Genomic DNA, 50,936 nt, shown 5'->3' on the forward strand with positions numbered 1-50,936 from the left:
ACTTAAATGGCTTAATTGGTAGACCTCGAAAAACTGCACAAGTATAAATACTTATCGCAAAAGTGACATGCTCCCAATTGGCTCTGACTTCGCCTCTTCTGGATCGTGAACCCACAACAACTCCAACATCGCGTTGTGGAAAAAGAAACAGCGATTGGCTGTACCTTGCCCGGGATGAGTTCTAGACGATCCCTCCACTAAACCGAGCGATACTAATCGATCGGCAAAGCCGGCACCAATATCAGTACAGATAAAGAGATGATCGAATTCAAATGCCATAATTTCAAAGAGGAAGCAAAACTGCTAATTTTCTTTCTTCTTTCTGCTTTCTTCCCCCCTTCTGGGTGAGGGGGGGTTGCCTTCTTCGTGGTTCCTTCCGTTCACGAGCGCGATCGAAATTCAATGACATCTTGCTTAATCGTTATGTCTTTATTACCAAAAAAGTCGTGACCCAAAAGTCCGATCTCTAGGGATGGCGAGATGGCAACAACTACATTTTGAACCGCCAGACCCCCAGCTTCAATAGAAGTCAAACGACCGAGGGGAAAAGTAGCCACTCCGTTCGGAGTTTGTGCTTGCACTGTTCCCTGGAGAACAACGCCCAAGGCTTTAGCCATTGCTGGTGTAATTACTGTGCCGCTGGCTCCAGAATCTACCATCATCTCGAACTTTTGTTTGCCGTTAAACGTGACTTCTATGACCGGGATATTAGCCTCTCTGCGTTTAATTTTTGCCTGAAATACTCCAGACTTGGCAGCCGCCGAAGTGGCGGGAGTCGATTCTTTGGGGAGAAAACCGCAGACTGATTGGCTGAGGTTGAGGGTTCGGCCTGACGAACTGCGCATGAAGCATCCCTCACTTTCTTGAGCTGCGGCTCGGGAGGAGTTGGCAACAGTCCCTAGTAAAATTGAACTGCTCAGAGAAATAACCGCTGTTAAAAACAGTAAAGGTTGGCGCAGGTTTTGAGCGTTCAGTAGATGCTTGTATAAGTTTGAGAGTAAAGGCTTTTGAGATTTGCTAGGCATAGTTTAGTAAAACGCTGTAGCTCGATCGTAACAGCGACAACTGCCGATCGGTAGAGATTTAGCTGTGGCGATCGCCCAGAGGCGTTACTTTAGTTTGACCGAGCGCCAGATAGAGGCGGGGGCTGGTTGTTGTCGATCGGCAGAAACTGGCATTGCACAAATTAAAATAATATCTGTACATTGCCGACTAGCATCAAATCCCAGGCAGTGATAAGAATTAAACCACACGACAGTAATTCAAGGATGCCATGTCACTTTCAACTGCACAACCCGCTCTCCTAGTCCTGGCTGACGGTACTGCTTACCGAGGCTGGTCGTTTGGCGCTAACGCTACCGTCGTCGGCGAGGTAGTATTCAATACGGGAATGACGGGGTACCAAGAAGTCTTGACCGATCCCAGCTATTGCGGCCAAATTGTAACTTTTACTTATCCAGAATTGGGCAATACCGGGGTAAATCTCGAAGACGAAGAATCCTCGCGCCCGCAAATTCGAGGTGCGATCGCCCGGAACGTATGCAGCCGACCCAGCAACTGGCGCTGTTCGCAATCTCTGCAAGACTACCTGAAACAGTACGATATCCCGGGAATTTACGGGATCGACACCCGCGCCCTCACTCGCAAAATCCGCACGGTGGGAGCGATCAACGGCGGCATTTCGACCACGATTCTCGACCAGGCGGAGCTTTTGGAGCAAGTGCAAGACGCCCCCAGCATGGCCGGGCTGAATCTTGTCCGGGAAGTGACGACCCGCGAGGTTTACGAGTGGTCTGAAGCCACAGATTCGGTTTGGGAGTTCAGTCCCACAGTCAAACCCCCTAGCGGCGAAATGTGGACGGTGGTAGCGATCGATTTTGGGATCAAGCGCAACATCCTGCGGCGTTTGGCGAGTTACGGGTGTCGGGTAATTGTTGTCCCCGCTGACACGTCGCCGGAAGAAATCCTCAAATACAACCCGGACGGCATTTTTCTGTCCAACGGCCCGGGAGATCCGTCGGCGGTAACGGAAGGGATCGCGACTGCGAAAGCTTTGTTAAAGTCGGACAAACCCGTATTCGGCATCTGCATGGGACACCAAATTCTGGGGATTTCCTTGGGTGCAGAAACTTTTAAACTCAAGTTCGGCCACCGGGGATTAAATCATCCAGCGGGTTTGACGCAGCAAATAGAAATTACTAGCCAAAATCACGGTTTTGCGATCGACCCGGATTCCCTACTCCCGGAAGTAGAAATTACTCATCTCAATTTGAACGATCGCACCGTAGCCGGATTGAAGCACAAAACCCTGCCGCTGTTTTCAGTCCAGTACCACCCGGAAGCCAGTCCGGGACCGCACGACGCCGACTATTTGTTCGATCGATTCGTGCAGTCAATGAGAGAAAATCAGAAAGCAGCAGCTTAGTCAGCAGTCATTAGTCATTGGTCAATAGTCAGCCGTCATTATCTAGGGTTTGCTGTTTGTGCAGATGACCGATCCCCAATGACCAATGACTAATGACCAATAACTAAAAAACAGTAGACAAAAGACCAAAAAACTCGTATAATGAATCCTCAACTTTAAGCAACATCTAGCTAGGAGGGTGTCATTCCTGAGTCATTGACCCTGACCGTTAGCCTCAGAGGCACTCGCGAAGTCAGGAATAACTATCAGTTATTTCGCCTGACGGGCCTGCTGGACGCTTTTTCTGAGGCAACTTTTCGGAAGGTACTGAGCAAATGTATTGACGAGGGCCCAAAACACGTAATTTTGGACTTGTCTCAGATAGACTTTGTGGACAGTTCAGGCTTGGGCGCACTTGTGCAACTTGTCAAGAAAGCCCAAACCATGGAGGGGACGTTGCAAATTGTCTCAAATCCCCGCGTAACTCAGACTGTTAAACTGGTTCGCTTAGAGAAATTTTTGTCTTTGCAGCCTTCGGTTGATGAGGCGGTAAAAAACGTCAAGGATGCTTGACGCCAAAGTGGATTTAATTAGCTATCCGGTTCTCAACGCTGGATAGCAAATTTTTATTGCGGTGCTGGTAAAACCATACCGATTTTCCCAGAAGCTGCAACACGCGCCAACCGCTATTTTCCCCGAGGCTTTGATCTCCGGTGGATGGGCAGTAAAATAGGTGCGGCAAACAGGCGGAAAAATGGTATAAGAAGTAGGGAACCAGCAGGTAGCGATCGCGTTAACAAAGCCGTGCACTCGCTATAATTGCTGAAGTGACGAAAGACGAAATAAGTAAGTGACTAGAAAAACCAAGCTGTGCGGAAGTTTTATTTAAAAAAGTATGTCGCCGATCGCAGATGACGGGCTCAAACTGAGTCTGACTGATATCAGTTTAAATCGAGTGCATCCTGCGAGGGCTACACCAGCAGAAATAGAAAGGATTTCGCCCGCAGCCTGGGCATATTTGGGAGATGCAGTGTACGAACTCTACGTTCGGAGTTCGTACTTAGTGCCGCCCAGAAGATTGCAAGCTTATCACGAATTGGTGGTGGGGCAAGTACGAGCCGAAACTCAAGCGCGTCACTTGCGATCGCTCTCTCCTTACTTGAACAGTACAGAATTAGCAATTGTCAAGCGCGGCCGCAATGCCGCAGCGGGCCGTTCCAAGCGAGCAGATCCAGAGATATACCAACAAGCCAGCAGCTTAGAAACTTTGGTCGGATATTTGTACCTCACCGATCCCAAAAGATTGACCGAACTTTTGGCACTTTTAGAACTTGAGACTTAAAAGATTTAGCAGTTAAGAGTTGCCAATCGCGAGGGACTAATTAACAACTCGGGCACGGTGGCAAAGCTAAAACAGCAAAAAGCTCGATCGAGCAAACAGGACTTATCAGTTATTAACTAGCAACTTTAACACAACAAAATCCTTGCTCCCTCCCTAGACTATCTAAAATCTCAAAGCCCAAAGATTGCTTCCTCAATCAAGAATCTCACATCTACAATCTACAATCGATTAGCCTTCAGCCAAAACTTTTTGACCACAAGAAACCAATGAGAAAATTTACCAGACCAAACTTCTCGCGCCCGAATTCCGACAGCAAACCATTCAAAAGCGAAGGCCGCCGTCAGGACTCACAACCATCCTCTCCCCGCTTTGAACGCAAGCCCCGTCCCGACACTCGCGGAGTAGACGCGCCTCAAAAACGATCGACTTTCTCCCCCCAACCCCGAGAAATGCCCGTCGTGCGATCGATTTTCAAACGGAGAGTCGATTCCGACAGCCAACCGTCCATTCTCCGTAATAATCCTTTCAAAGACAGAGACGGAGACGGAGACAGAGACGGATACAGCAGCCCGCAGCCGGCCCGCAACAACTTCCGAGACAGAGACAGCAGCCCGCAGCCAGCCCGCAACAATTTCCGAGACAGAGACAGCAGCCCGCAGGAATCCCGCAACAACTTCCGAGACAGAGACAGCAGCCCGCAGGAATCCCGGGGTAATTTTTACAAAGACAGAAACAGAGACAGCAGCCCACAGGAATCCCGGGGCAATTATTACAAAGACAGAGACAATGACAGAGACAGCAGCCCGCCGGAATTCCGGGGCAACCATTTCAGAGACAGAGACAAAGACAGAGACACTCGCCCTGTTGACAGTGCCTCAAACACCGTCGTGCAGCCAGACACAGACTCAGACATGATTTACGGCCGCCATGCGGTGCAAGCGGCTTTAGAAACAAACCAAGTGATCAACCGGATTTGGGTTGTCCCGCACCTGCGCTACGATCCCCGCTTCCACAGCTTGCTAACCGAAGCCAAAGCCAACGGCAGCATCATTGACGAAGTTGACGATTTGCGCCTCGACTACATCACGCGCAAGGCAAACCACCAAGGCGTAGCCGCTCAAGTATCGGCTTACGAATACCTGGATTTGAGCGAACTGATCGCGAAGGCTAAGTCTGCTTGCGCCGATCCCGTAATTGTGGTAGCAGAAGGACTCAACGACCCCCACAATCTAGGGGCGATTATTCGCACGGCTGAAGCATTGGGAACTCAGGGCATGGTGATTCCACAGCGGCGGGCCGTTGGGATTACCTCGGCAGTGAGAAAAGTGGCAGCAGGGGCATTGGAAAGCCTGCCAGTGGCGAGGGTTGTCAATCTTAACCGGGCGCTGGAAGAATTGAAAGAGGCTGGATTCTGGATTTACGGCACTGCAGCAGGCGTGGGTGACTCGGTAGAGACAATCAAGTTCTCTGGGCCCACTGTTTTAGTTGTGGGCGGTGAAGCTGACGGTTTGAGCCTTTTGATACAGCGCGGCTGTGACGGATTAGTTTCAATTCCTTTAAGGGGAAATACTCCTAGCTTGAATGTTTCGGTAGCAACAGGAATGGCTTTATACGAAATTTACCGCCAGCGCGGGCCCAAAAAGTTTCACGTACACGGATCGTAACGGTCATTAGCCCCACCTTCTAAAGCCGGGGGCTTCTCGCCCCCCCCCCAAGCTTCCCATCTTCGGTGATTGAAAAAAAAAATGCAACACAGTATAACAAAGTGTACATAACGAAGGTCTAGGCCTTGCCCGCAGCACTCTGGAAAAAACCGTAAAATACATTAGAAAATCACATGAAAGAACTCTTGATTAGCTTGCTCAATTTTTTCGGATTGGCTTGGTGGGTTGAAGTTAAAACTTCAGCGCCGCGGTGCATTTACTATTTTGGTCCGTTCTTGACTTCTCAAGAGGCCGAAGGTGCCAAAGCAGGATATGTAGAAGACATAGAAAATGAAGGTGCAGAAGGTATGAGTGTTTCGATTCACCGCTGCAAACCTATTAGTTTGACTGTTGCAGATGATTTGGGAAAGCTTGGTGAGGGAGGGCTGTGGCCTGTTTTGAGCAGTCAGTAAAAGTAGAGGTAATTTTGAATTTTGAGTGGTAAATTCAAAACTTTGGGAGCATCTTAATTTTGGTTTTTTAGGAGTGTTCGCTGTGAGAGTTCGTTATGGATATATAATATCATGTGCGAGCGATCGCTTATATTTATTGCGAGTGCGAGCGTCTCGCTCGATCGCGAGACGCTCGCAGTGAAATGATAACTGATTAACCGGACATGATATCACCAAGCGAGCGGGACGCTCGCACTCCTAAAAAACGCTGTTTACAAAATAGGGATTCCCCCCTCAAAACTCAACACTCGCAATTGCCAACTGCTTGGGGGAAACTCTCAATCCAGCGATCGATGTCTGCGATTACCCGATCGGGAATTTCCCAAGGGAACAAGTGGGCTGTATTTGGATAGCACTGCCACTGACACTCGTGGAGGTGGCGGGCTGTTTCTAAACTGGATGCCGAGGTGATGTGCCGATCGGCCTCTCCGGCCAATACCAAGCTCGGACATTGAATGTCGTCGAGGTGGATCAGTCGATCGTATCCGGCCCTGAGAGCGGTATTTAACGCCTTGGTGGCCGTGTTGGAAGTTTTGAGGTAGGCGGGGGTACCTGCCTGTGCTAAGTAGCGGTAAGGGGTGGCTGTATGCTGCTGTATCAAGTAGCGAAAGAGCGATCGCCTAGCAAAAGTATCAATATTCCACTGCCAACCGGGTATCGCCCAATTGATAATTCCGGCTAAACCGGTGTAAAGGTTATCTTGCCAAGAGATAGGAGGGTGACTTCCTCGCGGTTTGGCCGCGGATGCAAGTAGAATCAAACCGGTGACTCGCTGGGGATATTTCATTGCTAATTCCAGGGCTAAAATCCCTCCCAAAGACCATCCGATTACCAAACACCGATCGACTCCCAATCTGTCTAGAAGTGCTTCTAAATCGAGGAGGTGGTCGGTCATTTCAAAGAAAGTTGAGGTGCGGCTGTTGCCGTATCCGCGCAAGTCTGGGGCGATCGTCTGGAACCGCTTTGATAAGTGTTCTGTAAAGACGGACATACAATCGCCGGAACCTGGATGGCCGTGCAAGCAGAGGATGGGAAATCCTTCGCCTTTGACGGAAACGCTGAGTTTTTGATGCGCCATTTTTTAACTGTTTGGGGGGTGCGTTGTCCCCCGCTAGAAATTGTGTATTCCAACCGTTAAAAGCTGGGGTTCCGGCTAATGTAATCGGCAATTTTAGAAATAGACTGGCGAATTTGTCGATCGCCGCTGCTGCGGGAGTCAATCACAGTCATCACATAGGCTTCGCCGTCAATGCTCATCGCTAAAGTTGTGCCCAGAACTAGGGAATTTTCGCCGGTTTTTTCGCCCAACCATTGAGCTTGAGTTCCTTCCAAGGCGGCAAATCCCAGAGCGCGATCGTACTGGCGGTTGAGAGTTTCTATTAACAGTTTAGCACCCGGTGTTTCGCCATTGTAAATTTGCACCATCATTTCGGTGAGCTCGTTAGCAGTCAAGCGGTTGGGGCCGGAACCGGGGTTGGTTGGCATAATCTTTTCCCCCATTAATTTGAAGTTGACGCGGGTGACTTGGTAGCCGCGATTCTCTAAGAATTGATTGATGTAATCCGAACCCAAATAATCAATAAGTTGATTGGTGGCGGTATTGCTGCTGCGATCGATCATTTCTTCTAACAGTAGCTGTAGCGGGTAATTTTTAGGAGACAAAATCTGCGTCGATGAGTCTTCTGTAAAATTACCGCGATTGACAAAGACTTCCTTGTTCAGACTAATTTTCTCTTTTTCCACTTTTTGCATCAGCGCTACAGCAATCGGCAGTTTAATTAAGCTGGCAGGACTGACAGGAGGCACATCGCCCCGCAGGTTTACGCACTCTCTAGAAAGGTGGCAAATGCCGATCGAAGCTTGCCCAGACAAGCCACTTTCCCGAGCAACCACAGCCAAAAAATCGGATTTTGCTTGCTGCACTTGAGACGTTGCTGCCGTTAAATTTTCCCGGTATTCTTGAGTTTTTGAGGCAGTGAGGGAAGCTAAAAATGAATATTGAGGAACTTCCTGCAAGTTATTGAGTGCCTGGTTCCACAAAAATTGAGTTTGCTGCGAAAATTCGATCGACTGATTTGGCTGCCGTCCTCTTTCTACGGCTTGGTTGGCTAAACGGACTGCTTGCTGCAAGTTGTCGTTAGCTCTCTGTTCTACTAATATTTCTACCTCTACCGCTTGCAACTGAGAAAGCAGTTTTTCTTGAGGATTGGCGGCGAGGGGAACTAAGCCTGAGAGCAGGGTTGGTTCTGGGGAGGGAGAGGCGGGTTGTTCTAATTCGGTGACGAGTCGATCGCGAATTTTGTAGAGTTCGTCTAGGGAACGCGGGTTAGATGATTGAGAGAATGAACTTGCGATGGTTAACATCTGAACCAGTCCGATGCCGGCTACTACTGCCGCCATCTTGTTTGCGATCGACAAAAAACGCCTGATCCCTCGCATATTCAACATCCTCAACACAACCAAATTCTATATAAGCAGCTATTGTTACATCAGTCAAACGATTTTAGAATTTAGATTTTAGATTTTAGATTGGAGAACAAATCAACAATCGAAAATGTGAAAGTTCGATCGCGCCGAGAAAGGCAAAACAACTAAAATAAAGGGAGCGATCGCACTCCTAGCAATCAACCCCCTCTAAATATTGCGAACTATCTACTTTCTGCGCCGCCGCCGCCAGTCAGCACCCAACCGCTTGAGGTAATCCCAGCCGCGTTGAGGCCAGACATGAGCGCTACCAGTCTTTTCGGCAATCCAGCGAGCTACTTTGGGGCCTGTCCAGTCTCCGCCGTCGGGGGCTGGGTTTTGCAGCGCTTGTCGCAGTTCTTCTTGCTGTTCTGGATTCAGCAAGGATTTAGCTGGAGGGGGCTGGCGGTCTCCGCTGCGGTTTCTCACAGAGTCAGGCCCTTCTCGGTTGTAACGCTGGACAATTTCTTTGGCGTAGTCGTAGTTGAGACCTACAACTTGGGCTGCTTCTTTGATAGTCCAATTTCGGGAAACTAATAGCAGCAAGTGCCAGCGGCGGGACTCTGTGGTGTTTTGTGCCTGCCGGTAGCGAAGTTTGAGTTCCTCTGCCGTCAGGTGAGATTCTAGGTGAGCTTTAGGTGGCATTCCTCCAACGGGGCATCGGGAACTTCTTACCATATTTCTCGCGGTTTGGGGAGAATTCCGGATGAAATTTTGATGCTGGGATCGTTCGGGCAAATATGGAGGTTTTTTTTACGGCAGAGGTCGGCGGATTGACCCGGATGAAGCAAGTCTAAAATTTACAAATTTCAATCTAAAACTGGTTGACTTTGGCAGCACGGTGCGGCTATGCTCTGGAGTTAAGGTTGCTTTACTTGTAGAGGAAGCAGCCTGCGTCGCCCAAAAATCTAGTTGCACTGCCCAAAGCTGCTAGTAACAGCAATGGACAGCATAACCGCCAAACTGGGACAAGCAGTCTGGAGGCTCCGAGAATCTTAACATTCTCTGTAGCCGCCCTGCTATGTGTTGAAATGCGGGGCGGCTGGGTTTTTGGGTTTTCCTAGAAAACTCAAAAACAAGGAGACCATATTATGTCACAGGAATTTTTGCCTGATGAGATCGAATCTGAACTTCCAAATGACGGCTCAGCAGCAGTATCCGAACAAGAGGTGGTGCGCGTAACGGTGACAGGTTCGCGCGCGACAGTCTTAGAAACTATACACACTTTGTACCGCCTGGGATTTGCTGAAGTGGGGGATTGGAGTCGGCCGCAGCGAGGTGCAAAGTTAGGCGAGGTGGTGAGTGTTCTGATCCGCCGCCGTCAGTCCAAGGTGACGAAAGTGCCTGCTGTTAAAACGGGGGAATAGATTGAGGTAAGGAAAAATCGCTCTTTTGTTCGCAGGGATAGAAGGGCGATGGCGTCCCGCCCCGCAAGCTACGAGCTTTTTTAACCGCAGATGAACGCACATTAACGCGGATAAATCAGGGCGATCGCTTTTTTTGAAGCAAATATCAATCTGAACCCAGTACATAAGTGTGTGGCAAGTGAACTATTCGATCTTGATATTCATTTTCAAACGATGCGGCAGCAATAAATATCAATTCATCAATATTTTGACCGATGCTCAACTTGGGATTTAAAACAAAAATGCCTGGTACATGATGGTTTTGTGCAAAGTTATCTTTTAAATGAACTGGCATAGATTTGCGGTTGTTTGTCACTAGCACGAAGTCGTGTTCTTCACACCACAACAAGATTTCTGGGTCTAAAGTTCCTCTGCGAGGAGCGTTTGGTTCTCCAACTGCCCACACAACTAATTCTCGATCGCGCTGAATGAGTTGAGTTTTGTAGCTGGAATCTACATTTTCATCCAACAAATAGTTGAGCGTCATGAGTTTGATTTTTAGCTTTTTGGTCGGCTCTCAGCTTCCGCATCCGCAGAGCAGCAGGTGAAGGATTTAGTTGCTGTTCTTTAAGTTCTTGGTGACTCCACTCCAACCAGTCGGCTAAATACTTGCTGACAGTTTCTTTGTTGTGCAGGTAATAGAGAATGGTAGCATAAACTTGTTCGAGATTAACAGATGGGTAGGTTTGGGCTATTTCTTCAGGAGTGCGTTCGCGGTGGATGAAATCATAAAGGATTGTTTCAATTCCTACTCTCGTGCCTTTGAGGCGAATGTCGTCGCTCGCCAAAAAATTAAAATAGTCTTCTAGTTGCATAGGTGATTTGGGAGTAATAAAGAGGGGTTTTTAATCTCAGATTTTAGCATTTAATCAGTTCGATCGAAAAAGCCGCAGCGCAGGCTGCAAGCGAGCGGCGATCGCCCGGCGAGCGGAACTTGCAGAAGACGATCGAACTTTCGCCACAAAACTAGCGAACTTTGACTCCTAGGCTGTAAGCAGGTGCAATTGCCAGCTATATTGGCTAAGTGGCTAGTAGAAAAGATAAAGGTACGAGCATGGCATCCATCCGCGAGTTGCACCGACAACTGGTCAATAAAGAACGCTCTGCTGTGGAAATTACTCAAGAAGCATTAGACCGAATTACCCAGCTAGAGCCGAAATTGAAAAGCTTTCTGTGCGTGACGGCAGACAGCGCATTGGCGCAGGCCCACAAAGTGGATGCCCAAATCGCAGCAGGCGAGGAAATTGGCCTGTTGGCCGGCATTCCGATCGCCGTTAAAGACAATATGTGCACAAACGGCATTCCCACAACCTGCGCCTCTCGGATTTTGGAGAATTTTGTGCCTCCCTACGATGCAACCGTCGTCTCCAAACTCCACGCAGCCGGTGCGGTGATTGTCGGCAAAGCGAATATGGACGAGTTTGCAATGGGGAGCTCGACAGAAACTTCTGCCTATCAAGTTACCGCGAATCCTTGGGACTTGGAGCGCGTGCCCGGAGGGTCTTCTGGCGGTTCGGCCGCAGCGGTAGCCGCCGGAGAATGCGTCGTGAGCTTGGGTTCGGATACAGGGGGATCGATCCGCCAACCTGCTGCTTTTTGCGGCTTGGTGGGGCTGAAACCGACTTATGGGTTGGTTTCTCGCTACGGTTTGGTGGCCTATGCTTCTTCTCTCGATCAAATTGGACCCTTTGGCCGGACTGTTGAGGATGCGGCGATTTTGTTGGGGGCGATCGCCGGTTACGACAAGAGAGATTCCACGAGTCTGAATGTCCCAATTCCTGACTACGCCCAAGCTTTGAGACCTAGTTTGCGCCCGAAGGGTCAGATTAGAATTGGGGTAATTAAAGAAACTTTTGGTGTAGGGTTGGACTCGGGGGTTAAAGACGCTGTTACTAAGGCGATCGAGCAATTTCAACAATTGGGCGCAGAAATTCAAGTCATTTCTTGTCCCCGGTTCCGCTACGGTTTGCCCACTTACTACATTATTGCTCCCTCGGAAGCTTCGGCAAATTTGGCGCGATATGATGGAGTTAAGTTTGGTTTCCGGTCTCCAGACGCCGATAATCTTTTGGATATGTATGCCAAAACTCGCTCTCAAGGGTTCGGTGCGGAAGTTAAACGCCGGATTGCGATCGGCACTTACGTGTTGTCGGCTGGATATTACGACGCCTATTATCTAAAAGCTCAAAAAGTTCGGACTTTGATTAAAGAAGACTTTGAAAAAGCTTTTTCTCAAGTTGATGTTTTGGTCTGTCCCACTGCTCCTACTACGGCTTTTAAGGCAGGGGAAAAATTCAATGACCCCCTGAGTATGTATTTGTCAGATTTGATGACTATTCCGGTGAATCTTGCTGGTTTGCCAGCTTTGAGTTTGCCCTGCGGATTTGATGATAAAGGACTGCCGGTGGGCATACAACTGATTGCTAATGTTTTGCAAGAATCTCGGCTGTTTCAAGTGGCTCACGCTTACGAACAGTCTACGAATTGGCACTTTCACCGCCCAGAATTGGATTAATTTTTGAAATTCGGCGGAACGCTGCGGCGGAAGTTAGTAATCGATCTTGGCTAATTGTCTGAATTAATTCTGTGCCATTAGCTTTTGACCGATATCTAATTTCCAGCGTGCCTTATTTTTTATGAACAAGTTTCTGGTATTCCTCTTGTCTAAATCGCTAATAACTTTTGGGATAGTTTTGGCGATCGCTTATTCTGCTGCTTGTCTATTTCTATTTGCAGCGCAAGGTAAGTTTATTTTTTTTCCCGCGCGGGCGATCGAAACTACCCCAGACGATTTTCAGTTGGGATATCAAGATGTTTGGCTGCCAATTCCAACTAAAACAGGCGCGGTGGAAACCGTGCACGGCTGGTGGATTCCTGCCTCGGAAACCCCCCCCAGCCCCCCCTTGCTAAGGGGGGGAGCAAGAAAGGGAGAGTCGCTTCTGGCTGCGCCCCAAAGTGAGAGACGGGCCGCCGATCCGGTTCCCCCCCTTAACAAGGGGGGGTTAGGGGGGGTAGTTTTGTACCTGCACGGGAATGCTTCCAATGTGGGAGCAAATGTCGAACACGCTAATCGATTTCATCGCTTAGGTTTGTCGGTATTTACGATCGATTATCGCGGTTACGGAAAAAGCCAAGGCGATTTTCCGAGTGAATCTCAGGTTTATGAGGATGCTCAACTTGCTTGGGATTATTTGGTGAAACAGCGGGGAATTAACCCGAATCAAATTTATATCTACGGTCATTCTTTGGGAGGGGCGATCGGGATCGATTTAGCAGTGCGCCACCCGGAGGCGGCAGGGTTAATTGTGGAGGGTTCTTTTACTTCGGTGCGGGCGATGGTGGATTTCCAAAAACCGCTGTTTTGGATGTTTCCGATAGATTTTTTGCTGACACAGCGCTTTGATTCTCTTTCAAAAGTCGATCGCCTGCAAATGCCGGTGCTATTTATTCACGGGACTGCTGATAGTGTAGTTCCAGTGTCCATGAGCAAAAAACTGTTTGATGCAGCACCTGAGCCCAAACAGCTTTACATAGTTCCTGATGGAGGTCACAATAATGTGGCACAGGTCGGGGGTGCAGAATATCTGCTCGCAGTGAGCCAATTTTTAGGTTTTTGAAAGTAGATAAAAGCTATTGGCGGTAACAGCTTCAGTTTGATATCTGTACCGCCTGCTCGCACTTCTACTGGCAATTCTAACAGCACATATCTGAAGCGGAGCAGTTATCGCGATGATACCGCTTAGTTCAACCTTAATACATTCAGCCACCAGTCATTCAAGGCATAGCAGTAATTGCAGTAATTGTTCGTGCTTATCGCTTGTTCTTTCTTAACTTCGCAGCCGCGCCGAGATATTTTTCGGTTCGGCATCCGGGCGCCGCAGAGATTGGCATCTGTAAGATTAGTTTTGTTCAATCTCGCATCGCTCAAGTCGGCCGCTCTGAGGTCTGCACCGCTGAGATTTGCACCGCTTAAATCGGCTTCTTGGAGGTCTGCACTGCGGAGATTTGCACCACTTAAATCGGCAGTTCTCAGGTCGGTTCGACTTAGTTTGGCGCCGCTCAAATTACTGCATTTTAAGTTAGCCAACTGGAGGGATGCGTCTCTAAGAAAACTCTCGCTGAGGTTGGCATTTTCTAAGTTTGCTCCCCTGATGTCGGCCCTGCTCATGTCGGCTTTGCTGAGGTCGGCGTCGGCCAACAAGGCGTTTCTCATGTTGGCGTTGTTTAAATTAGCTTCCATTAAGTCAGCCGCAGTCAAGTCGGCCTCAACTAAGTCGGCCCTGCTGAGAGTGGCGCTGCTCAAGGATGCGCCAAACAAATCTGCACCGCTCAAGGAAGCGCCAAATAAGTCGCATCCGGGACATCCTCTTGTTTCTAGCAGCCGTTTGACTAAAGACAGATTTTGAGCTTGTAAGGGAATTGCTGCACAAAATGGGAGTAGCAGTATTGCAGCAGCGAGAATTTTCAGTTTGAATTTGGTCATAGTTTGGGTAAGCCCTGTAACTGCCGATAGCACCGAGTTGTCTGCTGGACTTACGCGCGTGCGGTTAAAAACCCGGTCTCCTCGTTAATTTCTCGCTGTCAAACCCAATATTTTTAGCAAAAACCGGGTTGTTGGCGCAAGTCCTAGTCTAGTGCATTGACGCGGCTCGACGGTGTAAGGTTCGATCGCGATCGCGATCGCGGATATTACTTACGCCTTTGGGATAAGAGCGCGCACCTCAAGGCTCCCTTGCAGCGAACGGCACTGAGCCGTTCGCTGCGCTGAATGTCAGGGATTCTGGAGCTTGCGACGGCTGCGGCAAGTGGCTGACTCCGACAGCGGATAAGTATTTGTATTTGATGTAGTTGGATTTTGCTGCGAAGGGCGATCGTTCTCCGTACAGGCGATCGGTAAATAAGCCAATTGGCCTAGACTTTTAAGACATATAGCTGATGCGCTGCCTTCTCTAAAAAAGATAGCATTATTGTGCGATCCCCGAAATAATACCGAGCAAGCAAGTATAAAAAAATACCGCCTGTCTCGGCGGGTGTGAAAACAGGGTACAGCTAATACTTTCAGACGAGGAAGATAAATGTCGAACAGCATAGATGAACTGGCAGAAGGCGGCAGAGGGATCAAACTCATGTGGCAGATTGCAGACGAGCTAAGTTACACCCGGACTCTCGACGGTCGAAATTGTTTATCGCTGAATAAAATTTACGAAGTAGAAAGTCGCAATCGATCGCAAAATATAAAAAATGCTAGCGTTTTAGATGGGTTAATGAATTTATTAAACACCTGGGATTGGCAGAATGAAACACAGCAGAAAGAAGAGCTGCATGAAAGTTCTGTTCAACACATTAGCCTGCAAGTCAACACAGACGTGAATGCTTTAACTCTAGTTTTGGAGTGGTTTGAGCAGTTGAAAGATTTATCGATCCCCAATGAGGTTTGGTGGAAGTGTCAGTTAGCTTTGGCTGAAGGTTTCACTAATGCAGTTCGCCACGCTCACAAAAACCTGCCAGTAGAAACTCCTGTTCAACTGGAAATTACGGTGTTTAACGGACGGTTGGAACTCAAAATTTGGGATTGCGGCCCGTGTTTTGATTTTGATGCTAAGCTCAAGGAAATTATCGCAGCACATATAAAAGGCTGCTTGGATTTAGAGGTTTTGAACAATGCTTGCTTGATGCCTAGCAGACCGAAAACTTTGGTTTTAATTGCTGGGTAGCTTTGGAGCGAGGGACAATTAACAGACTGGCACGGTTGAAAATGTGTTATCCTAAAAACGGTGTTAGGGGACGAGTTACGGGTTTTGTCTGCGCGGGCGTGAGGGGTTTTGAATACTGGCGACTTGCTGCGGCTTTCGTTAAAAGCTATGAGCTTGGGTGAGTCTCTAGCGGTTCGAGAGAAACGGGTTCATGTGTCGAATTCAACATTAAAAAGTCAAAATTAAAAGTTAAAAATTATTCACACTAATTTTTGATATTTTAATTTACAGCGTATTCCAGGTTTGTGAAGTGTAGGGACACGGCAGTGCCGTGTCCCTACGGGGAAGCTCACGATAGGCGGGTGTACTTCATAAATGTGGAATACGCTGTATCATAGTATCTGGTCGCTCTCCCATTACTAATGATTTCCAAAGAAACTTTATTTGTTCTGTCTTTATTTCCCTACTTGGGATTTCTCTGGTTTTTGACTCGATCGGGAAAAACACCCCGTTTAGCTCTGATGGGATTTTACGGCACTCTTGTTTTTGTGGCCGTGACTATTCCCGCCGCAATTTACGCAAAAGTTGCGTACAACGAGTCGCTAGCAAATGTCGATTGGCTGCACGGTTCTGCGGAGCTATTTTTAACAATTGCCAATATTTTAGTAGTTTTAGGCTTTAGGGAAGCGGTGATTAAAGCCAAAGCATCCTCACAAGAATAAAGTTGTGATGGTAGTCGGGATTAATGCGAAATTTTCATTTGGCTAGCGTCTGTTTAGTTGGGCGAGATAATTGAGATACCGAGAAATGCGATCGGTGTCAGTGTCAAGTAAACCACTCGCCCAAGAATGCAAATTAAGTTGCGATCGCATTTCTCGAAATACCGCAGCATCTGGGCGATTGTTGAGAGGAAAAACCCAAGCATCAAATCCAGCCGACTTGAGCCGGCTAACAGTTCCCTCGCCATCTTGCACCCACAATTGTGGGTTAATGCGAAGGGGTTGACAACAATATTCACCGACAACAATTCCCCCCACAGAAACGCTAGCACCTTCTCCCCGATTGGAAAGTTCTTGCAAAATAGCTTTCAGGGAATTGAGTTTTTCCGCATCTTGTACTTGCTGCGGTGTAAACTTGACAATCACCATTTCTAAAACTTCCACAGGTTTTGGTGTTCTTACAATATTGACCGGTTCTGGCAGCCAATGGGTTTTTATTTCCGGTGGCACCATCTCCACTTCCTCTGCAACCTGCACTGTTTCTACGGGCTTTGCATCGTCTACAATTATCTGAATTTCCTCTCCATCTTTCTCGATTTTCCCACTAATCTGTAAGATAGCATTCTCTGTAATACACGGTTTCACTTGTTCATAACTCTTGGGAAACACAACAGCTTTGATTTGATGTGTCAAATCTTCTAATTGCAAAATTGCCATCGCATCGCCTTTCTTTGTCACTACAAGTTTGATAGCGCTAACCATGACAATAACTGATACTTTCCCTTTTTTATCTGCTAACTGTCCGAGAGTCACCACATCTGGGTCTTGGTTCATTTGAAGCAGATTTTTTAGGGGATGTTCTGATACATAAAAGCCGAGTAACTCTTTTTCTAAACGCAACTTTTCCTGTTTATCAAAATCTTTGACAGTTTTAGATTTTGGTGCAGACTCATACTTATTTGCCGACTTCCCAAAGCTATTTTCACCTAACAAGTCAAACAGATTACCTTGACCGCTTTCTCGATCTTTCTTGCGGTCTTGCGCCCATTTAATCACTCCTTCTAGGTCGTTTACTAACTGTTGACGGTTCCGATCAATTTTATCAAAAGCTCCACATTGAATCAATGCTTCCAAAGCGCGGCGGTTGACAGCATGGAGATTTACACGATCGCACAAATCAGCAAGCGATTTAAACTTACCCCCTGACTGCCGCGCCTCCAAAATATTTTCAATTGCGCCCTCACCCACATTTTTTACCGCCGAAATTCCAAACAATATTTTATGTTTTTCGGCTTTTGTCATCTCCATCGGCAATGGCGTAAAAGTAAGTTCAGAGCCATTAATATCAGGTGGCTCAACGTCAATTTTAAGCTTGAGACAATTGGCAATATATCTCTGTACCTTCTCCTGGTCGCCTCTATTAGCAGTTAGCAGTGCAGCCATGTATTCTACAGGAAAATTTGCCTTTAAATAAGCAGTTTGATAAGTGATATAGGCATAGGCCATCGAATGGGATTTATTAAAGCAATATTCGGCGAATTGTAGCATCTGCCCGAACAACTCTTCGGCAATTCTTTGAGTGACACCATTCTTGGTTGCCCCATCAATAAATGTTTCCTTTTGCTTCTGCATTTCATCAGCTTTCTTCTTGCCCATTGCGCGCCGCAGCAAGTCAGCTTGACCCAAAGAATAGCCCGCCAAATCTTGAGCCATCCGCATAATTTGCTCTTGAAAACAAAGAGTTCCGTAAGTTTCTTTTAAAATCGGTTCTAACAGCGGATGGTCGTATTTAACCACCTCTCTACCATGTTTGCGATCGATAAATTGTGGAATCAAACCAGCATCCAGGGGGCCTGGCCGGTAAAGTGCCAGAATAGAAGAAATATCATCCAGACAGGAAGGTTTGATTTTTTTTACTACATCTAACATCCCAGAAGATTCTAGCTGAAAAATGCCTTCTAAATCTCCTTTTTCTAATAGTTGATAAGTTTTTGCTACATCACCGGGCAACTTGTTGTTCCTAGTAAATGTCTCTTGAGCTCTGCGTTCTATATCAGAAGGTAAGCCTTCGGCATCAATAGTTATGTCTTGGGTTTGTTTAACATAATCAACAGTTTTTTGGAGGGTTGTTAAATTTTTAAGCCCCAGAAAGTCCATTTTTAGTAGCCCCAAAAATTCCAAATCTTCCATGAAATATTGGGTAATTACAGCACCTTCATTATTCTTTTGCAATGGTACAATTTCATCAAGGGGCTGGGAAGAAATGACCACACCGGCGGCGTGAACGCCATAGGTTTTGTTAGTTCCTTCAATGCGAATTGCCATGTCAATCCACTGACGAACTGGGACTTCGGTGCCAGTCTCTGCATTTATGCAAATTGTTTTTTCGTAGTTTTCTTTAAATTCCTGTGAAGGTGTAGCATCGGAAATCATCACTTTCAATTTTTCCGGCTTTCCCCGCGATACGGGAATAAATTTTGCCATTTCGTCGGCTTTTTTGTAGGGAATACCTAAAACTCTGGCAACATCTTTCAAGACAGCTTTTGATGTCATTCTATTGAAAGTAATAATTTGTGCTACGCGGTCTGTACCATATTTTTCGGTGACATATTTGATCATATCGTCGCGTCTTTCTATGCAGAAATCGCTATCGATATCTGGCATAGATTTACGTTCGGGATTGAGAAATCTCTCGAATAGTAGTCCGTGGTGTACGGGGTCTATATTGGTAATTTTGAGGACGTAAGCAACTAAAGAACCTGCCGCAGAACCACGTCCGGGCCCTACGGGAATATTGTGATCTCTAGCATATTTCATGTAGTCCCAAACCACTAAAAAATATTCAGAAAAACCCATCTGCTGAATCATTTTTAGCTCGTATTCTAGCCTTTGTTTGTAGACTGGGGGGATTTCATTTTTAGTGCGGGCTTTGAGGCGTTCTAATAGTCCTATCCAAGATATTTCTTCTACATAGGTATCGGCGGTATGTTCTGGGGGAATTGGGATTGTGGGAATCCGAGCTTCTCCTGTCAGCTCGTATCTTGATACTTTATTGGCGACTTCTAGGGTATTTTCGATCGCCTCTTCGATCGTTTCAGCATCCAAGTGGTCTCGAAACAGTTGCGCCATCTCCATAGCAGACTTAAGATACTCAGTGCCGCTATAGCGCATCCGCTTGTCTTCTTCAATTAGTTTGTTGGTGTTAATGCACAGCAAAGCATCGTGTGCTTCTACGTCGTTGCAGGAAATATAGTGAGAATCATTGGTGGCAATTATTTTAATGTTTAGTTCGCGGGCAATTTTGACGATTTCAACATTAACAATCCGGTCTTCTTGGGAACCGTGGTCTTGAATTTCTATATAATAATCCTCTCCAAATACTTCTTTATACCATTTGGCAACTTCGCGGGCAGTGTCTAGCTTGTTTTGCAGAATCATTTGGGGAACTTCGCCACCCAAACAAGCGCTGGTAACAATTAAACCTTCGGAGTATTGTTTGAGCAGTTCTTTGTTGATGCAAGGTCTGGCAAAAATACCTCTTTCTGGCATTCCCTTTAAGTGGGAAATTGTGGTTAGTTTGACGAGGTTTTTATAACCTTGGGTATTTTTAGCTAAAACAACTTGATGGTATTTTCTTCTACCTCGAACTTTTACTTCAATGTCGCCGTTGACGACATACATTTCATTGCCAATAATCGGCTTGATATTTTTATTTCGGCAAACTTTGATTAGCTCGATCGCCCCGTACATCACCCCGTGGTCTGTAAGGGCGATCGCGGGCATCCCCAATTCCACCGCCCGTTCTGCGAGCTGCTGTAGCTGAGACGCCCCGTCTAGCAGGCTGTAATCGCTGTGAATGTGCAAACCAACGAAGGACATAGGGATTTAAAATATAAGATTTGAGAATTTAGATTTTACACCATTGGCGTGTCAAAGCGTAAAATAAAAAACAAAGCTTTATATCACTCTTGAGCTGGTTTGTGCTGGGGCTTCTAAAAGTGCAAAAGATGAGGTTGTCGCGGTATTGATGATTGAATGGGTAAATTATTCTCGATCGCGATCGAACTTTTACAAATTTGCTTGTTTCAAATAACCTTCCAAATCTTTAATCCGTTCTTGCGTCACTCTAGCCCTGCAATAACCGTAGGTAGAAGCAGCCAAAGTACCGCCTTCAAACTGCCCTTTTGCATAATCACAATTTTCATCTCGAAATTTGATCCAAGTACGCTGTGCCACAGTCAATCTCTGCTTTTGTCTGCTGCTAATTTTTGCTTGGAGTTGCTGATATACTTGATTGAGCTTACTGTCGGCGGCCTGAAACTCTTGACTGGAACAGACATTCATGTCTAGCGTGGTTTGAGGATTTTTGCAGTTAGGTTGTTGGGCGATTTGCACGGGAATGTTGCTGGCTTGGCCCGGAAGCAAAAATCCGGCTGCTAACAAAAGTGAACTAGCCGTAAATGTTGCCCAAATAGTGCTATTTTTCAATTAGTTTCTCCATTTTTAAATCTTTAATTTTCTCTGCTGGCTGAGCCGATCGCCAAATCCACCAAGCCGCCGCCCACAAAGTAAAATTGCCGAAGAGAGTCATCGCCGCTTGCAGGGTAACGATCCATTCTAGGGCGGGAGAGTTGTCAAAATAGTGCCACGTACAGGCACACATAGCACTGACAAGAGCGGGCAGCATTCCGGCGGAAAGGGCCCACCAAGCTCGATTTTGAGTGACTTCGCCGTAAGTCCAAATTAACCAGATGGCGGCAATCCACTCGACGACGCTAGAGACATGAATAATCCAGGTGGGAATTGACAAAGCGTGCATTTTTTGTATCGTGAACGAAGATGAAAGATTTATCGATCGGGACTTACGCAACTGTCATATAAAGTATGATGCGTCATACAATTTTAGATTAGCGATTCGAGATTTTCTTAGATTTGCGATTTGAGCTGATTGATGACGTAAAGCCTTGAAGCTTGCTGACCGTAGCATTTTTTTGGTAGTAGGATCAAATCTAAAATATCAAAAAAATCTAAAATCTAAAATCTAAAATCTAAAATCGTTAGATTCCCCATCACAAACAAATAAAAGAGTAGAAATGCGAGCAATTTTGTGCGGCTATTACGGTAAAGGCAACGGCGGCGACGAGGCGCTGTTGGCATCGCTACTGCAAATGTTACCAGATGGCGTGACGCCGATCGTCCTGTCTGGCAATCCTGCCGAGACAAATCAGCGTTACGGGGTAGCTGCGCGCGATGGCATGAATGCGTTTCAAGTTCTCGAAGCACTCCGCACCTCCGACGCCCTAATCTGGGGCGGCGGCAGTTTAATCCAAGACGCTACCAGCATTGCGAGCCCTTTCTATTATGGCGGTTTGATGGGATTAGCGCAACAGATGGGCTTAAAAACTGTTGCCTGGGCTCAGGGAATTGGCCCTTTGAAGCGCGAAATGACTCGCAAGTTATCTCAGCGCTGTTTTGCTGGGTGCACCGCCGTCAGCGTGCGGGATAAAGGCTCAGCTACCCTACTTGCAGATTGGCAAATTCCCTTTACTTTAGCGCCCGATCCCGTGTGGGCTTTGGAGAATTCGCCCGTGTCCGGTTTGTGGGATTTGCCGGCGCCCAGAGTTGCTGTTTGTTTGCGTTCTCATCCTACACTAACTCCCGCCCGTTTGTCAATCTTAACTCAAGCTTTAGTTGACTTTCAAAAAGCAACTCGCACCTTGATTTTGCTGCTGCCTTTTCAAGCGTCTCACGACTTAGAAATTGCCAAACATTTGCACGAAGCCCTGCCGAAAAGGAGCCGCATTCTGACTTTAGAAGACCCCAGAAAATTGAAAGGAGTATTCCGGGGAGTAGAAATGGCGATCGGGATGCGCTACCACAGTTTAATTATGGCAGCATCCGAAGAATGCCGCTGTTTTGCCCTCAGCTACGATCCCAAAGTCAGCCAGTTAATGGAAGAGCTAGAAATGCCGGGATACTTATTATCAGAATTGCCAGACGATCCTTATTTAATCAGCAAAACCTGGATCGAACACTACGCCAACGGCGACGCCTTATCGCCAGACAGGATAAAATTTATAGTAGAGCGATCGCTCTTTCACCGAGAAGTATTGCAAACCGCACTCCAGCAGTCTTAGTAATAGCACTCTCAATAAGAGGTAAAATACCGTGACAGTCAGTACAGCCGACTTAAAAATTACCTGGGAAAAATTGCCAGACGATTTCATTTTAGACGAGGAACCAGTGGAAAATATCGACCAGCCCTTGCTAGCTGCCGCCTTGCGGGAAATCTTAGAAATCGCGGGGCTAATAGTAGCAGGAATATTGATTGCCCCAAATATGGGCATTTGTGCAACAGTAGACAGCAAGCTAATTATCAAAGCTCCAGATTGGTTTTATGCTCGCAACGTACAGCCGCTTTCTAGTCAAGAAATTCGCCGCAGTTACACTCCGAACTTAGAAGGGGAAATTCCGGCGATCGTAATGGAATTTTTATCAGCTAGTCCCAACGATGAATATTCTAGTAAACAAACTTATCCGCCTGGAAAATGGTTTTTTTACGAACAAGTGTTGCGAGTTCCAATCTATGCACTTTTTGAGCCAGCCGCCGGAGTGTTAGAAGTCTACCAGTTGGATTCATCAGGAAAGTATGAAGTACAACCACCAGATTTAAACGGCCGTTATTGGATTGCAGGAGTTGGGTTATTTCTGGGGGTTTGGCAGGGAACAAAGGCCGAAAGAACTGGATATTGGTTGCGGTGGTGGGATGAGAGCGGACAGATGTTATTGTGGGGAGCAGAGATGGTGGAAAGAGAAAGGCAGGAAAGGGCGATCGCTCAACAGCAAGCCGAACAAGAACGGCAGCAAAAGACGATCGCTCAACAGCAAGCCGAACAAGAACGAGAACGTGCCGAACAAGAACGGGAACGATCGCAAACATTGGCCGCACAATTAAGAGCGTTAGGCATTGAACCAGAAGCTTAAAAAAAACTAAAGTCCTTACTACGAACCGGTTTGTAGTGAGGACTTCAGTTTTCTCTGTAAAGCAAACAAATTTTTTCAGGAGACAGCAAAATTGGCAAGAGTAAGAGTGCGGGAACACGTCAATCCCCTATCAATTAGATATCAAGTATCTGCAAGTCCCCCTGATTGGACAAAAATCTATGGTGACTTAAATTTGCCGCTGCATTTAGATATCGGCTGCGGCAGAGGACGGTTTTTGTGGCACATGGCGCAAGTACAAACAGACTGGAATTTTCTAGGATTAGAAATTCGGGAACCTCTGGTAGAGGAGGCGAATCTTTGGCGCGACGAAAAAGGCTTGACAAATTTGCACTATTTGTTTTGCAATGCTAATAGTTCTCTGAAGCCAATTTTAGAAACTTTACCCGCTGGCACTTTGCAGCGAGTTAGCATTCAATTTCCCGATCCGTGGTTCAAGAAAAAGCACCACAAACGGCGGGTGGTGCAGCAGGAATTAGTCAACGAATTGGCAACTTATCTGGCAATTGGCGGCGAAGTTTTTATCCAGTCAGATATTGAGGAAGTAGAAAGGGAAATGTGCGATCGCTTTTCATCTCACCCTAGTTTTAAACGTCAAAATGGGGGCGAATGGTTAGCAGAAAATCCCCTGCCTGTTGCTACTGAAAGAGAAATTGCTACTCTGAAACGGGGCGAACCTGTTTATCGAGCACTGTATCAAAAATAATGCTCGCTTTTGCAAACTCACCTTTGTCATAAATGTTATAACTTACATCTTGCACCTTGGTTAGGAACAGGCAAGATGCCTGTTCCACAAAACTTAATTTTCTTGGGTAACGGGCATCTTGCCCGTTAATAAAAGAATTATTTCTAACTTAAACCCAAGACGGCAGCCACATCCGAATTTTCCATTCCCACTGCGACAAAGGCAGTCCCAAATAGATAGGCATCCAGAAAATAAAAGCACCCAAAACCAGAAAAATAATTGTTACCCCCATCCCTCGGAGTCGAGTTTGAGGGCTGTGCAGCCACCTGTCAACCCACCAAGCAAGTGCTAAGGCTGCAAACACGGAACAGCCCATATAATGGTACAAAAATACGCAGCGAGTCACCTTCACCCAAGGCAGCAAATTAGCGGTCCAATTAACTATTAAATACAACGCCAGCCACATTTGGGCAGTCGGCGGAAACAAAATCGGCCGCTGCTGTTCTATCGTGTCAACTGAAGCTTCGCTGCGCGTTTGCAGCCACACCAAAATCCGGTGAACTAAAACTCCTATTACTAGCAATAAAGCTAAGGTTGACAACCACCAAAGGAAGGGATTTCCCATCGCGTGAACGTCAAAAATTGCCTGAGTTGCACCTTCAGGTAAAGGCGGCAAAACCGGATCTGGTTGGGCATTGCTGCTAGCAGTTTTGTAGAAGTAAACTATGGGGCGAAGCATCAAAGGCCAACTGTACCACGTGGAACAGTAAGGATGTACATCTGGGCCGCTTTTAATCCGCTGGTGATAAGTCAAAATTTCCGTTTGCATCTGCCAGAAATTGGGATTTGGATTAAAGTGCAGGTGAGGAATCCAAGAGATGCTGTAAACTAGAATAGGAATCACAGCTAGACTCAAGCATAGTTCTATAAAATTGAGTTGAATCAGTTTTTGTACGGGACTTTCGGGAGGAATTAGAGTTGAATCTACCTCGCGGCTCAGTTCTTCATTTCCTTTATTTCCCTGGATGAAACGCACCGCCCAAGCGCAGATTAAAATCAGATAAGTACCGAAAAGAAACCACAATCCGTTCCATTTGATAGCAGCCGAAGCGCCGAAACTGGTGCCGGCTAGTACCAGCAAAAGCCAGCGCTTTTTGCCTTCTGCTTCTACGGATTTTAAAATAAATAACTGACCTAAAATTCCCAACAAAACCAGATAAATGTTGTTCAACGCGTAGCGAGACTCAACTAAAAACAGACCGTCGCAGGCGATAAATAAAGCAGCAAGAAAAGCAAAGGTGCGGCGCCGAACTAGCTGATAAGCTAGCCCTCCCACAACTAGGGGAATAAAGGAACCCGTGAGAGCATTCAGCCAGCGGTAATCCCAAGGGGAAAGCAGGGAACCAGCCATACTGTTGACGGCTGTTTTGCCGAAGGGAAGGTGAGTGCCGATCCAAATGCCGATCGCAATTATGTACTGGCTCAGAGGCGGGTGAGCGTTGAAAAAGGGAGTTTTTGTGAGATAATCGTTGGCAAATTTAGCATAGTAAACCTCGTCAAATACTAAGGTGTTAAATCTCTCTAGTTCCCAAAATCGCAGAGTTAAAGACACGAGGAAAACGCCGAGCATTCCCAGGGAAAAAACCAAAGTTGATTTGTTGAATTGCTTTTTGTTGAGTTTCATAGGAACTGCACCGAAAAGATAGTAGATTTGAGAGCGATCGCTAATTTAAAAATACTGAGTTTAGAATAGCCTAAAAATTACAATTATGACTTTTAACCTTCGCTGCGGCAAACCCGATCGCCCTTCAAAACTAATCTAACATTATATCCAAAAAAAGCGGCTCTGCTTGCTGCAGAACCGCCGTCACAGAGGATGAAAAATCAAAAATTAACGGACTGCACCCTCAACTGAAGGTGATTCAATCGTCTTCATGAAGTACAGTTTCAACAACTGCCAGCCGTTCGACAAATACAGAGGCAATTTTTGGAAGAATTGCAAGAATTTTGGAGTATTAGAAGCAACAATTGCTGTCAACTGCTGATTGTTCTTGAGACAAATATCCAGCCGTTCGTAAAATTCTGGATTGTTCACGTCCAGCATCACGGGGAATACGCGGCCTGCTGTTTCGTTGGTCTTTTTAATCACTTCAATGTCGTATTCGCGAGCATCGAGTCCGAGCGATCGATAAAAACCGGCGCGCTGGATATCATTGAGATACATTGTGGCGAATACCGACAGCAGGAAGAAACGGCACCAAAGTTTGGCGCGCCAATCATTCAACATCTGGGGCTGAGCTCTCATCACCGCATCGAAGAAATCTCCGTGGCGGTTTTCATCCTGACACCAATTTTCAAAGAATCGGAAAATCGGATAAATCTGGTCTTCAGGATGCGCTTTCAAGTGCTGATAAATCGTGATGTAGCGCCAATAACCGATTTTTTCGGATAAGTAAGTGGCGTAGAAAATAAACTTCGGCTTAAAGAATGTGTAACTGCGGCTCTTTGTCAAGAAACCCAAATCTAGGGACAAACCAAAGTCCGACAGCGCTTTATTTAGGAATCCGGCGTGCCGCGCTTCGTCGCGGGACATCAGCAAGAAACCTTCGGCGAGTACCGGGTTTTTGTCTTTGAGCTTGCGTGCTAATTCTTTGTAGAGCAAGAAGCCAGAAAACTCAGCGGTGCAAGAGCGTTCGAGGAATTCAATGAATAACTTGCGCTTTTCGCCGTCGATGTGTTCCCAAGATTGATCGAACTCGGCATCCCGCACGAAGTGGGTTTTGTTGTAGTCAACGCGGAACTCTTTGATAATTGCTTCTAGTTCGGCTTCATTTACGGAGATGTCCATTTTGGCCATCTCGTCAAAGTCTGTTGTGTAAAATCTCGGCGTGAGAATAGTTTCTTTGGCTGGGGTTTTCGCTTCCTGCCGCTGTTCTTCAAAAGTTGGTTTTTTGAGGGAATCTACCATATGTTTATTGGATTTCTGCTTATAACTACTTGCTTGTTTCAGTTGTCGGTTACTGCGGGCGATCGCGCTCGTGTATGTCCGGCCAGCGCTGGCGGCGCGCTCCGTTTGGCGCTCCGTGTGGAATCTAGGTCAAAGCTGCTGTAATTTCCACGCCCTCCAGTTTACCAAGCTCTCGCCCGCCGAAATATGTTACTGGCGTTAAGAATTGCTACGCAAAATTACTCACTGGGCATGGGGCATGGGGCATGGGGCATGGGGCATGGGGAATTGGGGAATTGGTAGTAAATAACCAATAACTTTGGACAATGCACAAATATCTGCTGGTGTCAAGCTGTTTAAACACCAAAGAGAAAGTACAAAATATATATTGAGGGAGTCCAATAGTTAGAATAACCAGGCAGGACGGTCAGAAAATGAGCAATTTAGGTGTTAGTTACCTTTTATGGGCAGCTTGTTTTTTCGGCCCATTCGGACTCCACCGCCTCTACAACGGCAAGATTGGTACGGGTTTGCTGTGGCTGTTTACCTTTGGTTTGTTTGGGTTCGGGCAATTGTTTGACTTGCTGCTGCTGCCGAACATGGTGGACGAACACAATGCCAGTCTCAGGGGCAAACTCGGCGTATCTCGCGAAGGTATACCGCTATATCCCGTCAGCGGGGCGATCGCCGCGACATACCCCAAGCAAACTCCAGACCAGTTAGGGGTTAAACTCCTGAAGGCAGCTTATACCAAGAACGGAAGATTATCTGTCACCCAAGGGGTGATGGCAACCGGCGCTACTTTTGCCGAAGTGGAAGAGGCTTTCACGGCAATGCTCAAAACCGGTTATGTGAGTATCGAGAACGATGCCGTAACTGGGGTCGTGATCTACCACTTTCACGAACTTTAGCTGCTGCGGGTGCGTTACCTAGGGGATTTTGTCTATTTTTCCAGAAGCTAATCGCTGACGCACCCTACTACTTGATATTGCTGACCCAGCAGTTGTTGCGGTTTTTCTAGTAAGCATTGCCGGCAAGATCGGCTAGAATGTTTGTTTGTCTATATAAGCAAGCAGAAAGTATTTAGCGTCATGGCAGTCCCTAAGAAGAAAACCTCCAAATCCAAGAAGAATATGCGCAAGGCAACCTGGAAGCGCAAAGCTGTAGTGGCAGCTCAGAAAGCTCTGTCTCTGGGCAAATCTGTTCTGACTGGGCGTTCCAACAGTTTCGTGTATCCCGGCAATGAAGAAGAGGAGGAAGAATAGAAACGGAATACCGGGCATGGGGCGAACCCGATGCCCGATCGATCAATCAATTTTTGCTGTTGGTAAAATCAGCATGGCATCGCCAAAGGAATAAAAGCGGTACTGATGCTCGATCGCTTCTCGGTACAAATCCAACAGCCGAGGCCTTCCAATCATCGCACTTACCATCATCATCAAAGTAGAGCGGGGCAAGTGAAAATTGGTAATCATCCCCTCTACAACCCGCCACTTGTAACCCGGGTAGATAAACAAATTTGTCTGGCCGCAAAAAGGCTGCAAGGAAAAATCGCCGCTCGCCGCCGCTGCTCCCTCTAAAGCTCGCACTGCTGTTGTACCCACGGCAAAGATCCGCCCGCCTCTAGCTTGAGTTTCGCGGATTTTATCGACGGTGGCGGGGGGTACTTCCACCCATTCGCCGTGCATTTGGTGAGCCGTCACGTCTGCCACCTCCACCGGGCGAAACGTCCCTACTCCAACGTGCAGGGTGACAAAAGTTTTTTCTATTCCCCGCTGTTCCAAGCGGCTGAACAATTCTTCAGTGAAGTGCAGGCCTGCTGTGGGGGCAGCCACCGCCCCTGGCCGATCGGCATAAACAGTCTGGTACTGTTCCGGTGAAGCTTGGGAATTGTCGATGTAGGGCGGCAGGGGTACGTGGCCGTATTCGTCCAAAAACTTCGCCAGAGTCGCATCTGTGGGGATGTCAAACTCCAACAGCCGTCCCCCTGTTGCGTCATCGCGGGCTACAACTGTCGCAGTCAGGCGATCGGGTAGTGTGGCTACGGCCCCTTGTGGAATGCAACAACAAGGGCCTGCTGCTTCTTCGCGGCACTCTGGGGCGATCGGATCGAACTCAATTTTTGCTCCCAACTTTAAGCGTTTCCCCGGTTTAACCAAAGCCAGCCAACAGTTGTGCTCCCGTTCTTCCATCAACAATATCTCGACAGCCGGGCCGTTGGGTTTGTGCCCGTAGAGCCTCGCTGGCAGCACGCGGGTGTTGTTCAGTACCAGCAAGTCTCCCGGCTCCAGCAAATCGGGTAAATCCCGGAAAATCCGGTGTTGGTGGCTGCTGGGAGAATCTACAGCCAGCAAGCGAGAACTATCCCTCGGCACTGCGGGATTTTGGGCAATGCGCGAGGGCGAAAGTTCGTAGTCGTAGCCGTCCAAAGACCAGTCAATCTCTGTCATCGAGTGAATTCCTATCAAATCAATCTGTCAACTAGGTAACAAATTGGGTAAAAACCCCCATCCCAAGTCGGGTGCTTTTCCCCTTGTGGAGGCGGGTATAGCCCGCGATGATAGAGGTATAGCACCACCTTTGCTCGAAGGATAGTTATGGAATACCTCTACTACATCGCCAATACTAGCCTCACTCTGAGAGTCGTGGATTACCTGCGCGCCGCTAGTCATGTTCCCTTGCAATTTATCACTGTTATTCACCAAATTGACGGCTGGGTGGTAAAGGTGAAAATGAGCCAATATTTAACTCCAGAAATGCACGGCGATTTTCGGGCTTTTATGAACGAACTCGGGATTCCTTACGATCCTGAAATTCGCTTGCAAATGGCACTTTGGAGTTTGGAAACGGGACAGTCGCCGCTGAGCGTGATGCGCCGCTACCAGGTGGCCGTGGTTTGTCACGGCAGCCCGGACCGCAAGGAAATTGAAGCGTTTCGCCAGCAGTTTGTCAAGGGTCTGGGATATTGCCCGGAAACTCTCGCCTAGACTGCTAATCATATAAATTAACTGTTATGACAGATAGGGAGAGGGAGAGAAGGGGACAGGGGGAGAAGATTTAACTGTTTTTTCACCTCCGTTAAAAATGAAGAGAGAAATTCGCGACACCCTAGGGAAATTAACAATTAAAAATTACCTAGTGGCAGTGGTTTGAGATTTTACCCTCTAATTTTTAATTATATATTTTTAATTGCTAAAAGCCGATCGAATGTATTCTTGCAGGGTGAGCAGGTAGTTTCCGGCAACGGCGGATTGAGAGTTGGATGGTGTTAATGGTGGTAATATTCGCTTAGTGTTTTGTCGTGAAGGTTCGCACCTGACTAGGGCGACATCAAAGCGACAAGAATTATTTGCTAAATCTGGACGAGTGCTTAAAAATATTTCGGCTGTTTGCCAAAGTTTGGCTTGTTTTGTGGTACTAACAGCCAGCATTCCACCAGCATCCCAATTTCCCCGGCGGCGAGTTTTCACCTCGACAAATGCTAATGTTGGGAATTGGTGATTGGGAAGACCTCGGTTTTTTGCGCTTTCTTCATCTCTTCCGAGTGCGATGATGTCAATCTCTCCCCAGCGACAGTGCCACTGCTGGTGCAAGATTTCCCAACCTTGCTGCTGCAACCAGTCGGCGACTAAGTTTTCTCCCAATGTGCCCAAAGCCCGAGAGTTTGGGGATTGGGGGGAATTAAAGTCAGCGGTGGCTAACGGGCGATCGCGCTTTCTGGTAGAATTCAATTCTGAACTGTCACGGCTGCCCATTAGCTTTAACTTGTATGAATTCTGGAATTCGCCAACATATTTATAGTTTCTTGCTGAGCTTTGTTATTTTAGCAGTAATTACCGCTGGGGCGATCGGCATTAATCCCGCACCTGCTTTCGCTTTGGATCACGACAAAGAAATCCTAGTCGGCGCTGATTTTACTGGCAAAGTTCTGACTGACGACAGTTTTAATAAAGCTAATCTTCGCAACAGCAATTTTACTAATGCAGATTTGCGCGGCATCAGCTTTTTTGGTGCCAATCTGGAAGAGGCAAATTTAGAAGGGGCTAATTTAACGGGTGCTACTTTAGATTTGGCTCGCATGAGGAAAGTAAATTTAACTAATGCTATCCTTGAGGGTGCTTTCGCTTACAATACAAGACTCGAAGGAGCTGTCATTGACGGTGCTGATTTTACAGAAACACTGCTGAGAGATGATATGATAGAAAAACTTTGTAAAGTTGCAAAAGGTACTAATCCCGTGACGGGCAGAGACACTCGCGAAACTCTTTTTTGCGATTATTAAAAGGCTCGTTGAATAAAGGAATAAAGTCCTTAGTACAAACAGGCTTGTAGCATCGGAATGATATAGAGGACACGGCAGTGCCGTGTCCCTACACTTAATGGGAGTAGGGACACGGCACTGCCGTGTCCTGACTGTGAGTAATATTAATTCCGATGCTACCGGAGTTGATATCATCTCCAATCCCCAATCCCCAATCTAAAATCTAAAAGGGTATTAGCCCCAAGGCACGGATGTTAAATCGTAAAAATTAACTTGACGCAGCCGATCTAATTCCTTGAGCCATTCTTGTTCGGCACAAAATAGTTGGTGATATTCTAGAGCTTCTTCGGGAATGCTAGCTGCCTTGGCTTTTTCCCACATATTGAGTGCAATCCGGCGGCGCTTCATGCTGATAATTTGCTCGATACAGGCGAGGGCCGATCTAATTACTAAAGGTGCGCGATACACGTTTCTTTCTGAGAACTCATTTAAGTGAAATAAATGCGAGATTTGATTGAGTTGATTGGGATATTCAATGAAGCTATCTTGCAATTTCAATATTAACTCAGAAGGCGCTACTTGTAAAGACATTTTGTGCAATATTTCTGCATTCACAATCTGGTGCCACAAAAATCTGTGGTGAGAAAGGCTAAACTGTACGTCTCTAGCTTCTATGGCTTCTATGACATCTTTGCGGTATTCGGGACAGTGCAAGTAAATCTGCAATAGTTGCGCTTCTGCTTCTTCTAAAAGACTGCGGGCTGCGGCAGATAAGCCTTGTTTTGAGCTTTTATTTTCGCCGCTTGCACGCTGTTTTTTATATTGTTTGTTCGGCTTCAGCTTGTTTCTAATTAACAGGGGCATTGTCAAAGATTCGTCTTGACTCTGCCGCTTTGCCCAATCGCTGACTACTTGATTGAGCAAGTTTTCTGCTAGCATTTTTGTGAGTCTAAAATCTCCTTTGCTGAGGATTTCGGCGCACTTTTGCAGGTAATGAGCTAGCTGATTGTCGTCAGTGATATTGGTTAATAATTTAATAATTTTTTTGGTGACTTGCTGGGAAGTATCGGCTTGCTTCAAATCTTGATTCACGAGCATTTGTTGCAGTTGCCAGTCTATCCATAAAGGAGCATTTTCGAGCAATTCTCGATATTGTTCTGGCGAGTATGTTTTCAGGTATTCGTCGGCATCTTTGCCGTCGGGAATGTTGAGCACTCGCAGTTGCACTTCTCCTTGATAAGCAAGTTTTTCTATTTCTCCAATAGCGCGCTCTGCTGCTTGAGTTCCTGCTTTGTCCGCGTCGAAGTTGAGGATAATTTGTTTGGAGTCAGTGTAGCGCAATAACTGCCGCACTTGGTTTAAACTTAAGGCTGTGCCGAGGGAAGCGACGGCGTTGGAGATGCCGGCTGCCTGAAGTGCGATCGCGTCAAAGTACCCCTCTACAACCACCGCGCGATCGGCTTTACCAATCGCTGTTTTGGCTGTATCTAAGGCAAATAAAGTCTTGCCTTTATCGAACAGTTCTGTTTCGGGAGAATTGAGGTATTTCGGCTGTTCGTCGCCGAGAGCTCTGCCGCCGAAACCGATGACTCTGCCTTGGGTATCGCGAATGGGAATGATAATGCGGTTGCGGAAGCGATCGTAATAGCCGCTTCCTCCCGATTTGCGCGGTACAATTAATCCTGCTTGTTCTACTAACTGCGCCGGATAGTTTTTTTGTTCTACTAAATAACTGTAAAGTGTTTCCCAACCTTGGGGCGCATAACCTAATTGAAATTGTTGGATAGTTTCTTCGCTGAGTTTGCGTTCTGATTTGAGATATGCTAAGGGTTCTTCTCCTTGGGTTTGCCGCAAAGCGTGTTCGTAAAACTTGGCTGTTAGTGCTGAGATTTCATACAGTTGTTCCCGCAGAGAAATCTGCCGCTGCAATTCTTGTCGGTGTTCTGGTTCGACTGTTTTGACGGGGACTTGATAATTTTTAGCTAGTTCTAATACTACTTCGCTGAAAGGGCGTTTCTCTAATTCCATCAGGAACTTAAAAGCATTGCCGCCTGCACCGCAGCCGAAACAATAGTACATTTGTTTGGCTGGGCTGACTGTAAAGCTGGGAGATTTTTCGTCGTGAAAGGGACACAATCCGACGAATTCTTTGCCGCGTTTCCGCAAGACAACGCGACCGGAAATAACGTCTACTATGTCGGCTCTTTGTTTGACTTCTTCGATTGTTTCTGGATGCAGCCTGGGAACTTGCATAGGGCTATTTTAGGCAAATTGAAAGTATGTTTATTTTGAGCGATTCCCTGCGGGATAGCTTCGCTTCACGCACAATTCGATCGTCCGGTCGGCAGAAACCGGGTTTTTTACGAAAATACTGGATTTGAGTTTTTGATACTGGTGAAAAACCCGGTTTCTCTGGTATTTACGCGTAATTGCTATTTGAGTAAAGCTAGGGCATAACTTTATTGTAAGATATTTAGACTAACTGTAAGGAGCATCGAAATTAATGCGAATTTTAATGATGGGCGGTACTCGGTTTATCGGGGTTTATCTTACTAAGATTTTAGCAGCACAAGGGCATGAAGTGGTGTTGTTTAACCGGGGCAATAAGCCTGTACCGATTTCTGGCGTGAAACAGATTCTGGGCGATCGCACAAATGTCGATCGACTTAAAGACAAGTTATCGACGGAGGAGTTTGACGCCGTTTTTGACAACAACGGTCGCGAATTGGGCGATACAAAGCCTTTAGCTGAAATATTTAAAGGGCGGGTGCAGCACTTTGTTTACATGAGCTCTGCGGGGGTTTATTTGAAGTCGGATCAAATGCCTCATATTGAAGGGGATGCTACCGATCCGAAAAGCCGGCATTTGGGTAAATGCGAAACCGAAACTTACTTGGCTCAGTCCGGTTTGCCTTGGACTTCGATTCGCCCGACTTACATTTACGGGCCGCAAAATTATAACGATTTGGAGGCTTGGTTTTTCGATCGCATTGCGCGCGATCGACCGATTCCGATTCCCGGTAACGGATTGCACTTCACGCAGTTCGGGCACTGTCAGGATTTGGCGAATGCGATGGCGGCGGTTTTGGGGAATGAAAGGGCGATCGGGCAAATTTACAACGTTTCGGGCGATCGATTTGTCACCTTTGACGGTTTAGCCCGCGCCTGCATTCAGGCTGCTGGCAAATCACCCGATTCTATTAAGATTGTACACTACGATCCCAAACAATTTGACTTCGGCAAAAAGAAAGCTTTTCCGATGCGATTGCAGCACTTTTTTGCCTCAGTAAATAAAGCTGTTACCGAGCTTAACTGGAAGCCGGAATTTGACTTAGTTTCCGGTTTGAAAGATTCATTTCAGAATGATTATCTAATTTCGGGAAGGGACAAAGCCGAGATAGATTTTTCAGTCGATGACGAGATTTTGAAAGCAGTTTAAAGTAAAATTAAAGTAAGGTGCGCCGTGCGCACCCTACGCATCTGGAGGAAGAAAAATAACATGAAATTTATCAATCCCAAAATTGATTTTGCATTCAAAAAAATATTTGGCTCCAGCCAAAGTACAGAGATTTTGATTAGTTTCTTAAATGCCCTACTCTATGAAGGAGAATCCATAATTCAAAGCTTGGAAATCCTCGAGCCTTATCTTGGCCCTCAAATAGCTGGATTTAAAAATAGCTGCTTAGATGTCAAAGCCCTACTTAATGATGGAAAATTTGTAATTATTGAAATGCAAGTTTTGAAAGTGCAGGCATTTGGCAAGCGAGTTTTATACAATGCAGCCAAGACTTATGCAATTCAACTAACAAAAGGAGAATCATACAAGAATTTACGACCTGTGATTGCCTTGACTATCACAGATTATAAAATGTTTGATGGCAATGAAGACGTAATTTCTCATTTTGTTTTCAAAGAAAAAACTCGCTTTTCTGATTATATACAGAATGATATTGAGTTAGTATTTGTAGAGTTGCCAAAATTCAATAAACAACAGGATCAACTGGAAAGTCTTACCGATAAGTGGATTTACTTTATCAAAACTACTGACACTTTGGATGAAGTACCTCAAACAATGGCTACAGTCCCCGAAATACAGAAAGCTTTTGAAATTGCCAATGAAGTTAGCTTGACAGCAGAAGAATTGAACCAATTACAACAGGAAGAGTTGTTTGCTCAAGATCAGGAGAGTTCAGTGGCTTTAGGTAGGGAAGAAGGCAGACAAGAAGGCAGACAACAAGGACAAGTAAAGTTAATTATGCGCTTGCTGAGTCGCCGTTTAGGTCAAATAAACCCGGATATTGAAAGCCGCATTCGCCAATTGCCGATCGACAAATTAGAAAATCTTGCAGAAGCCCTGTTAGATTTTTCAAACGCCGAAGATTTGACAGCTTGGTTAGAAGCTAATTCTCCAAAAGACTAGGAAATATTAGGTAAATCTCATGCTTGGAATCACACTCAGCAGTCGCTACAGCATTATCCGTCACTTGGGAGGCGGCGGATTTGCTCAAACTTATTTAGCTGAAGATAGTCAGCTACCGGGAAATCACCTCTGCGTTGTCAAGCAGCTTAAGCCTCAAGCAACCGATCCAGAAACTCTACAGGTAGCAAGGCGTTTGTTCGATACGGAAGCCCAAGTTTTGTACAAGTTGGGAAATCACGATCGCATTCCCCGACTTTTTGCTTATTTTGAAGAAAATAAAGAGTTTTATCTCGTTCAAGAATTCATAGAAGGTCACGATTTAAGTCAAGAAATTACGCCCGCTTCTCCTGGAAATGCGGGAGGTATGAAGGAAGATGAAGTTATTTGTATATTGCAGGAACTTCTCGAAATTTTAGATTTCGTACACCAGCAAAATGTGATTCACCGCGATGTCAATCCCCGGAATATAATTAGGAGAGATAAAGATGGAAAATTAGTTTTAATTGACTTCGGTGCAGTCAAAGAAATCACCACTCAAATCACCAATCCTCAGCCCAAAAATAGCTTGAGTGTGAGCATCGGTACACCCGGTTATATGCCCAGCGAACAAGCTCACGGCAACCCGAAACTCAGCAGCGATATCTATGCCGCAGGTGCGATCGCAATTCAATGTCTCACTGGCATAACTCCCCACCAATTACCCAAAGATCCCGACACGGAAGAGATAATTTGGCAGGACAAAACATCTGTCAGCCCTGATTTTGCTAAGATTTTAGATAAAATGGTGAGGTACGATTTTCGGCAGCGTTATGCTAGTGCCGGCGAAACGCTGCAAGCTATTAAAGAATTGAAAAATTCTTTCAGCGGTACAGTTCCGGTATTACCTCCGGTTGCTGCTGCGCAGGGGCCGCTCAAATCCCGAAGAAAACTGTATTTGAAAATATTGTCGATCGCCAGTTTAATTGGCATCACTATTATAGCATCAACTTATGCTGTCAATAGTTTTAATTCTGCAAATGCAACTGACCTGTACAACCGAGGCAATACTCTTTACAATTTAAGCCGATTTGAAGAAGCTCTAGCAGCTTACGAGCGAGCAATTAATCTCAGGCCGGACTACGCGGAAGTTTGGCAGGAAAAAGCCAAAACTTTATATGAATTGAAAAAATACCGAGAATCGCAGGTGGCCTACGATCGGGCAATAGAATTAAAGCCCGAATACTTGGAAGCTTGGACGGGACGCGGTTATGCTTTGGATAAATTGCAACAGTCTCAAGAGGCGATCGCATCTTTTGATAACGCTTTGAAAATCCAGCCCGACTATGCCGCAGCGTGGGAAGGCAGAGGCGATACTCTGTTAGATTCGCAGCGGTACGAAGAGGCGATCGCCTCCTACGAAAAAGCCGTCGAATTTCAGCCTAATTTGTACCGTGCTTGGTACAATCGGGGACAAGCTAACCAAAAATTAAAACAGTACGATCGAGCCGTAGAATCCTATCAAAAAGCAGTTGAAATCAAATTCGATAATTCTGAAGCTTGGTACAATTTAGGCAATGTTTTACTAGAATTGAACAAAAACCAAGAAGCTTTTGAAGCCTACGAAAAAGCCGTGCGGTTCCAGCCAAAATTTTATCAAGCGTGGTACAGTAAAGGTATCGCTTTGCTGAAAATGCGGCGGCACGAAGAAGCGGTGGAAGCTTACGAAAAAGCGGTAAAATTAAAGCCTGATTATTATCAAGCATGGTACAATTTAGGTTGGTCGTACCACGAATTACGCAAGTACGAACAAGCAATTGAGTGTTACAGCAGAGCCTTAGATTTAAACCCGAAAGAATATCAAGGGTGGTACAATAGAGGCAATGCCCAGTACAATTTGAAGCGGTACGAAGATGCGATCGCCTCTTACAATGAAGCCGTCTATGTCAAGCCAGATTACTCGGAAGCCTGGTACAGTCGCGGCAATGCACTTGTGGCAGTGAAAAGATACGAAGATGCGAGATCCTCCTATGACAAAGCAATTCGCTACAAACCGGATTACGGAGCGGCAATGGAAGCAAAAAAGCGGGCAGAAAGTCAGCTAGGAAGCAGCCCGCTAGAATCCCAACAACAACAATAACAATAATTGTTATTAGTCCCCCTCTGCTAGGACTTTGGGTGTAGTAGTGATTTCACGCTCCCAATAATCGTGGGGGTAGATTATCTTTTAGCGAACAGCGGGAGCAATTACGGTAACTCGGCGGCTGTCTACTAACATCGGCCAAAAACCTCGATCGCTCAATGTTTTTACAGCAGCAGTAGCGGCGTTTTGATCCGTTGTATAAGCGACGAATAAAAAGGGACGCTGGCCGTAGGAAGCTAAGCCTACTTGCGTGCCTAATGCTTCCCTGACTTGGGCGGCTAATTCCGGTTGGTTGAAGTAATCTACTAACACTGCATAACCAGGGCCCAGGGGTCGGGGATTGAACGCAAGATTGCCCGTTGGAGGATTGGTGATTGGTTCAGAACCTGGTGCTGGCTGAGGGTTGTAGACTGGCAAATTTTGGGGTAGTGCCGCTGCGGGCGATCGTACTACGTAAGCTTGCAATCCGACAACATCTTGGATGTATTTAACCCAATCGCCGGCGATTTGCGAGTCGCGAAAGCCACCAACTCGCGTCACCGTGTCGTTGATGTACCGACAAACTGTGTTGTCAGTATTTCCGGGGAAAGAGCGTTTTGCTCTTTCTTGCTGTTCGGGTGTTCGGGTGACAATTAACAGTAAATATTCGTCGGACTGGGGCGGTTTGCAGCTAGACTCAGCTTTAACAGAACTCGATAAAATTGTCAAGGCAAAAAGGGCGATCGAGGTAGCAGAAAATAGGGGTAGAGACAAAATAAATTTGTACAATTTACTCCTACTTTCTGTTAGTTGTTTGGTCGAATTTTGGGCAAGTTTATTCATGCTGTCTGTAGGGATGCAAGGGCATCGGGAATAGTTGGTGATGGTGCTTGAAATTCACCTGTCAGTACATATTCTAATCGCAGTTTCAACCAAGTGATGAAGACAGGATCGGTAGAAATAATAGCGGCGGCTGGCTGAGGGCATTTTGCTTTAACTTCTGCCATTGTCGGTGCTTCTAGGAAAGCGGGCTGTTTGACCAACCAGAAGTCTATTTCTTTTTCTTGTTCTTTGTAGTTGCGAGTTCTTTCTTTAAACACTTCATCTAGGGCTTCTTCTTCTAGCAAAAAGCGTTGGCTGGCTAAAACGTAGTAGTAGGTTTGCATTTTTCTCGGTTGTTAGAGGTTGACAGTTAGCGGTTAATGCCGCCTGTATCGGCCAGTTTTGCTGGTCAGGGGCGGGTTTGCTCAGTTGCGGTCGTTGGAGAGTTCTAGACTCTTGTGCCGTTTACTTTACCTTATTTGCTGTCATCTTGGGTAGATGCAGGGCAAGTCGCCTCAGAAAAATCTTTGGTGGTGAGAGTTGGGGGAGTTATGAGAGTTGCGAGAGTGGCTGGTTGTTTGGGGATTTGGGCGATTATTTTTCGGGCTGGTGATTTTCGGGAAAATTTAGGTGACAATAGGAAATTAGATGGAATTGCAGGTTGAATAATTACCAATTATTGAGGCAATCTGGGGGCTGTTAAACCTGATTGGGAGTGGTTTGCATATGAAAAGTTGTTGGAGTTCGATCGCGACTGGTATTGCTTGGTGTCTGGCTTGGGGCGATAAACGCAAACCTCAATTTGAGATCGGCGTGTTGCAGGAAATGCGACGGGCTTTGAATTCTGGGGAGGAAGTGCCGGAAAATGTGAGAGAGATTGTCGATCGGGTTCGGGAACTTCTCGCTATTCCAGAAAAGATTTCCAGAGAAGAGTTTCCCGAAACAATTACTGATTTGCAAAATAAATACCCGAACTTGTGGAATCAGCCGGGAAAAATTGGCTTAGTTTACGGCGGTGCAACTAAGATTAAGCAGTATGTTTTTGACGAGGCGAAACTCCCAGATATTCGCGGTGCATCTGCACTTATAGATCGGATAAACTTAGTTGATTTGCCTGCTTTTTTTAACAAAACTCCTGAATCCAACCTTTACAAGTTTCACTTTCAAGAAGTAAGAGATTGGTTGGATGAAAACTTTCCGGGTGAACCCAAGCTTTCAGAAGCTTTGATTCCTGAAATGATTGTCTATTCTACGGGCGGAAATATCTTAGCTTTCTGCCCAGCAGCTTTTGTGAATGAGTTAACTGATGCTATTGAAAAACGCTATTCCTTTGAAACCATAACTGCTAATTCATGCGCGGTTGGAGATACGTTTAAGCTTTTAGAAATTCGATTTGGTTTGCTGCGAGACCCGATAGAACAAACCTTTTGGCTCGATCGATACCGCCAAGAATATAAAAATCCGCTGGTTGAGGCTTATTTTGGTAAGCTAGATAAACAGCCAAACGAACCCTGTATTGCTGACCCATCTTGTGTGGAAGAGGCGTTTGCAAATCGCAAGAGTTTTAATGAATTAACTACTAAATTGGCTGTGCTTTTTAATCAGCGGCGCAGTGGGAATGAATTTGAAAATCGCCTCAGCCGCCGCTACCCGCCGATGTTGGAAACGCACCCTTATTTACAAAGGGATGAGGCCGATCGCCGATCGGCTATTACCCGCGCTACAGACAATCCCGACAATCCCAATGAAAAAGGTCTTCCGAGCAATCCTTGGTTTTCGGAGGTTTCTGCGCGCAAACGCAAAGCGGGCGATCGGGCTAAGCATGGAAAACCCAAGGAAACTCATTGGTACACAAACAAAGAAGCTGCTGATGTCATTGAAGGTTGGGTTGACAAGTTTGAGGATTTCTTAGAAAACCATCGCGAAAAACTTCAGAAATACTGTGGCGACAACAAGCTTGAAGACGTTGAAATAGCTCAATCTTTAACTCAGCTTGGCAGTGTGAGTAATGGCTTTGTAGCCTACATCTATGCCGACGGTAATAACATGGGTGGCTACATTCAAAAAATTAGCACTCCCCAAAAATATCAAGAATTTAGCGAAGATGTTGACAATGCTACTAGATATGCTGTTTTTCAAGCCTTAGCTGAGCATCTTCAACCTCGCGAACTTAATGGAAATAACAAGTCAGAATCGACTCTTCAAGATGGCGCTTGGATTCATCCCTTTGAGATTATTACTATTGGTGGCGATGATATTATCTTGATTGTACCAGCAGATCGGGCATTGGCGATCGCCAAAACCATCGGAGAACAGTTTGAACAAATTTTGCTCAGACAAGTTCAGATACCCGGTGTGGAAATCAAAGGTGACTATCAAACTCAGCCATCAGAAAAACCTATCGATCTCAGTAAGTGTCACCGCTACTTAAGTCAAAATGCAGGTACTACTAATTGTCAATTAAGTACATCGATCGGCGTGTTGATTGCCGACTATAAAACTCCGATTTACTATGCAAAAAAACTTTACGAACAATTGCTAAAGTCAGCCAAAAAACGTGCTAAAGCTTTAAAAAAGCACGGATACTGTGGAGGCACAGTGGATTTTTTGGTGATGAAATCTGTAACTGCGATCGCCTCCAGCATCGAGGATTTCCGCAAAGAAGCATTAACCAAAGAAAGTCCTCAAAAACTTAAGCTATACGCCGCACCTTACACCTTGCACGAAATTGGCGGATTGATTGAGTCTGTCAAAGCGCTGAAAAAAGCTGAATTTCCCAAATCGCAACTCTACCAAATTCGCAGTTTCCTAGAACAAGGGAAACAAACAACAATCCTCAATTACCGCTATTTCCGAACCAGACTCAAGCAGGGAAATAAAGAATTAAGACAAGAATTTGAAGAAGCTTGGTGCAAAGCTAAAACTAATGAAGGCAATGTAGCACCTTGGATGTACGATTTAGAGGAAAGAGTTTATGAAACCATCTGGCGAGAGCTTCTGGATATTTACGATTTTATTGAATCAGAGGAAGATTCCGAATCAAGTTCAGAAGATTTAGCAAATATGGAGGTAGACTCATGATTGTTCTCAATGAACTGTCAAATTTAGTTGAAACCTACACACTTACAGCAGTAATCGATACGGCATTGTGTGTAGGCGCGGGCGGTTCCTCCGGTTCCCTTGCAGATAAGCCGATCGTCCGCAATGCAGAAGGCAACTTGTTAATTCCCGGTTCTCAAATCAAAGGCCGCCTCCGCCACGAATGCGAGAAAATTGCTAGAGGTTTGGATTGGGAGATTTGCGAGTCTCCTAGTCCGGGAAAAATGGTAATCCGCAGAGAAAACGCACCGGATAAATTTAAGCGCCGCGAATACGAAGTATCAGGATATGATGAGACTTATCACTGTTTAATAAGTCAAATTTTCGGCGATCCTGTTTTGCCATCCCGGGTAATTTTTGACGATTTGATTTGTACGGAAGACCCGGAAGTTTTGGCAAATTTTATACGTCCGGGGGTGACAGTGAATCGCCGTCGCCGCACCGCAGAAGAGAAAAAACTCTACTTTTTGGAGACTTCTCCACCTAATGTTTCACTGAGGTTTGAAGGTCAAATTCATCTGTTGCCAAATTGCCCCAGCTACGCGAAACCTTTGATGTTGGCTGGTTTCAAACACATTCACGCACTGGGTGGAAGTAAATCTGCCGGTTTGGGATGGCTGAGTTGGGAAAATTTACCGGAATTTGAAGGGACTGAAGCGGATTGGGATTTTCTAGCGAGGGGAAGGAAAAATGCAGCGAATTGAACTGGAAATTAAGGCTTTGTCTGCTTTGGCGATCGCCCGTCAGAAAGCGGGAGGTTCGATTAGCGAAGCTGTAGACTATATTCCCGGTACGGTGATTCGGGGTGCTGTGGCTGCTAAAATCTTAAACGAATCCGGTCATCAATTCAGCGATTTGACCGAAAATGGTGGCGATTTTCAAGCTTTATTCTTGAGTGAAAATCCAGCAATTTTTCAAAATGCTTACCCAGCATTAGTAATTAATGGCAAGCTCATCGATAGAACGAGACTTGAAGACAATGGAGTTTTACCCACTACCGCACTAAGTTCTAAAAATAAATCTGGTTTTACACCCAAAAATTATGGTGTTTTCGATACTTTAATCGATCGCTTTTGTGCCGAAGGTTACGGATATCCCTACGATCCGAATTGCCCGAAAGACGGAGGGAGAGTCGATTCGACAGACATTAGTTTTTACTGTAAATTCAAGAATAAGTATCACAGCCTAAAAACTAAAAAACGCCTGTTAACGCGAGTCGGCATCAATCGCCGCAGGGCTGCATCTGAAGAAGAAATACTTTACAGCGTTCAAGTTTTGAACGAATCTCAGGAGAAAAAACAGCAGCCTGTTTGCTATCGGTGTGCAATTTTATTGGAGGACGATTTAGCAGAATCTTTGCGTAACTTCATTCAACTGCGAAATCAGAACTTCCGCTTGGGCGGTTCGACTTCCAGAGGATTAGGAAAAGTTGAAATTACCGCAAAAGAGCCTGTTAGTGCTACAATAGATGTACAGCAAAGAATCACTAAATTTACTAATTCCCTACAAGACCGTTGGCAGAAATGGGGAGTTTTTGGCGTTCCGTTGAAGGAGTTACCGGGCGATCGCACATATTTCACCCTCGACTTGCAATCTGACGCCATCCTCACCGAAAACTGGCGGCGCACCACTGTAATATCCGAAAAGATGTTGCAGCAATTTGCCAAAGTTGAAGATTCATCATTGAAACTGGAAGCAGCGTACAGCAGTTACGATTATCTATCTGGCTGGAATGCGGCTTGGGGATTGATGAAAGATGTAGAGTTAATAACCAACAAAGGCTCGGTTTATTTGTTCAGTACAAATCAACGGGAGATATGGGATAACGTGTTGGGAGATTTGGAAGTAAGAGGAGTGGGCGATCGAACTTGCGAAGGTTTTGGACAAATTCAAATTTGCAATCAGTTTCACCTTGTATTTCGGGAGAATGCCGTATGAGCGAATCACTAGATCCACAAAAACAACTCAAAATTCAAAAAGGAATTCGCCAAGCTGAAGATAAGTTAGTCACGGACATTCAAACTGCCTTAGAAGATACAAGTTCTTACAATGACTTAGAAGAATCACAATTTCGGAATTTAGTAAGAGTTGCTGACACAACTGAAAGCACGCAAGTGATCAAAAACTTTTTACTTTATCAAGTAGGTCGCGATAAAAAGTGGGGGAGAGGACCAAACTCTTTAGCTCAAAAAATTATTCATGACATTGACAGAAATATCAAAACTACTGCTCAGGATATTGCCCGAAATGCCAAAGCCGAAGATTTTTTTAATCAGATTTGGATAGAGCTTACCCGTCGCTATTTAGGCTATGGCGCTCGCTATCTAGTGTACAAAAATAAAGGTCAATTTTAGTCATCCACTTGCAATTATTTAGGAGAAACAAATTATGGCTAGACTTGTAATTTCCACTGTTGGTACTAGCGTGTTAACTAACCAGATATATCGAGATATAGATGAGAATGGCTGCTATGAAAGACTACAGCAAACGGCCAACTATACCGATAATGAAATTCAACATTATCCAGAAATTGAAGAAATTATTTCAGAGTTAAAGGAAAGAGCCGAAAAAGAACTGTACAGTGATGATACCGATAAAATCCGACAAGCTAGCGCAGAACTAAATGGTATTTATGGTTTGTACAATGAGCAAATAGAACAGGGCATACCAGATATGCACTTATTAGTTACTACCGACACAGCACAAGGTCAAATTGCCGCTGAAATAGTTGAGTCTTTCTTAAAGCGCAAGGGATTAACTAATATCAGCACTCATGCTCAGCGTGGACTTTCTACTGCTAGCAGCGATATTTTTGTAGAAGGGATGGCTAAGTTATTTCCTTCAATGCAAGAAACTATTAAAACATGGCAAAAGAGCAAATACACGATTTGCTTTAATCTCGTCGGTGGATTCAAACCTTTGCAAGGCTATTTCAATACAATCGGAATGTTTTATGCTGACGAAATTATTTATGTATTCGAGGGGTCTAATCAATTAATCAAAATTCCCAAGCTTCCTGTAAAGGTTGATGTGTCAGAGATTAAGCCATACGAAGTTCAACTAGCAATGATGGAGGTTGGGGCAATATCTACATCTTGGGAAGAAGCTAAAAAAGTTCCTCAAGAATGGATCTTAGTTGATGGACAAGAAATGACTGTATCAGCATGGGGTCAGCTACTTTGGGAGCAATGTAAAAAAGAACTGCTTTCAAAAGAAAAACCGCTTCAATTTCCCAAGTTAGAATATCATCAGAGTTTTCTGGATGATTATGAAGCTAAACCAGCTCATGAAAAAATTATCTTGCAAGAAAATCTAGCTAGGGCAGCTTGTCTGCTAAAAAATCATAAAGATGGTATCAGTGCAATGAAGCAAGATGGTATATTTCGGCTGCGACGCTATGTGGGCAAGCATAAAGATATTGACCATTTCGATCTGCCCAAAGATAGGCGTGTAAGTTGTATTGCTAGAGAACGCACTCTATATTTACGCCACTACGGAGAGCATAATTATGTCAATAATAACCCCTGATAGCTTTATGTTTGACACATTCAAAAATAGACTGGAAATCACAGGAAAACTTACAACTGTAACGGCATTACGCATTAGTAAAGGTCGATCTACCGAACCAATTGGCTCCGATTTACCAGTAATCAAAGATGCTTTAGACCAACCTTTAATTCCCGGTTCGAGCTTTAAAGGTGCACTGCGATCGCGCTTAGAGAGCTTCCTCCGAGGTATCGATCCAAATCGAGCTGAAGATCCGGCTAACTATACGAGCTCAACTAAAAACAAGCAAGTCAAAGATTTAAAAGATGAACACAAAAATAATGACTTTGAGCTAACAGAACAACTTATCGGAATAACCGATGATATTGGCCGTTTATTTGGCACTCCCTGGATAGCCAGCAAATTTCAAGTCCGCGACTTAACCGTACAACCCGATGCGTGGTTCGGACAATATCAAGAACGAGATGGAGTAGCCATTGACAGAGACACAGAAACCGCCGCAGATGGCAAACTTTACGACTACCAAGTTGTCCCCGCCGCAACACCTTTTGATTTTAAAGCAGTAGTTGAAAATGCTCAGGATTGGGAATTGGGTTTATTAATGATTGGTTTGCATCAATTTGAAACCGGACAAATACCTCTCGGAGGCGGGCGATCGCGCGGTTTAGGTGTGGTTAAACTAGAAATTGATAAAATGCGCTGGATTGATGTCGAAAATGATCCTAAATTTTTGTTAGAATACTTAAAAAAGTTAGTGAGGGGAGATGAAACGGCTTATGAAGATGCGGCTGATTATAAAGATGAGTGGGTACAAAAGCTGATCGATAAACTACTGAAAAATAACACTTCTCAATCATCTCCAACTCAAATAGTTCAAGGCTAAAACTAAACATCCCACACAGGAGGTCAATATGAGTTTCAGCAATTATAAAGATATCGGTGAAGTTCTCCAAGAGTTTCAGATTACTTACACTGAAGCTAATTTTATGGGAGAAACTGAATTTAGTATCCCTGACTATTTTCGGGAAGACTTAGCATTTATGATGCGAGAAGCAGTTGTGGACAATTCAGAGTTTGCTGTGTGCGAAAATTTGATCTATCCAATTCTCAAAGAAGTCTGGAAATCTTATTATACTAAGTTTGTTTTATGGAGCCATAAGTCTCTTACTTATGACCAGAATTTGTGTGGTTTTCCTGAATATATTTTGACTAAACGTTCCCCTTTAGGAAAATTTGTGTTTGGTAAGCCTTATTTTCTATTAGTTGAGGCAAAGCAAGACAAATTCGATGAAGGTTGGGCGCAGTGCCTAGCTGAAATGTTTGCAGCACAGCGACTTAACAATGAACTTCACGTAATAATTTTTGGTATTGTTTCCAACGGCAAGGATTGGGAGTTTGGTAAATTGGAAGAAACAGTTTTTACAAAAAATATTAACCGCTATTTAATAGAAGAGCTAGATCCACTATTTGCTGCCGTTAACTATGTTTTCCAACAGTGTGAAGTTCAGCTAAATCAGTTAGTAGCCGCTTAATTCCCAACCATCTCTCGACCTACTCAACTATGCACAAACGATTTGTCAATCACTGTACCATTGACTTAACTCTCATTCCTGACGGGCCGATTCTGATCAAATCTGGTAAAGAAGGAGCCGATCCGACTAAACCAGATATGGAATTTGTCGAGACTTACCATGCAGGAGGGAAGTCAATTTATCTACCGGGAAGCAGTTTAAAAGGTGCTATTCGCGCTCATGCTGAGAGAATTGTCCGAACCCTAGGAAGAGATAGTAATCCTAATGATCCGAAAGTTCTCTGGGCTAACGATCCATTGAATGACAAGCATGATTACTTGAAAAATAAATCATCCAGCGATATTTACAAGTTCTCTTCTTTTACCGATCGCATTTTCGGCAACACTTCAATTGCTAGCAGAGTTAGAATCCAAGATGCTCACCCAATTGATAAGAAACAGCTCAAAATTCAAGAACGCAATGGAGTCGCGATCGATCGCGTTTTCGGTTCCGTAGCCGTTGGGCCCTTTAACTACCAAGTCTGCACCGCCGGACAATTTCGCACTAAAATACATCTCAAAAACTTTTCCTTAGCACAATTAGGCTTGATTGGCTTAGTTTTGCGAGACTTAAATGATGGCTGGTTTGGTATCGGTTTTGCCAAATCTCGCGGTTTGGGGACGGTGACAGTCAAATATAACGAAGCCGTAGTTCAATATCCCGGTTGTCAATTAGATGAAGATAATCGCCAAATTCAACAAATACTCAAACCCGGTCGATGGGGACACAATTTCTTGCTGGGTGCAGGAGAATTTTTAGACACTGAAGAAGCTGCAAGTTATGGCTTTTCTAAACCCGATCGCGAACAAACCCCTATTTCTGCTGAACCGATGGATTTAGGTTTTGGAGTGCAGCTAAAATGGCAAGGCGACGGTGAGACTGCTGTACCGAATTTATTTAAATGTGCAGTTTGTGCTTGGAGTAAGCTTTTAACAGGTGCCGCAGCATGACAGGATATGTTGGTTTTAAACAAGTTTCCTCATCAGCAGAACTTAAGAATTTGCTAGACAAATTAGCAACTGAGAAAAGTTATTATTTTGTGCGATCGCCCCACGCAGTCAGCGGTATGTGTATGAAATTGCCCGAAGAGTTTTTCCCCGGTTTTGAAGGGCAAATGTTTAATGCCGATCGCGAATTGCGCTGGAAAAAGCAGGGAAGTGCATATCAAGCCTTACTCCTGAGTCGAGTTGAAGCCGATTTAGAAGGATTTGAGCCGATCGATAAAGATTGCGAGTGGCAAATTTGCGATCGCACGGCTTACTTTCACCCCCTTGACGAACCACAATTTCCTAAAACTTTTGTCTATAAAGGAGAAAAGAATGAAAAGATTGTCTCTAACAATATTAGCATAGGTCAGCGATACTTTCAAGAAAAAAGAACTGCTACCGTTCATTTTGTCGCCCTCACAGTCAGGAGTTAACATGACTACAAATCTCCCACCCAAGCCCCGACGTTTTACACCGCCGCCTAGTAGTCCGGTTTCTAATAATAATCCCGCTGAAACTGGAGAACCTAAACCTTATGAATTAATTAGTTTCCCCAAGGAACGACCGCCAAAAAGTCCTCCGGCAGGACATCACCAATATTTGGGCGATCGCCTGCACGGAACTTTGTTTCTAACTTTGAAAGTTCAGACTACTTTGCACGTCTCTACAGGCGTAGTTGTCATGGGTAGCGACATAGGCAGTCGCGTGCCCTTAATCAAAACAATGGTTCAAAATATTGACCAAAAGTTATCAATTCAAGGTAGTTCTCTCAAAGGCTGCATCCGGTCAGCATACGAAGCCATTACTAACAGCACTTTAGCAGTAATTACATCAAGATACAGAGATAAAATTCCGCAAGAACGCTTGCCATGTAAAAATAAACAAGAACTCTGTCCGGCAAGTCAAGTATTCGGTGCCTTAGATTGGCAAGGGCTAATTGAATTCAGCGATGCTAAATGCGAAAATACGGGCTTTGCTACGGGATTTATGCCATCTTTATATCGTCCCCGTCCCGATCAAAGACGAGCATATTTTGACGCAAGAGGCAACGTAGCAGGGCGCAAGTTTTACTATCACACAATTCGGGCGATCGACAAAGGTCAAAATCAAGGCATTACTGTTCAGCAAGCGGCTAAAGAGTATACTTTCAAAACACAGATACAATTCAAAAACTTAACAGCAGCAGAGTTAGGAACGCTTTTGATTGTGTTGGGGCAAGATCCCAAATATCCGATCGCGCTCAAGGTAGGCGGCGGGAAGCCGATCGGCATGGGAACAATGACTGTGGAAGTCACAGCGGCAAGGGTGTTGCAGAATAAGGGAGATTTGCGCGATCGCTATTCCTCCTACAATCCTCCAGAATCTGACAGCATGACTGGCACAAAATTGCAACAATTTATGCAAAAAAATATTCAAGCTGCTCATTCTAGCTTAGTGCAAGCAACTCAATTGCAACAACTAGCTGAAGTGTTGAAATATCCGACCGATCGCGAACCTCCAACAGGAATGTATTAAAGATGTCGAATACTGAATTAGTGACAGAATCTTTGACCGAAAAACAGTGGGGAATTGCCCACGCGATCGCTCAAACTTTAGTTAAAGAACAAACTGATGTAAATGAATTGGGAAAGGCGATCGCCTATCTCCGCAATGCAGTTAATCAAAATCAAGCTGATGCCAATTCCAGGTTTTTCAAGTATCTTAAAACCCTTGTCGGTAATGGCAGACAAATCGGACACAGTGGCAAAACCACAGATTATTACCGCAGCATCGACAAAGCTTGTAGTGATTGTCTCAAAGGATTTCAAGGGGATGCTAGCACTTTGCTGCAAATTTTAGGTTGGGCATCTCGTTTGATGCGTTACTACAAAGAAGCGGGGCCGATTGGAGAAGTTTTGACTCCAGTTGTAGAGTCAGCGAGACAAGTTGAAATTGCTAAGGCGATCGGCAGTCATAAGTTTGCAGTGGGTCAAATTGTCGAAGCCAAAGTTACTGCTGTAAAAGGAAACAAGGTGACATATGAAATTCTGGGAACTATCAGGCTAACTGAAAAAGAACCAAAAAAAGCACAATCTCTTTCTGAAGGACAAACGGTTAAGGTGGAAATTTTAGACCTTAAGGAGGATGGCAGTCTTAGAAAAGTCAAATGCTGTGAATAAAAATATTGAGCCTTCCTGAAGGCTGGATGATTTTGGCGTAAGGGTCGTGTTTCGTGCCTACGTTGTCAGAGTTTCGGGAAACAACGAGGGGGTTGTCTCTGCGGATTTTATCCTCTCGCTTTAGCAATGCCAAATATCGATCGATACCGAGCTTGTTCTGACTGTAATATATAGTGTAATATGAATGGTAAGGCTCAGAGTTGAAACTCTAAACCTTGTAAATTTTGATACTTAACATAGGAAACAAATGTATGTATAGGTTGAAACGCCTTAACTTACCTGAATCAACTCTTCAAGCTCCAGCTAGAGCTACTGAATCAACTTTTCAAGCGCCAGACAGAACGTATTTAACAAAAAAAAGGAAAATAACATGGTGGAGATTGAGTTCACTGACGAATTCGAGCGGTGGTGGGAAACACTTGATGCAGAAACGCAAGATTCTATTGCTTTCGCAGTTCGGCTTCTAGAAGAAAAAGGAACGAATCTTCGCTCTCCTCACAGTTCAGGTATCAATGGCTCTCGTCACGGACGTATGCGAGAACTTCGGGTACAGCATCAAGGGGAGCCATACCGGATTTTGTATGCCTTCGATCCCCGGAGGGTTGCGGTACTCCTTTTAGGAGGCAACAAAACTGGTAACGATCGCTGGTATGAGGAAAATGTACCGACAGCAGATCGGCTCTATGACCAACTGTTAGAAGAGCTTAGGGAAGAAGGGTTGATATCAGAATAAAGCATTTCTGTAAATTGCACAGTCCTCACCACCAGAAGGACCTGAAAGTGGACACAAGTTGATATGAGATATGAGAACAAAGCCTTTTAGTGTATTACGAGAGCGGATGACGCCAGAGCGAAGGGCAAAGATTGAAACGCGAGTTCAACTCGCCTTACTCCACCTTACCCTTTTAGAACTTCAAAAGTCGTTGGGGTACACAGAGGAAGATATAGAAAAAGACATCAGCGCTGTCGATCCTACTTTTTCTGATTTGGAGAACCTAGATGATCTTCAAGTATCTGCCCTCTCTCGCTACATCCAAGCTCTTGGTGGGAGTCTAAAATTAGTAGCTAATTTCCCTGACAAGGAAATCGTTCTTGCTCAGTTCGAGTAAGTAATACTCAATACTGTAGTTTAGACTAAAAAATGAGCGCAGCTAAAAGTAGCCACCTTTGAAGCTCAGGCAAGCTGTTGCTCAACAA

Annotated in this window: 54 protein-coding genes; 35 read left to right on the forward strand and 19 right to left on the reverse strand. The window is 45.3% G+C overall.

Annotated features, from left to right (window positions below):
- Positions 1–51: 51 nt before the first annotated feature.
- The 3 genes from QUA02_RS22780 to QUA02_RS22790 all read right to left on the reverse strand — a co-directional run bounded on the left by QUA02_RS22780 (position 52) and on the right by QUA02_RS22790 (position 1,206).
- Complete coding sequence (locus tag QUA02_RS22780; protein WP_333030913.1) at positions 52–279, reverse strand: VOC family protein; 228 nt, start codon at positions 277–279, stop codon at positions 52–54.
- Between the two features lie 101 nt (positions 280–380).
- Positions 381–1,025, reverse strand: a complete 645-nt coding sequence (locus QUA02_RS22785) for a retropepsin-like aspartic protease family protein (RefSeq protein ID WP_333030914.1) — start codon at positions 1,023–1,025, stop codon at positions 381–383.
- Between the two features lie 58 nt (positions 1,026–1,083).
- Positions 1,084–1,206, reverse strand: a complete 123-nt coding sequence (locus QUA02_RS22790) for a hypothetical protein (protein WP_333030917.1) — start codon at positions 1,204–1,206, stop codon at positions 1,084–1,086.
- Positions 1,207–1,273: 67 nt separating this feature from the next.
- Between QUA02_RS22790 and carA the strand changes: the two genes are divergently transcribed.
- The 5 genes from carA (at position 1,274) to QUA02_RS22815 (ending at position 5,862) form a co-directional block, all read left to right on the forward strand.
- The gene (gene carA / locus QUA02_RS22795) at positions 1,274–2,425 is read left to right on the forward strand and encodes a glutamine-hydrolyzing carbamoyl-phosphate synthase small subunit (protein WP_333030919.1); all 1,152 of its coding nucleotides are present in this window, start codon (positions 1,274–1,276) and stop codon (positions 2,423–2,425) included.
- A 195-nt stretch (positions 2,426–2,620) separates the two neighbouring features.
- Complete coding sequence (locus QUA02_RS22800; RefSeq protein WP_333030921.1) at positions 2,621–2,977, forward strand: STAS domain-containing protein; 357 nt, start codon at positions 2,621–2,623, stop codon at positions 2,975–2,977.
- A 322-nt stretch (positions 2,978–3,299) separates the two neighbouring features.
- Complete coding sequence (locus QUA02_RS22805) at positions 3,300–3,746, forward strand: Mini-ribonuclease 3 (RefSeq protein WP_333030922.1); 447 nt, start codon at positions 3,300–3,302, stop codon at positions 3,744–3,746.
- Positions 3,747–4,012: 266 nt separating this feature from the next.
- Complete coding sequence (rlmB, locus tag QUA02_RS22810; protein ID WP_333030923.1) at positions 4,013–5,410, forward strand: 23S rRNA (guanosine(2251)-2'-O)-methyltransferase RlmB; 1,398 nt, start codon at positions 4,013–4,015, stop codon at positions 5,408–5,410.
- 173 nt (positions 5,411–5,583) lie between these two features.
- Positions 5,584–5,862 carry a DUF1816 domain-containing protein gene (locus QUA02_RS22815; RefSeq protein ID WP_333030925.1) on the forward strand — a complete coding sequence of 93 codons (279 nt, stop codon included), beginning with the start codon at positions 5,584–5,586 and terminating at the stop codon, positions 5,860–5,862.
- A gap of 280 nt (positions 5,863–6,142) precedes the next feature.
- On the opposite strand, the gene QUA02_RS22820 is transcribed toward QUA02_RS22815, so the two are convergent.
- The 3 genes from QUA02_RS22820 to QUA02_RS22830 all read right to left on the reverse strand — a co-directional run bounded on the left by QUA02_RS22820 (position 6,143) and on the right by QUA02_RS22830 (position 9,009).
- Positions 6,143–6,979: an alpha/beta fold hydrolase gene (locus QUA02_RS22820; protein WP_333030928.1), complete on the reverse strand. Its 837-nt coding sequence runs from the start codon at positions 6,977–6,979 to the stop codon at positions 6,143–6,145.
- Between the two features lie 56 nt (positions 6,980–7,035).
- Positions 7,036–8,340, reverse strand: coding sequence for a serine hydrolase (locus tag QUA02_RS22825; RefSeq protein ID WP_333030929.1), 1,305 nt, complete (start codon positions 8,338–8,340; stop codon positions 7,036–7,038).
- A 213-nt stretch (positions 8,341–8,553) separates the two neighbouring features.
- A complete protein-coding gene (locus QUA02_RS22830; RefSeq protein ID WP_333031022.1) occupies positions 8,554–9,009 on the reverse strand; it encodes a helix-turn-helix domain-containing protein in 456 nt (151 codons plus the stop codon).
- A 446-nt stretch (positions 9,010–9,455) separates the two neighbouring features.
- Here QUA02_RS22830 and QUA02_RS22835 point away from each other — a divergent pair, with 446 nt between their 5' ends.
- Positions 9,456–9,731, forward strand: coding sequence for a hypothetical protein (locus tag QUA02_RS22835; protein ID WP_333030931.1), 276 nt, complete (start codon positions 9,456–9,458; stop codon positions 9,729–9,731).
- Positions 9,732–9,876: 145 nt separating this feature from the next.
- Here the strand turns inward: QUA02_RS22835 and QUA02_RS22840 are convergent, their stop codons facing one another.
- Both QUA02_RS22840 and QUA02_RS22845 read right to left on the reverse strand, forming a co-directional pair.
- On the reverse strand, positions 9,877–10,257 hold the full coding sequence (locus tag QUA02_RS22840) for a DUF5615 family PIN-like protein (protein WP_333030932.1): 381 nt from the start codon (positions 10,255–10,257) through the stop codon (positions 9,877–9,879).
- Positions 10,232–10,585 carry a DUF433 domain-containing protein gene (locus QUA02_RS22845; protein ID WP_333030934.1) on the reverse strand — a complete coding sequence of 118 codons (354 nt, stop codon included), beginning with the start codon at positions 10,583–10,585 and terminating at the stop codon, positions 10,232–10,234. The genes QUA02_RS22840 and QUA02_RS22845 overlap by 26 nt, the downstream gene beginning before the upstream one ends.
- A gap of 239 nt (positions 10,586–10,824) precedes the next feature.
- Between QUA02_RS22845 and gatA the strand changes: the two genes are divergently transcribed.
- Positions 10,825–12,285: an Asp-tRNA(Asn)/Glu-tRNA(Gln) amidotransferase subunit GatA gene (gatA, locus tag QUA02_RS22850; RefSeq protein WP_333030936.1), complete on the forward strand. Its 1,461-nt coding sequence runs from the start codon at positions 10,825–10,827 to the stop codon at positions 12,283–12,285.
- A gap of 121 nt (positions 12,286–12,406) precedes the next feature.
- A complete protein-coding gene (locus QUA02_RS22855; RefSeq protein WP_333030939.1) occupies positions 12,407–13,387 on the forward strand; it encodes an alpha/beta hydrolase in 981 nt (326 codons plus the stop codon).
- A gap of 122 nt (positions 13,388–13,509) precedes the next feature.
- Here the strand turns inward: QUA02_RS22855 and QUA02_RS22860 are convergent, their stop codons facing one another.
- Positions 13,510–14,253 (reverse strand): pentapeptide repeat-containing protein, encoded by a 744-nt coding sequence (locus QUA02_RS22860; protein ID WP_333030941.1) that lies wholly within the window; start codon positions 14,251–14,253, stop codon positions 13,510–13,512.
- Positions 14,254–14,409: 156 nt separating this feature from the next.
- Here QUA02_RS22860 and QUA02_RS22865 point away from each other — a divergent pair, with 156 nt between their 5' ends.
- From QUA02_RS22865 to QUA02_RS22875, 3 genes are all read left to right on the forward strand, one after another.
- Positions 14,410–14,538 (forward strand): hypothetical protein, encoded by a 129-nt coding sequence (locus tag QUA02_RS22865; protein WP_333030943.1) that lies wholly within the window; start codon positions 14,410–14,412, stop codon positions 14,536–14,538.
- 307 nt (positions 14,539–14,845) lie between these two features.
- Entirely contained in the window at positions 14,846–15,484 is a 639-nt protein-coding gene (locus QUA02_RS22870; RefSeq protein WP_333030945.1) for an ATP-binding protein, read from the forward strand.
- Between the two features lie 401 nt (positions 15,485–15,885).
- Positions 15,886–16,185 (forward strand): DUF3593 domain-containing protein, encoded by a 300-nt coding sequence (locus tag QUA02_RS22875; RefSeq protein ID WP_332978623.1) that lies wholly within the window; start codon positions 15,886–15,888, stop codon positions 16,183–16,185.
- Between the two features lie 42 nt (positions 16,186–16,227).
- On the opposite strand, the gene QUA02_RS22880 is transcribed toward QUA02_RS22875, so the two are convergent.
- The 3 genes from QUA02_RS22880 to QUA02_RS22890 all read right to left on the reverse strand — a co-directional run bounded on the left by QUA02_RS22880 (position 16,228) and on the right by QUA02_RS22890 (position 21,001).
- Complete coding sequence (locus QUA02_RS22880) at positions 16,228–20,061, reverse strand: DNA polymerase III subunit alpha (protein WP_333030948.1); 3,834 nt, start codon at positions 20,059–20,061, stop codon at positions 16,228–16,230.
- A 189-nt stretch (positions 20,062–20,250) separates the two neighbouring features.
- Positions 20,251–20,670 carry a lysozyme inhibitor LprI family protein gene (locus QUA02_RS22885; protein ID WP_333030949.1) on the reverse strand — a complete coding sequence of 140 codons (420 nt, stop codon included), beginning with the start codon at positions 20,668–20,670 and terminating at the stop codon, positions 20,251–20,253.
- Positions 20,660–21,001, reverse strand: a complete 342-nt coding sequence (locus QUA02_RS22890) for a DUF2499 domain-containing protein (protein ID WP_333030952.1) — start codon at positions 20,999–21,001, stop codon at positions 20,660–20,662. The genes QUA02_RS22885 and QUA02_RS22890 overlap by 11 nt, the downstream gene beginning before the upstream one ends.
- A gap of 274 nt (positions 21,002–21,275) precedes the next feature.
- On the opposite strand from QUA02_RS22890, the gene csaB reads away from it, so the two are divergent.
- From csaB to trmB, 3 genes are all read left to right on the forward strand, one after another.
- Positions 21,276–22,319, forward strand: coding sequence for a polysaccharide pyruvyl transferase CsaB (gene csaB / locus QUA02_RS22895; RefSeq protein ID WP_333030955.1), 1,044 nt, complete (start codon positions 21,276–21,278; stop codon positions 22,317–22,319).
- Between the two features lie 31 nt (positions 22,320–22,350).
- On the forward strand, positions 22,351–23,166 hold the full coding sequence (locus QUA02_RS22900; RefSeq protein ID WP_333030957.1) for a PDDEXK family nuclease: 816 nt from the start codon (positions 22,351–22,353) through the stop codon (positions 23,164–23,166).
- 91 nt (positions 23,167–23,257) lie between these two features.
- Positions 23,258–23,890: a tRNA (guanosine(46)-N7)-methyltransferase TrmB gene (gene trmB / locus QUA02_RS22905; protein ID WP_333030958.1), complete on the forward strand. Its 633-nt coding sequence runs from the start codon at positions 23,258–23,260 to the stop codon at positions 23,888–23,890.
- Between the two features lie 148 nt (positions 23,891–24,038).
- Here the strand turns inward: trmB and QUA02_RS22910 are convergent, their stop codons facing one another.
- Together QUA02_RS22910 and acsF are read right to left on the reverse strand one after the other, a co-directional pair.
- Complete coding sequence (locus tag QUA02_RS22910) at positions 24,039–25,553, reverse strand: dolichyl-phosphate-mannose--protein mannosyltransferase (protein WP_333030960.1); 1,515 nt, start codon at positions 25,551–25,553, stop codon at positions 24,039–24,041.
- Between the two features lie 207 nt (positions 25,554–25,760).
- Positions 25,761–26,837: a magnesium-protoporphyrin IX monomethyl ester (oxidative) cyclase gene (gene acsF, locus QUA02_RS22915; protein ID WP_333030962.1), complete on the reverse strand. Its 1,077-nt coding sequence runs from the start codon at positions 26,835–26,837 to the stop codon at positions 25,761–25,763.
- 413 nt (positions 26,838–27,250) lie between these two features.
- Between acsF and QUA02_RS22920 the strand changes: the two genes are divergently transcribed.
- On the forward strand, positions 27,251–27,727 hold the full coding sequence (locus tag QUA02_RS22920) for a TM2 domain-containing protein (protein WP_333030963.1): 477 nt from the start codon (positions 27,251–27,253) through the stop codon (positions 27,725–27,727).
- 180 nt (positions 27,728–27,907) lie between these two features.
- Entirely contained in the window at positions 27,908–28,081 is a 174-nt protein-coding gene (gene rpmF, locus QUA02_RS22925) for a 50S ribosomal protein L32 (protein ID WP_006632406.1), read from the forward strand.
- A gap of 42 nt (positions 28,082–28,123) precedes the next feature.
- On the opposite strand, the gene queA is transcribed toward rpmF, so the two are convergent.
- Positions 28,124–29,266, reverse strand: a complete 1,143-nt coding sequence (gene queA / locus QUA02_RS22930; RefSeq protein ID WP_333030965.1) for a tRNA preQ1(34) S-adenosylmethionine ribosyltransferase-isomerase QueA — start codon at positions 29,264–29,266, stop codon at positions 28,124–28,126.
- Between the two features lie 147 nt (positions 29,267–29,413).
- Here queA and QUA02_RS22935 point away from each other — a divergent pair, with 147 nt between their 5' ends.
- On the forward strand, positions 29,414–29,803 hold the full coding sequence (locus tag QUA02_RS22935) for a hypothetical protein (protein WP_333030966.1): 390 nt from the start codon (positions 29,414–29,416) through the stop codon (positions 29,801–29,803).
- A 198-nt stretch (positions 29,804–30,001) separates the two neighbouring features.
- Here QUA02_RS22935 and QUA02_RS22940 read toward each other — a convergent pair whose 3' ends face one another.
- Complete coding sequence (locus QUA02_RS22940; RefSeq protein WP_333030968.1) at positions 30,002–30,571, reverse strand: YraN family protein; 570 nt, start codon at positions 30,569–30,571, stop codon at positions 30,002–30,004.
- A gap of 14 nt (positions 30,572–30,585) precedes the next feature.
- On the opposite strand from QUA02_RS22940, the gene QUA02_RS22945 reads away from it, so the two are divergent.
- Entirely contained in the window at positions 30,586–31,098 is a 513-nt protein-coding gene (locus QUA02_RS22945; RefSeq protein WP_333030970.1) for a pentapeptide repeat-containing protein, read from the forward strand.
- Positions 31,099–31,311: 213 nt separating this feature from the next.
- On the opposite strand, the gene dnaG is transcribed toward QUA02_RS22945, so the two are convergent.
- On the reverse strand, positions 31,312–33,330 hold the full coding sequence (dnaG, locus tag QUA02_RS22950; RefSeq protein ID WP_333030973.1) for a DNA primase: 2,019 nt from the start codon (positions 33,328–33,330) through the stop codon (positions 31,312–31,314).
- A gap of 250 nt (positions 33,331–33,580) precedes the next feature.
- Between dnaG and QUA02_RS22955 the strand changes: the two genes are divergently transcribed.
- From QUA02_RS22955 to QUA02_RS22965, 3 genes are read left to right on the forward strand one after another with little or no spacing between them, the layout of a single operon-like run.
- Positions 33,581–34,516, forward strand: coding sequence for an NAD-dependent epimerase/dehydratase family protein (locus QUA02_RS22955; protein WP_333030975.1), 936 nt, complete (start codon positions 33,581–33,583; stop codon positions 34,514–34,516).
- Between the two features lie 60 nt (positions 34,517–34,576).
- Positions 34,577–35,497 carry an Rpn family recombination-promoting nuclease/putative transposase gene (locus tag QUA02_RS22960; RefSeq protein WP_333030977.1) on the forward strand — a complete coding sequence of 307 codons (921 nt, stop codon included), beginning with the start codon at positions 34,577–34,579 and terminating at the stop codon, positions 35,495–35,497.
- Between the two features lie 19 nt (positions 35,498–35,516).
- Positions 35,517–37,613 carry a tetratricopeptide repeat protein gene (locus tag QUA02_RS22965; RefSeq protein ID WP_333030980.1) on the forward strand — a complete coding sequence of 699 codons (2,097 nt, stop codon included), beginning with the start codon at positions 35,517–35,519 and terminating at the stop codon, positions 37,611–37,613.
- Between the two features lie 87 nt (positions 37,614–37,700).
- Here QUA02_RS22965 and QUA02_RS22970 read toward each other — a convergent pair whose 3' ends face one another.
- Together QUA02_RS22970 and QUA02_RS22975 are read right to left on the reverse strand one after the other, a co-directional pair.
- Positions 37,701–38,369, reverse strand: coding sequence for a hypothetical protein (locus QUA02_RS22970; protein WP_333030984.1), 669 nt, complete (start codon positions 38,367–38,369; stop codon positions 37,701–37,703).
- Positions 38,370–38,434: 65 nt separating this feature from the next.
- Entirely contained in the window at positions 38,435–38,761 is a 327-nt protein-coding gene (locus QUA02_RS22975; protein WP_333030987.1) for an MgPME-cyclase complex family protein, read from the reverse strand.
- Between the two features lie 114 nt (positions 38,762–38,875).
- On the opposite strand from QUA02_RS22975, the gene QUA02_RS22980 reads away from it, so the two are divergent.
- The 14 genes from QUA02_RS22980 to QUA02_RS23045 all read left to right on the forward strand — a co-directional run bounded on the left by QUA02_RS22980 (position 38,876) and on the right by QUA02_RS23045 (position 50,848).
- Positions 38,876–39,082, forward strand: coding sequence for a hypothetical protein (locus tag QUA02_RS22980; protein ID WP_333030992.1), 207 nt, complete (start codon positions 38,876–38,878; stop codon positions 39,080–39,082).
- A gap of 61 nt (positions 39,083–39,143) precedes the next feature.
- Positions 39,144–41,498 carry a type III-B CRISPR-associated protein Cas10/Cmr2 gene (cas10, locus tag QUA02_RS22985; RefSeq protein ID WP_333030995.1) on the forward strand — a complete coding sequence of 785 codons (2,355 nt, stop codon included), beginning with the start codon at positions 39,144–39,146 and terminating at the stop codon, positions 41,496–41,498.
- A complete protein-coding gene (locus tag QUA02_RS22990; protein WP_333030997.1) occupies positions 41,495–42,220 on the forward strand; it encodes an RAMP superfamily CRISPR-associated protein in 726 nt (241 codons plus the stop codon). Before cas10 ends, QUA02_RS22990 begins: the two co-directional genes overlap by 4 nt.
- Complete coding sequence (gene csx10, locus QUA02_RS22995; protein WP_333030998.1) at positions 42,207–43,454, forward strand: type III-D CRISPR-associated RAMP protein Csx10; 1,248 nt, start codon at positions 42,207–42,209, stop codon at positions 43,452–43,454. The genes QUA02_RS22990 and csx10 overlap by 14 nt, the downstream gene beginning before the upstream one ends.
- Positions 43,451–43,870 (forward strand): hypothetical protein, encoded by a 420-nt coding sequence (locus QUA02_RS23000; RefSeq protein WP_333031000.1) that lies wholly within the window; start codon positions 43,451–43,453, stop codon positions 43,868–43,870. The genes csx10 and QUA02_RS23000 overlap by 4 nt, the downstream gene beginning before the upstream one ends.
- A gap of 34 nt (positions 43,871–43,904) precedes the next feature.
- Positions 43,905–45,044, forward strand: coding sequence for a putative CRISPR-associated protein (locus tag QUA02_RS23005; RefSeq protein WP_333031004.1), 1,140 nt, complete (start codon positions 43,905–43,907; stop codon positions 45,042–45,044).
- Positions 45,025–45,906, forward strand: a complete 882-nt coding sequence (gene csx7 / locus QUA02_RS23010; protein WP_333031006.1) for a type III CRISPR-associated RAMP protein Csx7 — start codon at positions 45,025–45,027, stop codon at positions 45,904–45,906. The genes QUA02_RS23005 and csx7 overlap by 20 nt, the downstream gene beginning before the upstream one ends.
- A 28-nt stretch (positions 45,907–45,934) precedes the next feature.
- Positions 45,935–46,555, forward strand: a complete 621-nt coding sequence (locus QUA02_RS23015; protein WP_333031009.1) for a hypothetical protein — start codon at positions 45,935–45,937, stop codon at positions 46,553–46,555.
- Positions 46,556–46,584: 29 nt separating this feature from the next.
- On the forward strand, positions 46,585–47,544 hold the full coding sequence (locus QUA02_RS23020) for an RAMP superfamily CRISPR-associated protein (RefSeq protein ID WP_333031012.1): 960 nt from the start codon (positions 46,585–46,587) through the stop codon (positions 47,542–47,544).
- On the forward strand, positions 47,541–48,014 hold the full coding sequence (locus QUA02_RS23025; protein WP_333031014.1) for a hypothetical protein: 474 nt from the start codon (positions 47,541–47,543) through the stop codon (positions 48,012–48,014). The genes QUA02_RS23020 and QUA02_RS23025 overlap by 4 nt, the downstream gene beginning before the upstream one ends.
- A 1-nt stretch (position 48,015) precedes the next feature.
- Complete coding sequence (locus QUA02_RS23030; RefSeq protein ID WP_333031016.1) at positions 48,016–49,095, forward strand: RAMP superfamily CRISPR-associated protein; 1,080 nt, start codon at positions 48,016–48,018, stop codon at positions 49,093–49,095.
- Between the two features lie 2 nt (positions 49,096–49,097).
- Positions 49,098–49,739 (forward strand): hypothetical protein, encoded by a 642-nt coding sequence (locus tag QUA02_RS23035; RefSeq protein ID WP_333031017.1) that lies wholly within the window; start codon positions 49,098–49,100, stop codon positions 49,737–49,739.
- Between the two features lie 370 nt (positions 49,740–50,109).
- Positions 50,110–50,472 (forward strand): type II toxin-antitoxin system RelE/ParE family toxin, encoded by a 363-nt coding sequence (locus QUA02_RS23040; protein WP_333031019.1) that lies wholly within the window; start codon positions 50,110–50,112, stop codon positions 50,470–50,472.
- Positions 50,473–50,542: 70 nt separating this feature from the next.
- The gene (locus QUA02_RS23045) at positions 50,543–50,848 is read left to right on the forward strand and encodes a transcriptional regulator (RefSeq protein WP_333031020.1); all 306 of its coding nucleotides are present in this window, start codon (positions 50,543–50,545) and stop codon (positions 50,846–50,848) included.
- The last annotated feature ends 88 nt before the right edge of the window (positions 50,849–50,936 follow it).

Origin of the sequence: Microcoleus pseudofavosus SVA1_A4 (assembly GCF_036700565.1) — a bacterium.
Lineage (GTDB): Bacteria > Cyanobacteriota > Cyanobacteriia > Cyanobacteriales > Microcoleaceae > Microcoleus.

Coding starts and splice junctions, on each gene's coding strand:
- QUA02_RS22780 (WP_333030913.1), bottom strand. CDS start 279: ATGGCATTTGAATTCGATCATCTCTTTATCTGTACTGATATTGGTGCC.
- QUA02_RS22785 (WP_333030914.1), bottom strand. CDS start 1,025: ATGCCTAGCAAATCTCAAAAGCCTTTACTCTCAAACTTATACAAGCAT.
- QUA02_RS22790 (WP_333030917.1), bottom strand. CDS start 1,206: ATGTACAGATATTATTTTAATTTGTGCAATGCCAGTTTCTGCCGATCG.
- carA (WP_333030919.1), top strand. CDS start 1,274: ATGTCACTTTCAACTGCACAACCCGCTCTCCTAGTCCTGGCTGACGGT.
- QUA02_RS22805 (WP_333030922.1), top strand. CDS start 3,300: ATGTCGCCGATCGCAGATGACGGGCTCAAACTGAGTCTGACTGATATC.
- rlmB (WP_333030923.1), top strand. CDS start 4,013: ATGAGAAAATTTACCAGACCAAACTTCTCGCGCCCGAATTCCGACAGC.
- QUA02_RS22815 (WP_333030925.1), top strand. CDS start 5,584: ATGAAAGAACTCTTGATTAGCTTGCTCAATTTTTTCGGATTGGCTTGG.
- QUA02_RS22820 (WP_333030928.1), bottom strand. CDS start 6,979: ATGGCGCATCAAAAACTCAGCGTTTCCGTCAAAGGCGAAGGATTTCCC.
- QUA02_RS22825 (WP_333030929.1), bottom strand. CDS start 8,340: ATGCGAGGGATCAGGCGTTTTTTGTCGATCGCAAACAAGATGGCGGCA.
- QUA02_RS22830 (WP_333031022.1), bottom strand. CDS start 9,009: ATGCCACCTAAAGCTCACCTAGAATCTCACCTGACGGCAGAGGAACTC.
- QUA02_RS22835 (WP_333030931.1), top strand. CDS start 9,456: ATGTCACAGGAATTTTTGCCTGATGAGATCGAATCTGAACTTCCAAAT.
- QUA02_RS22840 (WP_333030932.1), bottom strand. CDS start 10,257: ATGACGCTCAACTATTTGTTGGATGAAAATGTAGATTCCAGCTACAAA.
- QUA02_RS22845 (WP_333030934.1), bottom strand. CDS start 10,585: ATGCAACTAGAAGACTATTTTAATTTTTTGGCGAGCGACGACATTCGC.
- gatA (WP_333030936.1), top strand. CDS start 10,825: ATGGCATCCATCCGCGAGTTGCACCGACAACTGGTCAATAAAGAACGC.
- QUA02_RS22855 (WP_333030939.1), top strand. CDS start 12,407: ATGAACAAGTTTCTGGTATTCCTCTTGTCTAAATCGCTAATAACTTTT.
- QUA02_RS22860 (WP_333030941.1), bottom strand. CDS start 14,253: ATGACCAAATTCAAACTGAAAATTCTCGCTGCTGCAATACTGCTACTC.
- QUA02_RS22870 (WP_333030945.1), top strand. CDS start 14,846: ATGTCGAACAGCATAGATGAACTGGCAGAAGGCGGCAGAGGGATCAAA.
- QUA02_RS22875 (WP_332978623.1), top strand. CDS start 15,886: ATGATTTCCAAAGAAACTTTATTTGTTCTGTCTTTATTTCCCTACTTG.
- QUA02_RS22880 (WP_333030948.1), bottom strand. CDS start 20,061: ATGTCCTTCGTTGGTTTGCACATTCACAGCGATTACAGCCTGCTAGAC.
- QUA02_RS22890 (WP_333030952.1), bottom strand. CDS start 21,001: ATGCACGCTTTGTCAATTCCCACCTGGATTATTCATGTCTCTAGCGTC.
- csaB (WP_333030955.1), top strand. CDS start 21,276: ATGCGAGCAATTTTGTGCGGCTATTACGGTAAAGGCAACGGCGGCGAC.
- QUA02_RS22910 (WP_333030960.1), bottom strand. CDS start 25,553: ATGAAACTCAACAAAAAGCAATTCAACAAATCAACTTTGGTTTTTTCC.
- acsF (WP_333030962.1), bottom strand. CDS start 26,837: ATGGTAGATTCCCTCAAAAAACCAACTTTTGAAGAACAGCGGCAGGAA.
- QUA02_RS22920 (WP_333030963.1), top strand. CDS start 27,251: ATGAGCAATTTAGGTGTTAGTTACCTTTTATGGGCAGCTTGTTTTTTC.
- rpmF (WP_006632406.1), top strand. CDS start 27,908: ATGGCAGTCCCTAAGAAGAAAACCTCCAAATCCAAGAAGAATATGCGC.
- queA (WP_333030965.1), bottom strand. CDS start 29,266: ATGACAGAGATTGACTGGTCTTTGGACGGCTACGACTACGAACTTTCG.
- QUA02_RS22935 (WP_333030966.1), top strand. CDS start 29,414: ATGGAATACCTCTACTACATCGCCAATACTAGCCTCACTCTGAGAGTC.
- QUA02_RS22940 (WP_333030968.1), bottom strand. CDS start 30,571: ATGGGCAGCCGTGACAGTTCAGAATTGAATTCTACCAGAAAGCGCGAT.
- QUA02_RS22945 (WP_333030970.1), top strand. CDS start 30,586: ATGAATTCTGGAATTCGCCAACATATTTATAGTTTCTTGCTGAGCTTT.
- dnaG (WP_333030973.1), bottom strand. CDS start 33,330: ATGCAAGTTCCCAGGCTGCATCCAGAAACAATCGAAGAAGTCAAACAA.
- QUA02_RS22955 (WP_333030975.1), top strand. CDS start 33,581: ATGCGAATTTTAATGATGGGCGGTACTCGGTTTATCGGGGTTTATCTT.
- QUA02_RS22960 (WP_333030977.1), top strand. CDS start 34,577: ATGAAATTTATCAATCCCAAAATTGATTTTGCATTCAAAAAAATATTT.
- QUA02_RS22965 (WP_333030980.1), top strand. CDS start 35,517: ATGCTTGGAATCACACTCAGCAGTCGCTACAGCATTATCCGTCACTTG.
- QUA02_RS22975 (WP_333030987.1), bottom strand. CDS start 38,761: ATGCAAACCTACTACTACGTTTTAGCCAGCCAACGCTTTTTGCTAGAA.
- cas10 (WP_333030995.1), top strand. CDS start 39,144: ATGAAAAGTTGTTGGAGTTCGATCGCGACTGGTATTGCTTGGTGTCTG.
- QUA02_RS22990 (WP_333030997.1), top strand. CDS start 41,495: ATGATTGTTCTCAATGAACTGTCAAATTTAGTTGAAACCTACACACTT.
- csx10 (WP_333030998.1), top strand. CDS start 42,207: ATGCAGCGAATTGAACTGGAAATTAAGGCTTTGTCTGCTTTGGCGATC.
- QUA02_RS23000 (WP_333031000.1), top strand. CDS start 43,451: ATGAGCGAATCACTAGATCCACAAAAACAACTCAAAATTCAAAAAGGA.
- QUA02_RS23005 (WP_333031004.1), top strand. CDS start 43,905: ATGGCTAGACTTGTAATTTCCACTGTTGGTACTAGCGTGTTAACTAAC.
- csx7 (WP_333031006.1), top strand. CDS start 45,025: ATGTCAATAATAACCCCTGATAGCTTTATGTTTGACACATTCAAAAAT.
- QUA02_RS23015 (WP_333031009.1), top strand. CDS start 45,935: ATGAGTTTCAGCAATTATAAAGATATCGGTGAAGTTCTCCAAGAGTTT.
- QUA02_RS23020 (WP_333031012.1), top strand. CDS start 46,585: ATGCACAAACGATTTGTCAATCACTGTACCATTGACTTAACTCTCATT.
- QUA02_RS23025 (WP_333031014.1), top strand. CDS start 47,541: ATGACAGGATATGTTGGTTTTAAACAAGTTTCCTCATCAGCAGAACTT.
- QUA02_RS23030 (WP_333031016.1), top strand. CDS start 48,016: ATGACTACAAATCTCCCACCCAAGCCCCGACGTTTTACACCGCCGCCT.
- QUA02_RS23035 (WP_333031017.1), top strand. CDS start 49,098: ATGTCGAATACTGAATTAGTGACAGAATCTTTGACCGAAAAACAGTGG.
- QUA02_RS23040 (WP_333031019.1), top strand. CDS start 50,110: ATGGTGGAGATTGAGTTCACTGACGAATTCGAGCGGTGGTGGGAAACA.
- QUA02_RS23045 (WP_333031020.1), top strand. CDS start 50,543: ATGAGAACAAAGCCTTTTAGTGTATTACGAGAGCGGATGACGCCAGAG.